Source organism: Sporosarcina gallistercoris (assembly GCF_050459885.1).
GTDB lineage: Bacteria > Bacillota > Bacilli > Bacillales_A > Planococcaceae > Sporosarcina > Sporosarcina gallistercoris_A.
Window position 1 is genome coordinate 1 of sequence record NZ_JBCMNO010000006.1, and the last position, 57671, is coordinate 57671.

49 protein-coding genes, 2 pseudogenes and 1 riboswitch (1 of these 52 running past the window's edge) are annotated in these 57671 nt (G+C 46.3%); of the genes and pseudogenes, 31 read left to right on the top strand and 20 right to left on the bottom strand.

Going from position 1 to position 57671, the window contains the following annotated elements:
- A pseudogene (locus ABE021_RS04000) lies at positions 1-315 on the bottom strand (dipeptide epimerase); the annotation flags it as partial.
- A 196-nt stretch (positions 316-511) separates the two neighbouring features.
- Positions 512-1159 carry a LuxR C-terminal-related transcriptional regulator gene (locus tag ABE021_RS04005; RefSeq protein WP_430286973.1) on the bottom strand — a complete coding sequence of 216 codons (648 nt, stop codon included), beginning with the start codon at positions 1157-1159 and terminating at the stop codon, positions 512-514.
- A gap of 64 nt (positions 1160-1223) precedes the next feature.
- Positions 1224-1306, bottom strand: a riboswitch (cyclic di-GMP riboswitch).
- Between the two features lie 289 nt (positions 1307-1595).
- Here ABE021_RS04005 and ABE021_RS04010 point away from each other — a divergent pair.
- The 6 genes from ABE021_RS04010 to ABE021_RS04035 all read left to right on the top strand — a co-directional run bounded on the left by ABE021_RS04010 (position 1596) and on the right by ABE021_RS04035 (position 5878).
- Positions 1596-2018, top strand: a complete 423-nt coding sequence (locus ABE021_RS04010; RefSeq protein ID WP_430286974.1) for a hypothetical protein — start codon at positions 1596-1598, stop codon at positions 2016-2018.
- 30 nt (positions 2019-2048) lie between these two features.
- Positions 2049-2822 (top strand): hypothetical protein, encoded by a 774-nt coding sequence (locus tag ABE021_RS04015; protein ID WP_430286975.1) that lies wholly within the window; start codon positions 2049-2051, stop codon positions 2820-2822.
- Positions 2823-2869: 47 nt separating this feature from the next.
- Positions 2870-3505, top strand: a complete 636-nt coding sequence (locus ABE021_RS04020) for a hypothetical protein (protein WP_430286976.1) — start codon at positions 2870-2872, stop codon at positions 3503-3505.
- A 680-nt stretch (positions 3506-4185) separates the two neighbouring features.
- A complete protein-coding gene (locus ABE021_RS04025) occupies positions 4186-4521 on the top strand; it encodes an ArsR/SmtB family transcription factor (RefSeq protein ID WP_430286977.1) in 336 nt (111 codons plus the stop codon).
- Between the two features lie 20 nt (positions 4522-4541).
- Complete coding sequence (locus ABE021_RS04030; RefSeq protein WP_430286978.1) at positions 4542-5495, top strand: cation diffusion facilitator family transporter; 954 nt, start codon at positions 4542-4544, stop codon at positions 5493-5495.
- An 80-nt stretch (positions 5496-5575) separates the two neighbouring features.
- On the top strand, positions 5576-5878 hold the full coding sequence (locus tag ABE021_RS04035) for a transposase (RefSeq protein ID WP_430286979.1): 303 nt from the start codon (positions 5576-5578) through the stop codon (positions 5876-5878).
- A gap of 331 nt (positions 5879-6209) precedes the next feature.
- Here ABE021_RS04035 and ABE021_RS04040 read toward each other — a convergent pair whose 3' ends face one another.
- Together ABE021_RS04040 and ABE021_RS04045 are read right to left on the bottom strand one after the other, a co-directional pair.
- Positions 6210-7400, bottom strand: coding sequence for a hypothetical protein (locus tag ABE021_RS04040; protein WP_430286980.1), 1191 nt, complete (start codon positions 7398-7400; stop codon positions 6210-6212).
- Positions 7401-7466: 66 nt separating this feature from the next.
- The gene (locus tag ABE021_RS04045; RefSeq protein ID WP_430286981.1) at positions 7467-8210 is read right to left on the bottom strand and encodes a YiiX/YebB-like N1pC/P60 family cysteine hydrolase; all 744 of its coding nucleotides are present in this window, start codon (positions 8208-8210) and stop codon (positions 7467-7469) included.
- A gap of 441 nt (positions 8211-8651) precedes the next feature.
- On the opposite strand from ABE021_RS04045, the gene ABE021_RS04050 reads away from it, so the two are divergent.
- Both ABE021_RS04050 and ABE021_RS04055 read left to right on the top strand, forming a co-directional pair.
- Positions 8652-9509, top strand: coding sequence for a helix-turn-helix domain-containing protein (locus ABE021_RS04050; RefSeq protein ID WP_430286982.1), 858 nt, complete (start codon positions 8652-8654; stop codon positions 9507-9509).
- Positions 9510-9676: 167 nt separating this feature from the next.
- Entirely contained in the window at positions 9677-10153 is a 477-nt protein-coding gene (locus ABE021_RS04055) for a stress protein (RefSeq protein ID WP_430286983.1), read from the top strand.
- Positions 10154-10565: 412 nt separating this feature from the next.
- On the opposite strand, the gene ABE021_RS04060 is transcribed toward ABE021_RS04055, so the two are convergent.
- A complete protein-coding gene (locus tag ABE021_RS04060; protein WP_430286984.1) occupies positions 10566-11057 on the bottom strand; it encodes a sigma-70 family RNA polymerase sigma factor in 492 nt (163 codons plus the stop codon).
- Between the two features lie 693 nt (positions 11058-11750).
- On the opposite strand from ABE021_RS04060, the gene ABE021_RS04065 reads away from it, so the two are divergent.
- Together ABE021_RS04065 and ABE021_RS04070 are read left to right on the top strand one after the other, a co-directional pair.
- The gene (locus ABE021_RS04065; protein WP_430286985.1) at positions 11751-12302 is read left to right on the top strand and encodes a competence protein ComK; all 552 of its coding nucleotides are present in this window, start codon (positions 11751-11753) and stop codon (positions 12300-12302) included.
- A gap of 873 nt (positions 12303-13175) precedes the next feature.
- Complete coding sequence (locus tag ABE021_RS04070; RefSeq protein ID WP_430286986.1) at positions 13176-14159, top strand: sensor domain-containing diguanylate cyclase; 984 nt, start codon at positions 13176-13178, stop codon at positions 14157-14159.
- 148 nt (positions 14160-14307) lie between these two features.
- On the opposite strand, the gene ABE021_RS04075 is transcribed toward ABE021_RS04070, so the two are convergent.
- The 3 genes from ABE021_RS04075 to ABE021_RS04085 all read right to left on the bottom strand — a co-directional run bounded on the left by ABE021_RS04075 (position 14308) and on the right by ABE021_RS04085 (position 17537).
- Positions 14308-16062: a GMC family oxidoreductase gene (locus tag ABE021_RS04075; protein WP_430286987.1), complete on the bottom strand. Its 1755-nt coding sequence runs from the start codon at positions 16060-16062 to the stop codon at positions 14308-14310.
- A 27-nt stretch (positions 16063-16089) separates the two neighbouring features.
- On the bottom strand, positions 16090-16893 hold the full coding sequence (locus tag ABE021_RS04080) for a gluconate 2-dehydrogenase subunit 3 family protein (protein WP_430286988.1): 804 nt from the start codon (positions 16891-16893) through the stop codon (positions 16090-16092).
- Between the two features lie 500 nt (positions 16894-17393).
- Positions 17394-17537 carry a hypothetical protein gene (locus ABE021_RS04085; protein ID WP_430286990.1) on the bottom strand — a complete coding sequence of 48 codons (144 nt, stop codon included), beginning with the start codon at positions 17535-17537 and terminating at the stop codon, positions 17394-17396.
- A 123-nt stretch (positions 17538-17660) separates the two neighbouring features.
- Here ABE021_RS04085 and ABE021_RS04090 point away from each other — a divergent pair, with 123 nt between their 5' ends.
- Together ABE021_RS04090 and ABE021_RS04095 are read left to right on the top strand one after the other, a co-directional pair.
- The gene (locus ABE021_RS04090) at positions 17661-18338 is read left to right on the top strand and encodes a hypothetical protein (RefSeq protein ID WP_430286992.1); all 678 of its coding nucleotides are present in this window, start codon (positions 17661-17663) and stop codon (positions 18336-18338) included.
- 318 nt (positions 18339-18656) lie between these two features.
- Positions 18657-19133, top strand: a complete 477-nt coding sequence (locus tag ABE021_RS04095; RefSeq protein WP_430286994.1) for a GNAT family N-acetyltransferase — start codon at positions 18657-18659, stop codon at positions 19131-19133.
- Between the two features lie 93 nt (positions 19134-19226).
- On the opposite strand, the gene ABE021_RS04100 is transcribed toward ABE021_RS04095, so the two are convergent.
- The 4 genes from ABE021_RS04100 to ABE021_RS04115 all read right to left on the bottom strand — a co-directional run bounded on the left by ABE021_RS04100 (position 19227) and on the right by ABE021_RS04115 (position 22964).
- Positions 19227-19574, bottom strand: coding sequence for a rhodanese-like domain-containing protein (locus tag ABE021_RS04100; protein ID WP_430286996.1), 348 nt, complete (start codon positions 19572-19574; stop codon positions 19227-19229).
- On the bottom strand, positions 19571-20365 hold the full coding sequence (locus ABE021_RS04105; RefSeq protein WP_430286997.1) for a hypothetical protein: 795 nt from the start codon (positions 20363-20365) through the stop codon (positions 19571-19573). Before ABE021_RS04105 ends, ABE021_RS04100 begins: the two co-directional genes overlap by 4 nt.
- A gap of 97 nt (positions 20366-20462) precedes the next feature.
- A complete protein-coding gene (locus ABE021_RS04110; RefSeq protein ID WP_430286998.1) occupies positions 20463-22217 on the bottom strand; it encodes a sulfatase-like hydrolase/transferase in 1755 nt (584 codons plus the stop codon).
- Between the two features lie 108 nt (positions 22218-22325).
- Entirely contained in the window at positions 22326-22964 is a 639-nt protein-coding gene (locus tag ABE021_RS04115) for a hypothetical protein (protein ID WP_430287000.1), read from the bottom strand.
- Between the two features lie 936 nt (positions 22965-23900).
- Between ABE021_RS04115 and ABE021_RS04120 the strand changes: the two are divergent.
- From ABE021_RS04120 to ABE021_RS04135, 4 genes and pseudogenes are all read left to right on the top strand, one after another.
- Positions 23901-24146 (top strand): annotated as a pseudogene (locus ABE021_RS04120) (acetamidase/formamidase family protein); the annotation flags it as partial.
- Positions 24147-24395: 249 nt separating this feature from the next.
- Complete coding sequence (locus ABE021_RS04125) at positions 24396-26483, top strand: BglG family transcription antiterminator (RefSeq protein ID WP_430287001.1); 2088 nt, start codon at positions 24396-24398, stop codon at positions 26481-26483.
- A gap of 27 nt (positions 26484-26510) precedes the next feature.
- Positions 26511-26777, top strand: a complete 267-nt coding sequence (locus ABE021_RS04130) for a PTS sugar transporter subunit IIB (RefSeq protein ID WP_430287002.1) — start codon at positions 26511-26513, stop codon at positions 26775-26777.
- Between the two features lie 37 nt (positions 26778-26814).
- Complete coding sequence (locus ABE021_RS04135; protein ID WP_430287003.1) at positions 26815-28176, top strand: PTS ascorbate transporter subunit IIC; 1362 nt, start codon at positions 26815-26817, stop codon at positions 28174-28176.
- A gap of 88 nt (positions 28177-28264) precedes the next feature.
- Here ABE021_RS04135 and ABE021_RS04140 read toward each other — a convergent pair whose 3' ends face one another.
- Positions 28265-29182, bottom strand: coding sequence for an NADP-dependent oxidoreductase (locus ABE021_RS04140; RefSeq protein ID WP_430287004.1), 918 nt, complete (start codon positions 29180-29182; stop codon positions 28265-28267).
- A gap of 124 nt (positions 29183-29306) precedes the next feature.
- On the opposite strand from ABE021_RS04140, the gene ABE021_RS04145 reads away from it, so the two are divergent.
- From ABE021_RS04145 to ABE021_RS04185, 9 genes are all read left to right on the top strand, one after another.
- Positions 29307-29492: a DUF4177 domain-containing protein gene (locus tag ABE021_RS04145; RefSeq protein ID WP_430287005.1), complete on the top strand. Its 186-nt coding sequence runs from the start codon at positions 29307-29309 to the stop codon at positions 29490-29492.
- A gap of 282 nt (positions 29493-29774) precedes the next feature.
- Entirely contained in the window at positions 29775-30572 is a 798-nt protein-coding gene (locus ABE021_RS04150; protein WP_430287006.1) for a DUF3100 domain-containing protein, read from the top strand.
- Entirely contained in the window at positions 30572-31024 is a 453-nt protein-coding gene (locus ABE021_RS04155) for a hypothetical protein (protein ID WP_430287161.1), read from the top strand. Before ABE021_RS04150 ends, ABE021_RS04155 begins: the two co-directional genes overlap by 1 nt.
- Before the next feature lie 2167 nt (positions 31025-33191).
- Positions 33192-34172 (top strand): ABC transporter ATP-binding protein, encoded by a 981-nt coding sequence (locus tag ABE021_RS04160; protein WP_430287007.1) that lies wholly within the window; start codon positions 33192-33194, stop codon positions 34170-34172.
- The gene (locus ABE021_RS04165; RefSeq protein ID WP_430287008.1) at positions 34169-35221 is read left to right on the top strand and encodes an ABC transporter ATP-binding protein; all 1053 of its coding nucleotides are present in this window, start codon (positions 34169-34171) and stop codon (positions 35219-35221) included. Before ABE021_RS04160 ends, ABE021_RS04165 begins: the two co-directional genes overlap by 4 nt.
- A gap of 13 nt (positions 35222-35234) precedes the next feature.
- Positions 35235-36998 carry a peptide-binding protein gene (locus tag ABE021_RS04170; RefSeq protein ID WP_430287009.1) on the top strand — a complete coding sequence of 588 codons (1764 nt, stop codon included), beginning with the start codon at positions 35235-35237 and terminating at the stop codon, positions 36996-36998.
- A gap of 72 nt (positions 36999-37070) precedes the next feature.
- On the top strand, positions 37071-38036 hold the full coding sequence (locus tag ABE021_RS04175; RefSeq protein WP_430287010.1) for an ABC transporter permease: 966 nt from the start codon (positions 37071-37073) through the stop codon (positions 38034-38036).
- 11 nt (positions 38037-38047) lie between these two features.
- Positions 38048-38959 carry an oligopeptide ABC transporter permease gene (gene opp4C, locus ABE021_RS04180; RefSeq protein WP_430287011.1) on the top strand — a complete coding sequence of 304 codons (912 nt, stop codon included), beginning with the start codon at positions 38048-38050 and terminating at the stop codon, positions 38957-38959.
- Between the two features lie 24 nt (positions 38960-38983).
- Complete coding sequence (locus ABE021_RS04185) at positions 38984-40483, top strand: carboxypeptidase M32 (protein WP_430287012.1); 1500 nt, start codon at positions 38984-38986, stop codon at positions 40481-40483.
- 1463 nt (positions 40484-41946) lie between these two features.
- Here the strand turns inward: ABE021_RS04185 and ABE021_RS04190 are convergent.
- From ABE021_RS04190 to ABE021_RS04220, 7 genes are read right to left on the bottom strand one after another with little or no spacing between them, the layout of a single operon-like run.
- The gene (locus ABE021_RS04190; protein WP_430287013.1) at positions 41947-43248 is read right to left on the bottom strand and encodes a sodium:solute symporter family transporter; all 1302 of its coding nucleotides are present in this window, start codon (positions 43246-43248) and stop codon (positions 41947-41949) included.
- Positions 43245-43955 (bottom strand): response regulator transcription factor, encoded by a 711-nt coding sequence (locus tag ABE021_RS04195; protein ID WP_430287015.1) that lies wholly within the window; start codon positions 43953-43955, stop codon positions 43245-43247. The genes ABE021_RS04190 and ABE021_RS04195 overlap by 4 nt, the downstream gene beginning before the upstream one ends.
- A 14-nt stretch (positions 43956-43969) precedes the next feature.
- Entirely contained in the window at positions 43970-44806 is an 837-nt protein-coding gene (locus ABE021_RS04200) for a sensor histidine kinase (RefSeq protein ID WP_430287016.1), read from the bottom strand.
- Complete coding sequence (locus ABE021_RS04205) at positions 44781-45776, bottom strand: ABC transporter ATP-binding protein (protein WP_430287017.1); 996 nt, start codon at positions 45774-45776, stop codon at positions 44781-44783. The genes ABE021_RS04200 and ABE021_RS04205 overlap by 26 nt, the downstream gene beginning before the upstream one ends.
- Positions 45767-46786, bottom strand: a complete 1020-nt coding sequence (locus ABE021_RS04210) for an ABC transporter ATP-binding protein (RefSeq protein ID WP_430287018.1) — start codon at positions 46784-46786, stop codon at positions 45767-45769. The genes ABE021_RS04205 and ABE021_RS04210 overlap by 10 nt, the downstream gene beginning before the upstream one ends.
- A 16-nt stretch (positions 46787-46802) precedes the next feature.
- Complete coding sequence (nikB, locus tag ABE021_RS04215; protein WP_430287019.1) at positions 46803-47723, bottom strand: nickel ABC transporter permease; 921 nt, start codon at positions 47721-47723, stop codon at positions 46803-46805.
- Between the two features lie 12 nt (positions 47724-47735).
- Complete coding sequence (locus tag ABE021_RS04220; RefSeq protein WP_430287162.1) at positions 47736-48608, bottom strand: ABC transporter permease; 873 nt, start codon at positions 48606-48608, stop codon at positions 47736-47738.
- Between the two features lie 220 nt (positions 48609-48828).
- Between ABE021_RS04220 and ABE021_RS04225 the strand changes: the two genes are divergently transcribed.
- The 6 genes from ABE021_RS04225 to ABE021_RS04250 all read left to right on the top strand — a co-directional run.
- On the top strand, positions 48829-50406 hold the full coding sequence (locus tag ABE021_RS04225; protein WP_430287020.1) for a glutathione ABC transporter substrate-binding protein: 1578 nt from the start codon (positions 48829-48831) through the stop codon (positions 50404-50406).
- 60 nt (positions 50407-50466) lie between these two features.
- Positions 50467-51723 (top strand): amidohydrolase, encoded by a 1257-nt coding sequence (locus ABE021_RS04230; RefSeq protein ID WP_430287021.1) that lies wholly within the window; start codon positions 50467-50469, stop codon positions 51721-51723.
- The gene (locus tag ABE021_RS04235) at positions 51716-52942 is read left to right on the top strand and encodes an amidohydrolase (protein ID WP_430287023.1); all 1227 of its coding nucleotides are present in this window, start codon (positions 51716-51718) and stop codon (positions 52940-52942) included. The genes ABE021_RS04230 and ABE021_RS04235 overlap by 8 nt, the downstream gene beginning before the upstream one ends.
- Positions 52943-52998: 56 nt before the next feature.
- A complete protein-coding gene (locus tag ABE021_RS04240; RefSeq protein WP_430287024.1) occupies positions 52999-53898 on the top strand; it encodes a DMT family transporter in 900 nt (299 codons plus the stop codon).
- Positions 53899-55057: 1159 nt separating this feature from the next.
- On the top strand, positions 55058-56746 hold the full coding sequence (locus ABE021_RS04245; RefSeq protein WP_430287025.1) for a methyl-accepting chemotaxis protein: 1689 nt from the start codon (positions 55058-55060) through the stop codon (positions 56744-56746).
- 734 nt (positions 56747-57480) lie between these two features.
- Positions 57481-57671 carry the 5' portion of a hypothetical protein gene (locus ABE021_RS04250; RefSeq protein ID WP_430287026.1) on the top strand. The gene runs 121 nt beyond the window's last position, so only the first 191 of its 312 coding nucleotides appear in the window; it begins with the start codon at positions 57481-57483; the stop codon falls past the right edge of the window.

The following is a 57671-nucleotide window of genomic DNA, read 5'->3' on the forward strand; positions in this document are numbered from 1 at the left end:
ATTTCTAGTGTGCCATAAACACATTTCTTGAGGAGAAAGAATACTGATTACTTTAGGAAGTTCCAGTTGGTCATGATAGCGTCCTCCTAACAAGTTATATACAGGTTGGTTGGATGCTTTTCCCGTTAAGTCATAGCAAGCGATATCAATTGCAGCTTTTGCTGTTGTTGCACCAAATATGACTTTGTTCATTTTGTCATGGATCTTTTCAATATTGAAAGGATTTTCATTTAGAATAATAGGCGTGAGCATCTTTTCTAGAGTAGCAAATGTGCCTTCCCAAGTCTCTCCAGTTACATGCTCATCAGGCGTACCTTCTCCGAAACCGACCTATGAGTTAGTTTGTAAAAGAATAGATAGAGAGATCACTGGCCCTGAAAACGATTGGTGGTCTCTTTTTCTGTTGCAGGAGGCGGCGGGATGACTGAAAAAGACCGCCATCCTTTAAGGACAACGGTCTTTTCTCTATAGCCGCCGACATGCAGCCCGGTGCGTCGATTTTCCTGCCAGCTCATCCGCTCACTTCATACCGCGCAATCCCTTTCACATTCGCATACAGCGCGGCATGTGTCCGGTCGGCCAAGTCTAGCTTGGCCAGCACCTGGCTGACGTGCTTCTTCACCGTATACTCCGTGACGAACAGATCTTCTGCAATCTGCCGGTTGGAGAGACCCTGGCCCAATGCCTGGAGAACCTCAAGCTCCTTGTTTGTTAACTGGTCATGGGGAGACAGGCCCGTTTTCCCGTCTGCCGAAGTACCGAGGAAATTCACCAGCAAGTGAGAATCATAGTAGCGCCTTCCGAGCCGGATCAGGTTCAGCGCATGCGTGACTTCTTCCTGTATGGCGGTACTTGCGACGAGCCCGTCGATCTCTGCAGCTTTCACCTGGCGGAATTCCTGATGGGTGACGTAATCCGCTAGCAGTAGCGCTTTCCCTGTATACCCTTCCGTTCTGGCGGCGTCGACGAGCTCCAAACCGCTCAGGCTGCCGAAACGCCAATCGGCGATCAGAACATCGGGAGGACTCTCTTTCACGAATCGGATCGCCTGCTCCTTTGACGTTACTTCTCCGCAAATCTGGAAATCAGGACTGCCTGAAAGTAGGACTTGCAGCCCGCTCCTGACAAATGGTCTAGGGTCGATGATCAGGATTTTCATGGTACACCTCGTCCAATTCAGTATTTTCGACATGAAAAAGACCTGCAGACAGACGGATCTCCCGTCGTCCCAGGTCGGTTGCACCAGTCACTCCATGCATTCCAGGTGCCCACATACAGAATGCACTTCCTCGTTTTCCTCTGAATTCACTTATTCTATACCTAGTATATCAACCTGCTGGTGAATACTCTGTCAGAAATTGCATGGAAAATGATCTAGTTTTGTCTAATTTCCGTGAGACTGCCGGAATACTGGAAATCAGGTAGACGATGGTGGCATGACTGGTAGACTTCGACTCTTGAAAGAGTAGACGAATGAGGGAAGTACGGCATACGAGAGCCCTCTATACTGAAACTAGTTCCACAGACACAACAAAACGGATGCTGCAAAGGAGGACAAGTCACGCTATGCCTGTTCAACGATCGTGAGGTGGGAAATGAGAAAGAAGTATATCAGCGTCATGGCGCTCCTCTTCCTGATGGTCAGTTCATCGGCAAGTGCGGATTCGGCAAATAAGTCGTTGACGGATTGGTACCAGGGTGAGTTCAAGCCGAGGAGTGAAAGCCTGGGAGCCGCCACTGCGGAAGGACTGTTCCAGGTGTTCCGGATGACACGCAAAATAGGCCAGCAGAGCGAAACGTTATTCAGTCTGGCGATGCTGGAATTCAGCGATGCCAATACGAAGGAAACCGTCCTGGGGATCAAAAACTACAGGCGCCAGATGGAGAGCGAGATAACAACAGCAACGAGCCATCTGGAAAAAGAAGATTTCGAAGCATATAAAGAACAGCTGGCGGTCGAGCGGACAATGGCCGCGGAAGTCGACGCGGTACTCGCAGATGTGCTTGGCCAAGAATAACCACTACTATATTAGAAAAGAGGAATCAGTATGTTGAAAACAATGAAAAGTAAAGTGATTGCAGGCGCAGTAGCAGTAGGAGTTCTGTCAGGCGGAGGAGCGGTACTAGGGGCAACGGATGCAGGTGTGGCGTTAAAAGGCTGGTATGACGCTAAGTTTGGTAGTGCTTCTGAAAAAATAGCGGTTGATTCTGCAGCATATGCCACCTCGCTTGCACCTGGTCTGGCTGCAGATTATCAGGTTGAGAAAGATAGAGCAACAAGTAAATTAAAGGGGGAAGGTGAAACTTCAATCAGCAACGCTAATGGAGGTATCGACAAAAAGAGCAAAGAGTATATCGATCAAATCAACGCTCAAAAATCTCACATTGAATCCTATATGTCGAGCCAATTTAATGGATTGTCTTCACTTGCCAAAGGCCTGATTGAAAAGTCAGGAAAAGAAGCACTGGCTTACGCGAATGGAGATTTAGCGAATCATGCAGGCTCTGAAGGGCAGAAAGCGGTCGGCGAGGTCAATGTGAAAGTGAAAGAAGCAACTGCTGAGGCGGCAAGTAAACTGCAGGCAGCGATTGACGAGTCGAAAAAATCCCTACAGAGCCAGCTGGATTCTCAGCAGGCAAAGACAACAGAGGAAATCAAGCACATGATTGATAGCGAAATTTCCAAGCTGCGCGGTGCAATCATTAACACAAATAATAAACTGATCTTCGATAATGAGAAGAAGATTAAGTCTGCTGCCCATGCATTACGACTTGCTGCAGAATCACAATTGGATGCAATCGTCGGTAATATTAATAAATAACTCCAAACTCACGATGAACCGGTGGATTTCAGGAGAGGAGGGAACGCATGCTGAACCAAGACCGGGTTTCCCGTAAGGTTATCATTCTTCTATTTGCTGTCCTGCTGATAATGTCAGTATGCAATGGAGGAAGCTATGCATTCGCGGACAATAGTATCCAGGGCCGTTTGATCAGTTGGTTCGACAAGCAGAAAAACCAATCGATCCAGGAGATGGACCAGACGATCACAGCGGAGAAGAACCGCCTGATGGAGAGGCTGCGCACTGAGCTGCAACTGGAAACCCAGCGGGCCCAAGCCCAGCTGGCGCAGCACACGGCTGCGGAAACTGCAGGCAGCATTCAACAGTTGCAGCAATATGCGGATGCGCTCTCAGCAACCATCCATGTAAACAATGATGCCGAAAAGACTGCGGTTTCGTCAGCCATCAACAAGGCTCTGGAAAACGCAAAAGCACTTATTCAAGGAGCTGCGGTTGTTCCGGTTGTCCCTCCTGTGTCCCAACCGGTACCGAAACCGTCACCGGAAAGCAACGGAGAACCACCTGGAGCGCCAGCACCTTCACCAGCGCCTACTGACGAGCTGGCAGAACAGCCGGTGGAAACACCAACGCCGGTCGTTCCTTCCCCGACGGAAAGTGAGACCAGTCCATCTCCATCTGAATCGGAAGTAACGAGTAAATAAGAGTAGGAGCCATTTTTTAAGTTCGAAGTATAAGAAGAGAGTGCCAGCCTGTTGCAACGGCTGGCACTCTCAATTTTCGGGGTACAGGTACCTGTACCCCGAAAAATTCAGACACCATTCAGACAACTAGATGCATGAATGGAATAAGAAATCCTCTACTCGAGATATCGGGTAGAGGGTTTTTTGGTATCAGGAGAGACAGCGAAGAACCTTCTTTCTATCTTTTCTCAACTTCGCCTTGTCCATACTTTGCATGCTTTTTTCGAGCCAAACTTCAAATTGGTCCTCACCTGGTGAAAAGAACTTGTTGAAAACGCCTTACTTATGACCAGCGCATATCATTCAATAAAGGTCTGTACATAGCTGTTTTTGGTATGCTTTGTTCGACATTGATCAAATCGGTAATTTCAGTGTTAATAAATTCAAAAGTATGATGATAATACACCGATGTATAGGGTTTGCAATTACATCCAAGATTATCATACCTGAATATCTGCATATAGTTCATTACGTTCCCACCTGTCCCAAGTAGGCATTTTGAGTTCCAATGCTTATGTGTTGGGTATGTAAAAAAGGGAGGTACTATATTTAGTAATTGACAATCATTTAAATCGTTTATAATATATGAGCATATGTTCATATAGAAGAACAAGAACCACATGATTGGAGGGGAATTGAAAATGAGTGAAGAAACAAATAGCGAACAGTCTTTGGAAGAAAACACGCAACATTTGGATGAAGAAACTGTTTTCGTTGTATCCCAAACGTTTAAGGCATTAAGTGATCCAACGAGAATCCGGATCTTAAATTTATTGTGCAAGGAAGAACACTCAGTGAATGATATCGCTGAAACATTGAATTTAAGTCAGTCATCCGTCTCTCATCAATTGCGTTTTTTAAAAAACTTGCGGTTGGTGAAATTCAGAAGAGCAGGGACGACCTTGTACTATTCAGAAGATGACCATCACGTCATGAATTTATTGAAACAGGCAATTGAGCATGCGACTCACAATTAACGATACGGAGGGATTTTGAAGTGGGACATGACCATGGACACGACCATACGCATGGTGCGAATAAAAGAGTATTATTGATTTCCTTCCTGATCATTACTATATATATGATTGTGGAAGCAATCGGCGGATTTTTGACGAACAGCCTGGCCTTATTGGCAGATGCCGGTCATATGTTGAGCGATTCAATTTCATTAGCGATTGCTTTGATTGCCTTCAAGTTGGGGGAAAAAGTCGCAAGTAAAAGCAAGACATTTGGCTACAAGCGGTTCGAGATTTTAGCTGCCGTGTTCAATGGCGTCACATTGATTGGAATCGCTTTGTTCATTTTCTTCGAAGCCGTGAAACGCTTTGCAAATCCTCCTGAAGTTGCGACAACAGGCATGTTGATTGTTAGCAGCATTGGGTTGGCCGTCAATATTTTAGTTGCATGGATTATGATGCGGGGCGGCGATGTGGAAGAGAACTTGAATATGAAAGGTGCTTACCTGCATGTCATGAGCGATATGTTAGGATCAATCGGAGCGATTGCTGCAGCGCTGCTTATGATGTTCTTTGGATGGGGCTGGGCCGATCCGTTAGCGAGTGTCATTGTCGCGGCATTGGTGTTACGCAGCGGTTACTTTGTATCGAAATCAGGGCTGCACGTGTTAATGGAAGGCGTGCCTCAAAATGTGAAAATGAATGAACTTATTCCGACGCTCCGCAATGCGCAGGGCATCATCAGCGTTCATGATTTACACGTTTGGTCCATCACGAGCGGGTTAAACGCACTTTCTTGCCACGCCGTAGTGAACGATCAAATGACGATTGCGGAAAGTGAGCAATTGCTTCGCAAAATCGAACATGATTTGTTGCACCAAAATATTCATCACGTTACGATTCAATTGGAAACATCAGCCCATCAGCATGACGATTCAATCTTGTGTCAAGTGAAACCCGAATCGTCGGGAGGCCACCATCATCACCATCATTGACGTGTACCTGGCCCCCACGCAATTCAGACACTAATCATCCAACTACGTGCGCGAATGAAACAAGAAATCCTCTACTCGAGATGTCGGGCAGAGGATTTTTTGGCATCAGGAGAGACAGCGAAGAACCTTCTTTCGATCCTTTCACCAGTGTGGCATTCTGTATCATGTCCAACCACTTCCATATCCTTATGAAGTCAGAAGAGGACCACAGTAAAATCATGAAGCTCATCAACTGGCGGTACAGCGATTACTATTTAAAGCTATACCGTCATGTCGGACGCATCTATCAGCGGCACTACTACTCGAAACAGGTTTGCCATCCTGCTGCACTCCTGATCGTCAGCCGGTACATCCACCGGAACCCGGTCGAAACAAGTCGCTGATCAGAAAGACTATCCTCGCAGTTCGTTTCCATTCTACATCGATCCGTCTTCTGAACCTCCATCCTACATGGAAGCGAGTCTGTTACCCTTTTGTCTGCCCCTGTCATTTGACAAAAATGCAGCCGGGTACAGTTCATATTGCTTGCAGGAGTTCGGTGGGGAGGAAAGTGAAGAAATGTTGGAATGGATGATGGTAATGCATTAGATGCAGGGGAGCTGAACACTCACCGTTCAAGTATGATTCATCGTGAATTCCTCAATGTTCTTCCAGATACGTTGGAATGGGGTGAGTAGGGTTCTGTATAGTGTCAGAGCTGTGTGGTCCAGGTACCTACTTCAAAACCTTCAAATCATAGGAATAGACCTTTTTGTTATTGGATTGTTCTAGAATGGCATCCAGACCATGGATATCCACGGAGTCTGTTAACATCCCTTTTTCCAGTGAATACGTCTCTAAATAGTAGTGTTCTTTTTTATCCTTGCTATGCCGTAATACGTGGAGATCCCCTTCTTTAAAATAGGTTTCTTCGTTATGGCGCACACTCGAGTTACTGGCTTTTTCAAGACTGAATGCTTTTTCTACTGCTGTTGTCTCCAAGTTGAAAGAGTAGATGTCACCTATTCCGTTAGCGTAATACAACTTGTTCTTGTGGATAGCTGCGGAATTTTTGTAATTGTAAGGAATGGTAGCTGTTAACTCTATATCTTTGTAATTTATAAATTCAAATGTATCCTGCTCGGATGTATTTTTATTTATTCTATAAATGGATACGGCTTCACTCGTATCATTGATGATTTCAGAAATAATTAGATAGTAATGACTCTCATCCGATAGAACAGGTGCGAGCACTTGCATGTCTTCAGTGGATTCGACTTGGATAGGTGCGATGTCCTTTACGTCAAGCCCCTCGTCAAATGTCACTTCCTTGAGATGGAATACGTTTTCTTCTAAGTCCTGTGTGAGGATATCCACAGATTTTCCAGTTGTTCCGGAGGCAGCAATGTAATAAGGAATGCTCTCTACATGAAAGCCTTTGGAGTCCCCATACCGTACATCAGAGCTGTACCCTTCTTCCACAAAACCACTGTTGTAAATACTGAAGAATAGGTCTTTTTCGGGTAAATATCCAGTCCGTTCCCCTGTATATTGCGGAGTGTCCATTTTGAATTTTTTTGTTTGGTCGCTTATTAACGTGACGTTGTTTTTGTCTTCTAATAGGAGCTCATCCTTACCTACTGCCACGCTTCCGAGTTCCAGTCCTTTCATGGGGAGTGCTTGAACGGAATCATCCTCCTGCACAAACACGCCATAACTGACACCTTTCCCGTCAATATCCTGATCAGCTGTCGTTGACAAATAAATGATGGCTTTCGTATTCGCTAATATATTTTTATCGGAAACCTCATTCAACGAAAGCAAAGACGAACCAGGGATGCTTTTCTCTTTCGTGAGCGTCAAGACTAAAGTAAGTACAAGGAGTAGAGTTGCAGCTAGTAGTATGACTTTCTTCTTCGTATTCATTTTCTGTCCCTCCAAATCAGCAAACAAGACCATCTTATATGAATTAGACGGTCTTGTTTTGAAAAGTCAAATATTCCTTACAAGAGCAGTACCTTTTGCATCTCTCACATCACGTGGGTAAACTCCTAATCCACCGTCTACATCCAAGTCCAAGGAACCATTCAGTTTATAAGCCGACCAAATGAGTTTAGAGCAGTTTTTAGCTCCTGTATGACCTGTTTGACGATTTGTAGCAAAATTATAAGAATAGGATTGTCCAACTTGAGTCTTAGCCCAGTTGGCAGCATTATTCCGGTTAGTAGTAGAAGTGGTGACCGACTTCACCTTCGCACCTGTACTATCCACTTTGCGCGCAGTCGTCGAAATGGTTCGAACGCCAGCAGAAGGTACGGATTCTACAATGGTTGTTGACGTATAGTACAATCCCACATGGCCATGATCCAAATAAGCAGTTTGTGAGGGGGTATAATAGAAATTCCCTTTAGTACTGGAACCCACGCTTTTCGTACCGCCGGAAGCTCCATAAGCAGATATATCAGAAGTAGTGGCTTTCTCCTGCTTCCCCTTTTCATCATTGTTCTTCAGCTCTGTGTAAATCTGGTCAAGGACACTCTGTTCAGACTGACCGGTATTCGCAGCAATCGCTCTGACGTCCTGCAGCAATTCCAGTTTTGAAATATCGGGCTGGAGTTTTAAGATTTCACTGAGACCTGTACTGGCATCCGTTAGACTGGAACTAGCAGATACCGAACCTGTTTGGCCGAATAACATAGTGGCAGATAATGAGAGGACTAAAATGGTTTTCTTCATTTTTGCAACCCCTTTATTGTTTTTTTTAGTCGTTTAGAGGGTGAGGACAGGAAGTGAGAATGACAACACTCACTCCTTTTGGCCGTATTCATTGGAAGTTCTGTTGCTGTAGTGTATGGAAACGTCTGACAAATGCGAATGTGGTTACCACTTGCAAAGACGAAGCGAGGATGGGTATTCTGGTTGTATTCTTCAGTCTTTTTAAGCTTGCTTTAGAACTTGAATACATGTCGAAATCAGAATGATGTTAATTACGTGGCTGTAATACTTCACGCACTTAAAATTAATTGATGAACCAGATATCCAATAACGTAATAAGTACCTCTAACATGGCTATCGCCTCCTATATTTGTAAGATTATTTCCACTCTATGTAATCATACTTCCACTAGAATAGTACGTGATTAAAAAAGTCGTAAATGACTAGAAAGGGGTAGATTCGATGCACACAAGTATAGGTTCAGTTGTTAAAAAGATTAGAAGCGATAAAGACTACTCTCAGAAGTATGTAGTGGATGGGGTTATGACACAAAGCGCCTATTCTAAATTCGAGTTGAATAAGGCGGATATTACTTTTTCCTCTTTGTCACGTATTCTTGAAAATCTCGAAGTGACTTTTGAGGAATTCTTATACATTCAAAACGAATACAAGCATACTGAAAAGGATGCCATTGTTAAGAAATTCATTTCAATATCTTACAATAATGAGGACAAGGTCAACGAGTTATTAACAATGGCCGTGAGTTATTTGGACAAAAAAGAAGATCATTTAATTAGTGATATCAAGGCTCTGGCCGAAGCGTTACTCATCCTCATCCACACGGCGGATCAAAAAATACTCCTAACAAGTGTATCGAACGTTTGGAAAAGACTTTCCGCCAAAAACCAATTTTACTTTTCCGACCTCTACGTATTGAATGCGATTTTTTACTTTTTCCCACTTGACACTATGATTGAAATAAAAAAACTAGCGTTCAAAAGTATAGAACGATACGGAGACTTTCAAGACATACAGCGATTGAAGATCAATTTCTGTGTTAATATTTCTCTCATGTTAATAAAAGAAGCATGTTATGAAGAGGCATTAATAGAAATTGAAACTGCAATCCTCTTTTCCAAAAAACAGAAAGCGTATTTACAACGGGCGGTCTGTTATGTGCGGAAAGGGATCTGTTTGAACAGATTAGGTGAAAACGGAATCCCTTGGGTGCAAAAGGGGATGGAGATTCTGGCTGTTCTAGAGGAACAGGAACTGTTGGAAATGGCAAAAGCCGAAATTGAGCTATACGCTGGGTATTGACTATCGAGGATACGAGTTGTTGAGGAGTGCCTGTACGTCTCACGATTTGTCTATTTTGTTCATTGTGCTCTGTGAATAGGTCGTCAATGGTTACTAAGTGGCCATTTGCATTGGATAGTAAATATTGTATACTGTCACCAATTGTTGATAGATGAGGAGGAAGTTATATGAAAAGAATATTAGGCTTAGTGATGCTTTCAGTGCTGCTCTTGCTGGCGGCCTGCGGGGGCACGGATAAGACCAGTACAGATACTGTGAAAAACGACACTACTGATAAGCACGAGGCTGAAGAGCCAGTCAAGGAGATAACGACCGACGATATGATTTCTGCATTTAAAAAGGACGGCCTGGAAATCGGTGACGTCACCGATTTGGAGAAAAAAGAATTTGGGGATACACGGGAAGAAGGGAAGCGGATTTTAGTTCCTTCTCTCGGTGAGGACGCTGGCGGCCGTATATTCCGATTCAAAGACAAAGAGGGTCTGGCCAAAGCGAAAGAGTACTATGTAACTTTAGGAGAGTCCGGCCCTCTCTTTTACTCCCATACGTATGAAAAGGGGTTGTTCCTGTTGCAAATGAATGGTGACATGGAAGATGCAAAATTCGAGCAGTATGAAAAAGTTATGGACGCAATCATTGACTAACTAGAAACAGCACCCCTCCATCTTGGAGGAGTGCTGTTTTAGTTTATGACAGTGAAGTGATCTAGGAGATTAGTGAGAGGCGCCTGGAGCATAAACAATTCACCGCGCTTTAAGAGAATTACTTAGATCGCATACATTATAAATCTTCAAATGATAATAGAGCTCATCATCGCAATGGGGACGGATGAGCTCTTTCGTTTTACAAAAAGAGTGTAAGGATTTTATTTATCCAATCTAAAATAACAATGGTCAATCAAAAACCTCAGCAACTCGTTCCATTTAGAGGTGGTTTATGTCATATGTGTTCAAGATGCTTAAGCCACTTAAAGCCAAGTGAGAAAGATAATTACTCACATTCAGAATCAGTTGTTACCAGAAAATAATCAATTGGCTTGTATGTGGTCCAGGTACCTTACATTCTCCGGTCCGTCAGCTGCTTCCTCAACTTCAGCAATAGCCGCTCTTTCCTTTTCTTGACCCCAGCTACGGAAATCCCGAAATGGGCGGCGCATGTGGCTTGTGAACTGCGGTCTACAAAGAGCAGAATCAGCAGTTCGCGCTCCTGGACGGAGAGGTCTGTTACCACATCTTCCAATCCCCCGTAATCGGTTTCACTTTGTTCCGGAGTGGTCGCAGCGAATTCCAATAGATCGTCTTCTGCCGGCATATGCACGTCGCTGAAACGGTTTTCGCGTTTCAATTCATCGAGCATCGCTCCGTAAATGGAACGGTAAGCATAGGGCGTGAAATCACCTTTTGTTTCGTCGAACCGCCGCCATGCTTGCCATAGGGCAACTCGTCCTGCTTGGCGGAACTGTTCATAATCCCGGTAGATGTGTAACTTCCGGATCACTGCAGATAACATAGGACCATATTGTTCCAGCACTTCTTCGAATGTTTTCAATTTTATCAGCCTTTTCAGGCCGTGCACGACGCTGGTGTATTCCCTGGGTGACTTCATCATAAGCAGGGGGCACAAGGATATCGAGTTGTTATCTTTAAGGAGTTACTGCGTGTTAATAGAAGAAATCCTAAGGGTTTTTCAAATACTTGTTAAGATTACTTTGAATTCGAAGAAGTTACATGTAAAAAAATGTAATATCAATATAGCGTAATCGATGAATCCGTTATTTTCTGTTTTCCGTTAATTTAATCACCAAGAAGACGTCGGAAAGTGGAAATTTGATGGGAGTTGTATTTTTATGGGTTTAACTAGTAAATAGTACTGTATATACTTCTATATATTTCAAATTTTGTGTTGCTATTTGCATGTAATATTATATAATAAAATTAATTGAGTATATTCTGTTAATTCATCGAGTGATCTACCACTTTTGGAAGTTATTATATAGCGCCGTAGATTGAATGATTAAATACCGCATGTGCTATAAGCGATGGGATTGGCTTACAGAAGGTTAAATATGTCTTTAAAGGAGGTGAGAAGCAGGTGGTAAGGAACATGAAAAAAAGCCTTAAGCGATTTTAGTCCGGACAGACCCAATCGCTCAAGGCAGTACGCTGGGTATGCCAGCTTATAACTAGTATACCCTTTTTTTACACAATACTACATGTTTTTAAAAAAAGGGAGGAACATCAGATGGAAATGAGAGAAGATTATATCATCAATACTGAGGCGAGCATGGTGGCTCCGCATTTTGGAAACTCGGGAGATTTACACTCACTAGTAATGGAAAGTGACGAGTTATTTTTTGTGCGTGTAAGACCTGAAAAGTTGTTCGATGACAATTTACGGAGGAACGGAACCAGTTTGAGAGGTGCGGCCGACGGAGCTAAGCAGATGATTGGTTCGAGTACGATGGCACCGGTCGTCTTCAATAAGAAACACAAAATGTATTGGACACCTACCATGTCACCGCAATCCCCGTACTGCGTTTGGCTGGCAGTTTCTCACATTTTGAAATACGAAGAAAAAGGGAAGCACGCCACGATGGTTCATATGCGGAATGGGAGTAAGATTGAAGTCGCTTGCAGTCTCTACCGTTTTAAACAGCGCATGCAGCGGGCGTACTCCTTGCAATCTATTATTGAAAATCAGTCCAAACATTTACTAAAGCCTGCTAAAATCTGCACCCAGCGGTTTTACATACGGAAGAACCATAAAGGCGTCAATTACGATTTGGACGAATAACTGAATCGCTGTGCATTTCGCAGAATCGATTGCTTGAGCGCCGTTTAATTCAGACAATGTTCATTGATCGGTGTAAGTCCTCATTTCTGGAAATCGATCGGAAAGCTTTTGCTGTCCTATTATCGCTGTGGAAATATATTGTAGTTGCAACCGCGTCTGTTTTACATGACACTCCCGATTGGCACCAAAATAGGTTCCTGCAACGTAATACCCGATTTGAAGCCATACTCATGGATTCAAACCGGGTTTTTCATTTCGAGATAGTAAATGTATAGGTCTGCTATTCACGTGGAATGACTTCCAGCATCTTGATTGGATTATGCGAAGAGAAAAAACGCTAGCCCATTCAGGGAGCAGTACCGTGTTCTTACAGCTCGGAAAAGATGGATAGCTTTCCACCCGATTTTCCCGAATTCACTCTACCGTCAGCTCCTTGAATTCATTGACATCCTTCACGCACGGTTGGGTTGCTTCTCCTGGAAGTCCACATTCGTCAAATCGACACCGATGTGCCTCTCAGCCAGGTCTTTCATCGTCATGCGGACGGTGTTTTGTAGCAGGGAGGTCTAATCGTCTTCGAAACGGCTTCCTTGCTCGGGAAGCTCGCACAAAATCCGCGTGGTCGTTTGCCTGTATGGTTTTCCGTTTTAATCCATCGGTTTTCGAATGCCGTTTCCCGGAATTCGGTCATTATGGAAATCATTTATCAAATATAGTGATAAAAGACTACAAACTATTTACCTATATAGAGAAAAATGATATACTTCTTAGAAATTATGTTTATACCATCACTGGCTAAATTACTATGTAAAGAGGGTTCATTTTCAAAAAAGCATTTTGAGGACAGGGCACGTTGACAGGAGTGATACCGGGTTGAAAATAGATCATCTGCTGAAACGAACAAGGGGTTTTCTGCGTAGTCTGATTCCGGAGCGAAAAGTGAAACGTTTGGTGAGTCAACCGACTATTCCGGACCAGCTACAGAATGTACTTGAGATGTTGGATAATTCGAAGGACGTGATCTACCATTTCCAAGTCAAGCCGGAGTGGAAGTTCATCTATTTGAGCCCGGCGATCGATCTGTGGCTGGGGGAAGGGACGGCAGAAGCGGCCATGACGGATCCGGCCGTTCCGTTCCGATTAGTGCATCCCGATGATTTGGCGGAAATGATGGATAAGGTGAGCAACGAAGTCGACTATGGTGAGATGCTCATTCAGCGATGGAAGGATCAGGACGGGATCTACCACTGGTTTGAAGAACATATCACACCCATTTACGAAAACAACGAACTGGTCGCACTACAAGGTGTGACGCGTAATATCGATGAGCGGATGGAAAACCAGAGGCGACTTGAATACCAGGCGAATTATGACGCGCTGACGGATATCCATAACCGGGCGTTTTTCAATCAGAAAATAGAACGTTTGAATGAGGAAGTTTCGACGCCGGCCGGTATGATTCTATGTGATGTGGATCGACTGAAAATGGTCAACGATTTGTATGGTCATGAAGCTGGAGACGAACTGTTGAAACGTGTAGCCCGTTTTCTGACACGGTTCAGCGGTGAAGATACGACCATCGCCCGTATTGGCGGCGACGAATTCATCGTCCTGATAACGGGTGAGCACACGCATGTCCACTTGCAAGAACTGGAGAAAATGATGGTCATGGAGATGGAGCGGTACAACAGCACGCACCCGGAAGAGGAAATTCAGCTGTCGATCGGCTGCGCATTCACCGGGAATTCCATTGGCTGCATGTCGGAAGTGTTCAGACAGGCGGATGCGGAAATGTACCGCAATAAGGCAGAGAAACGGCGCAGGAGTATTGAACATAACCGTGGCGTACTGCTGTGAACTAGTGGAGGTTATGGCCAATCGAGGCAATTACTTAGGAGTATGAGAAACAGCCATCCGCGATGTCTAATATATGTCACCATAGAAAAAACCGCCCTTACGATGCCGTTGCTGGCGCCATGAGGGCGGTTTTTCGTTTGCAATCCACTCAGGCGTTCTTCTCGAGAGACTTCTCCGCCAAATTGCCGCCTTCTTTCAGATACGTGAGCATGCCATCCGCTGCGCGGTAGGCGAAAGCCCCAATCGTGACGGTCGGATTGTAGTTGCTGTTATGTGGGAACGAGGAACCGCCGACGACGAAGAGGTTGTCCATGTCCCACATCTGTGAGTACGTATTGACTGCGGATGTTGCCGGGTCCGCCCCCATGATCGCCCCGCCGAAGAAATGATCGGTGAAGAACTTATGGTCGAATTCGACATCGTCTTTTACGACATCGACGTTCATCGAATCGGCGCCCATCTGTTTCATGATCTCTGCGCAGCGTGCAACACCAGCTTTGGCACGGTTGCGGTCTTGTTGGGTATATGTCACAGTCACACGCAGGAGCGGGTTGCCGAGTGAATCCTTATAGGTCGGATCCAGGTCCATATATGTCTCCTTGTTCGGCAAAAATCCGCTTTGAGCTGTGATGAACAAATTGCGGTTGAAGTATTTCAAGGATTGCTTCTTGAATTCCTTGCCCCATTTCGGCGTGCCTTCAGGAACTTCGTTATGGGCGATCGGCCGGGTGCCAAGCTGGCTGTAATGCACTTCATAACCGTGCAGGTAGTCGAGATCGGTGTGGTCTTCGTTATCTCCGCTGAAATCATCGATCGATGCACCGAGCCCGCCGGTGCCCATGAAATTGTTGAACTTCTTGTCTTCGAAGAAACCCCGGGCACCGATATAGGTCGATATGTTGTTGAAGTGGCCTGTGAAGTTTTTGCCGATGACGCCCTGTCCTGTCTTGGGGACATAAGGTTTTCCGATTTTCGAAGTGAGCAGCAGCTGTGTATTCGTGAAGACGAAACCGGCGAGTACTACGATGTCTGCGGGCTGTTCGAATTCCTGGCCCGTGATGACATCCGTGTACACCAATCCGGTCGCTCTTTTGCCATCATGGCTCACACGGTTGACGTTGGAGCCGTTGCGGATTTCCAGATTGCCGGTCTTTTTGGCAGTCGCAAGTACGGTGCCGATCGGATCGGCTTTTGCCCCGAAGTCACAGCCATATTCCTCACAAAATGCGCAGTAGACACATCCATTGATCTTTTCGCCATCCGGGTTCACATACATTTGTGACATGTTGGCGGATGGGATCCGGTAAGGATGATAACCGAGCGCTTTCGTCGCTTCGCTGAATAACTTGATGGTCGGTGTGTTTTTCATGGGAGGGTTCGGATACTTATCCGATCGCGGCGGTCCGAGCGGGTTTTCCTCGCCAGAGATCCCTGCAGTCTTTTCGTAACGATCGTAGTAGGGCTCCAGCTCATCGTATGTGATGCCCCAGTCCTGCATGGTCGATTCTTTTGGTATTTTGTCTTTCCCATAGCGTTCGACCGTTTTGCTATAGATTTCAAAATCATAGGGGAGCCAACGGAAAGCCATGCCATTCCAGTGATTTCCGGCGCCGCCTGTATGGTTGCCAAGGCGGGCGTTCGAATTGTTCCGGACCGGAATCGCTTCTTTGTGGATGGAGTTCCTTGAAGTGATGGTCGTCTTGTTCAAATCTTGCATCAGATCATAGCGCTTCGAATAGCGCAGTTCGTCTTTCGTGCCGACGAAGTCTTCATGTGTCTTATCCTGCCCCCGCTCCAGGATGACAACCTTGTAACCTGCCTTCGTCAGCTCAGCCGCTGCGATCCCGCCGGTCCATCCGGATCCGACGATGACTGCATCGACTTTCTCCAATCTTTTAACCATTGAAACTCCTCCTTGTACGCATCATCATTAGTGTCCTTGGTAATCCCTCAAGCTGACTGGCTGGAGTTTCTTGAATTCGTCCTGCTCGATGAAACCTGCATACGAAGCTTGTGCTCCTGGGAACTCCTTCATTTTCCAGCCTTCCATCCCTCGGTTGCCACCATAGAGCGGATCCGAATAGGCGCCTTCGAGCGTGGACTGTAGCAGCAGATTGAAGAATTCGGATGCCTGCACACCTCTCATCACCACTTTGTCGTTTTCGAAGTCTGTCAGCAGTTCGATCTGTTGCTGCTCTTCGGCTTCGTCAAATGGTGCATTGAACCGTTTTCGGCTCTCATCATCGAGGGAACGGAGTCCGAGCAGGAAGAGCTCCCCTCGGTCGAGGATCGATTGTTCTCCCGCGGATCCTGCACTTTTGTCATTGTCCTCCAATTTGACGGCATAGGGGCTGTGACGGTAATCCTGTGCATTAATGCCCCATCTGCCTGCGAGCTGTTTATCGATATAATAAGGAACACCGAGCTTGATGGCCCCTGGGCCGAGCTCGTCTTCCGGTAAAATCTGTTCCGTTGCGGCTTTCAGCACATTGAAATCATGCGCCCGTGTAAAGAACTGACGAGCTTCCATGTCCATCATCTCGTCGTCCTTATGAGACACGACCTTCTTTTCCTCTTTCTTGTCGAAACTCTTAGTGAGCAGCCCTCCGAACAACGATCCTCCGACAAGACCTCCTGCAAGTATCCCCGAACTCTTCAGGAATTTCCGCCGGCTCATATCTTGCTGATGCTGGGATTCCTCTTTGGCATCCCTGGGTGGTCGATTCTCCTCCACGCGCAATCCCTCCCATATAATTCTTTAATTGTCGAACTAGTTAAAAACCTCAAGTCAACTGATTTCACTATATCATAGCAAAAGCTTCGTTTGTCGAATAAAGTCGGAAGAAGAGGAGGAATGAATGGATAGTCTCTTTTTTATGTAAAATATTGATAGGTTTGAGGGGAGAGTGTGGATTTTTCATTATCCGTTTTATAGGTGTGTATTTATTTTAGTGTTGAAGTATTTCTGTGTAATTGATTCGATAATAGGAATTGGATTATTGGAAAGACAGCCCCGGGCCCGTATTGTCTACAACCGGAAACAGGAACAGGTGAAAGACGAGGACTTGATGACCTGTTCCATCCATTTCCAGTCAAAGCCGTGGTTTTCCGATTTTCCAATAGACCCTTCCTCCTAAGTTGAAGGCCATGGTCAAACTGATTGGGAAACGACGATTTTCCCTGCATAGAACTAGCCGAGCCGCCCGTCAGCCCGCTCCCATGACACAAAGCGGTTTATCCAAGCCCATCATCTTTTTTATAGGGAAGCTCATTTGTATTCGAAATTGCTCTTTCTGGCCCTGATTTGGATTCATCTTGCTGCAAGCGGATTGCGTCATTACGCACCGCGAATTTCAATCGGGCAGTGAGGACATCCATTTTCCCATCTCCACAATCTGTTAGTTTTACCCAAAAACAATCCAGTATGGATACATTTGTAGTAGGTAAGAATGCTTATTTGGTACCCTTCTGATTAAAACGGAGAATGGGGAGGAGAAAAGGTTGGAAATTGCAGCAGTTGGAGCGGCAATTGTCTTGTTGTTAATGGTGTGCAGCAGAGTGTGGGATTCCGGAATGATGAAACGAAGCATGCTGGCTTTTGCGGCTATTGGTTTTTCAAGTCTTCTATTGGCAGGCTGTGGTGCCGATCAAGAGCAGGTAAAGCTGAATGAGGAATTGGAAACAAAAAATGCGGCTGTGCTGGTAGCGAATCAGTCTCTCAAAACAGAACTATCAGCCCTTCAGAAGGAACTGGACAAGCTGAAAAGTGACTTCGAGGGGAAGACAGCGGAACAGTCGAAGGTTCAAGAAACGGTAGAGTCTCTCCAAAAAGAGAACACAACTCTTACTGAGTCGATTACGGCGTTAGAGTCAAAGAACACGGAACTGATGGCTTCTGTTGGAGAAAAGGACAAAGCCATTCAGAAGATGAATCAGCAGGCTGCTGCTTCTAAGACTTCTTCTTCCGGCAGTTCTTCTCAGAGTTCCTCTGCAGGACAGGCGACCAGTCAGTCTGCGGCAACCGTGTCCAGTCAAGGTCAATGCGATATTAAAGGCAGCAATTCAGGAATCTACCATGTGCCGGGAAGTACCTATTACAGCCGCACCAAAAATGTGGCGCGCTGGTTCTGCAGCACGGAAGAAGCAGAAAAGGCTGGCTACCGGGCACCGAAACAGTAATTGTAACCCGATTGTATCGGCGTGCAATCAGCCCTTTGTCCGTAAACGGGTAAAGGGCTTGTATTGTTTTGGGTTCGGAACGAATGAAAGAACCCATGGAAAGACTCTCAACTGATATGCTTTCCTCGTCATAACTACCATAACTCGTTTCCCTGAACTTTCAGAGGATACCGTTTAATTATCCAGGCGCGAGTGAATCGCGTTGTGTTAAGATGCATAGAAGAACAGCATCCCTTATCCGTCAGCGGGCTAAGGGGTTTTAAGTTTGCATGCATTTTCAAACGTGCTCAGTCCAATGACGTGAAAGGGGGAATAGAGATGCACATTCGTGAAATGGAAGAAAAAGATAACGTTGCGATGGAACAGATCATCAAGCATTCATTGGAATCGGTAGGTCTGGATATCCCTGGAACGGCCTATTTTGATCCTCAGTTAGGTGCACTCGCGCAATTCTATCGTCAACAGCAGGGCGCATCATACTGGGTTGCCGTAGACAAAGATGACAAAGTGGCGGGTGGTGTAGGCATTGGACCTTATGACCAAAAGAACAGGATCTGTGAACTGCAGAAGCTCTATGTCGCGCCAGAATTTCAAGGGCAGGGCGTTTCGAAAAAATTGATGGCAACGGCACTTGGATTTGCACGCGATCACTACCACGCCTGTTATTTGGAAACGTCACAGAAACTGTCGGTTGCGAATCGGTTGTACAGCAAATTAGGGTTTGACCTGCTTGAAGAACCTTTGGCAGGATCCGAGCATGGAGCGATGGATGCTTGGTATTTGAAGAAGTTGTAAGGTGAACATGGGGAAAGCGCGGACTCTCAGATTGCTGAGGATCCGCGCTTTGCTTTTGTTTGAAATTAAAGGCTTTTGGAATCACTGGACGATTCATCGGTACAACATTGTGGTATTCATGCAAGCAAATACCTGGTAATGACTATTCGCGATGTTGGCGAAATCACTATTTGGCAGCGCCATCACTGCATTGTAGCTCTGTTCCGAAGAATGGCAGGGAACATAGTTAGGTACATCTGTCGGTATTTCATCCATCCGCTCACGCAATATACTAAGCGGGATGTGGATGGTGTTCAATAAATGCCCGTTTGCGAATTTGTTCTTCTCACGAACATCAATGATCACTGCGTCTTGTTCGACGAGACTGCGGACTTCGGAAACGTGTACTTGTTTGAAACAATCGTAGTGGTTATTGAGTGCAATGGATGCAGCGAGGTTCACAACGTCTTTCGCCGTACTGGAGAAAAGGTGAGTTCCAGCTCTTTTAAGTCTTCGAGTGTGTCTCTCATCGAAATGAGCGGAGCGATGACATCGCTCCGTTTATCGGCTGCGCCTTTTCCCCCGGCCGACCCGCTCGTTCTTCTGGTCAGTCCGCTCGTTTCTGCCGCGAACCCGCTCGTTTCCGCGTCGAACCCGCTCGTTTGCGCGAAGCACCCGCCCGTTTGCGCGAGGCACCCGCTCGTTCCCGCGAGGCACCCGCCCGTTTCCGGGAGGAACCCGCTCGTTCCCGCGAGGCACCCGCCCGTTTCCGGGAGGCACCCGCTCGTTTGCGCGAGGCACCCGCCCGTTTCTGCGAGGCACCCGCCCGTTTCCGGGAGGCACCCGCCCGTTTGTGAGAGGAACCCGCTCGTTTCCGCGTCGAACCCGCTCGTTTGCGGGAGGCACCCGCCCGTTTCCGTGAGGCACCCGCTCGTTTCCGCGGTCAACCCGCTCGTTCCCGGGAGGAACCCGCCCGTTCCTGCGAGGCACCCGCCCGTTTGCGCGAGGAACCCGCTCGTTTGCGAGAGGAACCCGCTCGTTTGCGCGAGGCACCCGCCCGTTTGCGCGAGGCACCCGCTCGTTTCCGCGGTCAACCCGCCCGTTTCTGCGAGGCACCCGCCCGTTCCCGCGACGAATCCGCCCGTTTCCGTGGGGCACCCGCCCGTTTGCGAGAGGAACTCGCCCGTTCCCGCGAGGCACCCGCCCGTTCCCGCGAAAAACCCGCCCGTTTCCAGAGCAATCCCCCATCCCAATAGCCTTCATCATCTAATCAATTATCTCCCAACAAACAAAATCCCCTCCCTGATTGCAAAGGAGGAGATTTTATTCGCATCTATTGAGTGAACCTGCTCAGCCCTTTTTAGGCTTTAAGCGCTTCTGATATCGCTGGCCTTCCAACATATTCGTGAGGGTACGCTGGATCGCTTCAGTTTCGGGGGAGCAGCAACCGGGATCCGCCAGGTTTTCCGTTTCAAGCGGGTCGTGGGTTAGATTATAAAGTTCGAATTGTTCGGGCACCGGGTCGGTTTTGACGATTTCGACAACACATCCGTCTTCCTCTGCAACTGTCGTATCGCTGACGCCGGGATCTGTCCAAAACTGAGGATTGTCGTAGTAGCGGGCAAACTTCCAGATTTCAGATTCACCGTCTGTCCCGGTTTTAAGGGAGACGATGATGGCTTCAATTGAACTGGGTTGGACGACGGACTTATAAGGCTTTCCTGTAATGAGATTTGTTTGATGAAGTCCTTTGAACACGTTGTCATCTGTCATGAAGTATAGGGGTTCATCCGCGCGGAAGAAGGTGTGACTTCCTTCCAGGAGAGGCGTCAAATCCCTGCCGACGAGAGGCTGGGCTTCCGTATGATCGAGAGCTAATGTCTTCTGGATTTCAGAGACGTCAATCCCGGCTAATCCAAGCAGTGTCGGTAAGATATCGACGTGACTCGTAAGGGCGGTTGTCTGTTTGGGATGGGGGAATAGCTGAGGGCTGTGGATGACGAATGGGACATGGATGGATTCTTCATACATCGAATACCATTTTTGATAGAGTCCGCCTTGTGCGCCGAGTTGCTCGCCGTGGTCGGAGGTAAAGACGACAATTGTGTTGTCTGAGAAGCTGGATTGGTGAAGCGCATGAAGCACTTTCATCATTTCATCATCGACTTTTTTCTGCAAGCTGTAATAGAGTTGACGATAAAAGTTGTTATTGATGATCGGCTGCAGCCCTTTTGGATAGGTGAGCCGATAGCTGTCTTGCACGGAAGGCTTCGTTGCCAGAGATTCGTGTGTGGTCGGAGCAGGCGGGATGTACGGAAGCGTCGGATCCACTTCGAAATTATAGGAAGGGACGAGTGCTGAAAAAATCCCGAATAGCGCAATATCGTGAGGATTTACGAAAGAGCATTGAATGAACCATGGGGGTGTTTCCTCCTCGTACTTCGCTGCGTGATCCAATACCTCCAGTAACTCCACCGTTTCTGCAGCATACACCTCGTCTCTTCCACTTGTCCCGAATCCTGCGGACGACCCGGAATTTCTCGGGTCGGTACCATGTGGATCCGGTCCAACCCAATCCGAGAATCCAAATGCACTTAAACGATCCGCTATCCGGTAGATTCTCTCGTTGTTCTGATCTGGAGCTCCTGTGATCGTATTGTAACTAGGCAATGCGTTTTTCGTACCGGGGACGACGATATCCTCCTCGGAAGCATGCCATTTACCTTTCCAGAATGTATCATATCCGGCAGCGCGGAAGTAATCGCCCATTGTAGGGACTGTGTTAGGATCCAGCCAAAATTGATCCGCATCGTAGGAACCTTTCGCTGCGCCGGGTGTTTGAGAGACTCCATGCAGGGAAGGATAATGGCCAGTATATAACGTCGTCCGGCTCGGCGCGCAAGCTGTGCTGCCGACGTAATGATTCAAAAACGTCATCCCGTTTTTCATCAGCAACTGTTGGGCATGTAACTGTTCACGGCGCCATTTCTGTAGTTCTGCATTCTCATATACAGGAGGGAACCGTTCCTGATCGACCATTAAGAATAATATGTTCGGCTGTTTGTTCCGGCAACCGCAATCGCAATTTACAGGATGATCTTTCATGAGTTTCACCTTCCTAATCTGTAAGTACTCTCTAGTGTATGACGGACGAGTTCGAACGGGCGTGTGATTCGCATAGTGCGCAGAAGGTGAATGGAAGCGATGTGCCTGTTAGAAACGCAGCAATCCTAAGATTTCTCCAATCGCTGTATCGGCAACGAATGCAGCCAGAAGAATGGAAGCGACCGTTGTAACGGCGAGGTAAAAGAGGATGCCATAAAAGCTGTCAGTAGCTGCAGGTGCATGGTGGAGCAGTTTTGTAATTGTGAATAACGGAGTGAGGATAAATGCAAGAAAGATGGCGATAGCAAGAATAATGGCAGATAGTGTGAAGGAATGAACGAATGTGAGGAATAGGCTTATCGCAGAAAGAGAGAGGGGGATCGCATAGAATCCTCCTAGTTTCCGCGCGATTTCCAATACGGATTCTGTTAGAGAAAACAGTTTGACTGTGCTGACGACTGCGATGAGATTGACTGCGACTACTAGAAGCAAGAAGATGCTCAAGTAGAGAACGACTTGGAAAAAAGACGGACTCAGAGTGATCAGGCTGGTAGGGAATGCGGCGTAGAAGGTGGCGGCCGTGAGCAGGATGAATACAATGATACTCAGAAAGCTGTTTTGGGGTGAAACATTCGTCGAATGGAAGTGGGCGGAAGGCGTTTGAAGCTGTTGAAATAGGAATTGAACGAAACTCTTCGCATCGGTCTTTAACTTCTCGAATGGTTCATTAGCTGTAGCGCTCGGCACTTCCGTGGGGGGCGTTCTCTTACGAACGGCGGAAAATGAGTTGCCGCATTCCCCGCAGTAGTTTCCGTCAAGCTGCATATGGCTGCAAACTGGACAAGTTTTAATGGGTGTCACTCCTTTTTTGTGATAGATGGTGCTCGCTAAAGTCATGGTATGTAGGGGGGAGGGGGAATAGAAAGGAATTGGCCGGAAAGTGTGGGGGTGAATTGGAGCATGTATAGGGGGGAGTGCATGGCGGCTGTGTTCTTTGACACATGGTGTTGTTTCTCCATCACTTCCGGGGGATTCTCCGACAGATGGAGTAGTTTCTCGATCACATCAGCGGATTTCTCCGACACGTAGCGGAGTTTCTCGATAACGGGACACAATTCAAGTGCACTAAGGGATTAATTGGTAGCGCTTCGCTTGTTTTGGCCGGGCTAGTTCGCTGACTAGGGGCTAAATGTTTTCTCCGACACTTGTCGATGGTTGTCCGACATCCGCAGCGTTTTCTTCGACACTCCACTCGCTTTCTCCATCACTCCTAAAGATTTCTCCGACACGTAGCGGAGTTTCTCGATAACGGGACACAATTCAAGAGCTTTAAGAGATTAATTGGTAGCGCTTCGCTTGTTTTAGGTCGGGCTAGTTCGCTGCCTATGGGCTAAATGTTTTCTCCGACACTTGTTGATAGTTGTCCGACACCAGCAGTATTTTCTCCGTCACTCCGAAAGATTTCCCCGACACATAGCGGAGTTTCTCGATAACGGGACACAATTCAACTGCTCTAAGGGATTCATCGGCCGCGCTTCGCTTGTTTTAGGAGCGGGCTAGTTCGCTGCCTAGGGGCTAAGTGTTTTCTCCGACACTCCACTCGCCTTCTCCATCACTCCGAAAGATTTCCCCGACACGTAGCGGAGTTTCTCGATAACGGGACACAACTCAACTGCTCTAAGGGAAGAATCATTTCCTATTTCGGTAGTGGGTACCGGCCCGACGTTGAATGCAGCGACTGAAAATGGATTGGAACGTGCCGCTGCCTTATTTGATGTTCCAGTTCCAGAGATTATGAATCGAGCGACGATTACAGGATCGATTGAAATCGGTCGACATCCCGGAGTTGTGACGTTTACGTTTCTTGTACCTTTAGCGTATTTAAAGAAGATTTCTTTGGAACAGATTGTTGCTGAACATTATAAGTGAATGTTCATTCGGTTAGTAAGATTGACCTCTCAGTAGAATTTCAATGAGAGGTTTTTTGTCTTAAGACAGTTCTTCGAGTTAGTCAGATTTAAGTATCCATGTGTAGATGAATTGTTATTTTCACTGTTCAATAATGCAAATTTTAATAAAACGATAATTTCACTTTGAAACCCCTTACAGTCTTGCTCGATACAGTATAGAATGGGTTTACGTTAGTAAATGCATATGTGAGGAGAGGGTTGTGGAAACATGTTGGATAAGCGACGTGTACAATTAGTGTCACTTTTGGCGGATGAAACAAAGCCGATAAAAAGTGAAGTATTGTCATCCTATATGGGAATCTCTAAGCGATCTGTTTACTATGATGTCTTAAATATTAATGACTGGCTAAAATCCATGGAGTTCCCGTTGATCGAAACCGTTTATGGAGAAGGACTCCTACTCCCGGAGACAACAAAGAAGGCGTTACAAGAAAGAGGCTTTTTGAGTCATAAACAATGGGAATATCATTTTTCCAGTGAAGAGCGGATTACAGTCCTATTGGTTACATTGTTGACCGATGTAGGGGCGGTCACTATGAAGAGATTGATGGACGCGGTACAAATGAGTCGCGGAACTGTATTTAAAGATTTACAAGAGCTTAAAGAGATTCTGGCAGATGAACAATTGATATGTACGTTTGAAAAGACGTCTGGATACAGCATTCAGGGGGCTGAAGAGAGTAAGCGGATGGTTCTCGTCCTCTTCTTTTACCGTATCAAGTATCAGTACAAATGGACGGAAAAGCTTCCTTTCGTACATCAGCTATCAGATACATTCCTCATGCTATTTCAACCAAAGAAACAAGAATTTTTTAAAGCATTCATCTATAAAACTGAAAAAGAATTAGGATTATTGATGACGGAGGAAAGTTCTCATCTTCTAATGATTCAACTTGTGGTCATGATTGATCGGGTGCGAAATAATCACTTCATCTCCATTGAACCCGAGGAAACTTCCATTTTACAAGAAACGGCGTACTATGAAGCTGCCAAAAAGATTACACAAAGACTGGAAATTGAATTCAATATAAATTTCCCTGGAGATGAAACCAGTTTTTTAGCACGGCAGTTACAAAGTTACAAAGTCGCTCATTTTAAATCAATGCACTACTCCACTCAAGAGTTAGATGATCTAAAACTGGTTGTCCATCGAATGGTGATGGAATTCCAATTAAAAGCGTGTGTTCTGTTTGATATGAGAGAAGAGCTTGAACGTAATTTGTTGGCGCACATAAAACCTACTTATTACAGATTGAAATATAATGTGCCGTATTCAAATTTCATAGTGAAAGAAGTAACGGAAAACTATCCGGATATATTTAATTTTACAAAGCAGGTAATCGGTCATCTTGAATTTTACGTCAGGAAAAAGATACCTGATGAAGAAGTTGCTTATATCGCGCTGCATTTTGGGGGGTGGTTATCACGAGAAAAGAAAGAAATCAGCATTAAGTACCGGGCACTTGTCGTCTGTGCAAATGGTATTGGGACATCTACGATGATTCGTAAACAAGTGGAAGATTTAATTGAAGGTCTGCATGTAATTGAAATTCAGTCGCTCCATGACTTTAACGAAGAGTGCGATGTGGATGTCATTATTACAACCAGTTCCCAACTGGAACACCCGACAATTCCGATTTTTTGTGTCCCGCCAATATTAACTAATGAGAACAAAGCGAGTTTGCTATTGAAGTTCAACCATCTGTTCACGGAAGGAAATAGACTACCGCGAGATACTGATATTCTTCTTGAAACGATTAAGAGATATGCAACTGTACATGATGAGATTGGACTTGTGCAATCGATTTCGAAAATATTGGAACAACCTAATTACAAGTTAGAGGAGGATGGAAAACCGATGCTTTGTGATTTACTGACGGATGAAACCATACAATTTACGGACAGCGTTTCAAATTGGAAGGAAGCCATTCGTCTTGCTAGTGAGCCGTTACTAAAAAATAATTCAATTGAATTAAGATATGTAGATTCTATGATTCAAAATGTTGAAGAATTGGGACCTTATATAGTATTGACAAAAGGTATGGCTTTACCCCATTCGCGTCCTGAAAACGGAGTGTTAAAGGTAGGAATGAGCTTCTTGCGTATAAGGGAGGCTGTTGCATTTTCTGATTTAGAAAAGCATACAGCGAATTTAATTATTGTACTTGCAGCAGCAGACAATGAAACGCACTTAGCGGCATTATCACAGCTGTCAGATTTGTTATCTGAAGAAGAGAATCTACAAGCATTGATTGCAGCGGATTCAGTGGATGACGTGTTGAAAATCATTTCATGAAATGAATAGAAAATGGAGGAGATTTTAATGAAAAAAGTATTAGTTGTATGTGGGAATGGTTTGGGTAGCAGTATGATTGTGGAAATGAATGCAAATGCAATTTTAAAAGAGTTAGGCCTAGAAGCAAGTGTATCTCATACTGATTTAACAACAGCGAAAACAGAGCCTGCTGATCTGTATATTGGTTCTGAAGATATCGTTGGTAGTTTGGAAGACGGAAAAAAGAACATTGTTATGTTGAAAAACATCATGGATAAAAAAGAGTTGAGAGCTGCATTGGAAAATAACTTGTGAAAATCAGTAAACAATCTTAAATGGAAGGAGTGTTGAAATGGTTGACTTAATCATGAATGATATATTGGGTACCCCTGCAATACTGGTAGGACTGTTTGCCCTTGTGGGGTTACTTGTCCAAAAGAAGAATTCAGGGGATGTTGTATCTGGAACACTTAAAACGGTAATGGGATTTGTTATCCTCGGGGCTGGAGCGAATGTATTAGTCCAATCACTCGATAAATTTTCCAGTATGTTTGATCATGCTTTTGCAATGGAAGGAGTTATTCCGAACAATGAAGCAATCGTTGCACTAGCACAGGAAAGTTTCGGGACTGAAACTGCGATGATTATGCTATTCGGGATGATTGTAAACATTGGTTTTGCTCGATTTACGCCTTATAAGTATATTTTTTTAACAGGGCACCATACGATGTTCATGGCTTGTATGATTGCAGTGATCTTGAGAACAGGAGGTATGTCAGGCTTCCACCTCGTTCTTCTAGGTTCCATTATTCTAGGAGCTGTCATGGTCCTCTTTCCTGCAATGTTGCAACCATACACTCGTAAAATTACAGGGTCAGATGACTTTGCAATTGGCCACTTCGGTTCTTTTGGATATCTCGTATCTGCTAATGTGGGCAAACTTGTTGGAAAAAACTCGAAGTCGACTGAAGAGCTAAAGGTTCCGAAATCATTAGGATTCTTAAGAGATACGTCTGTTGCAGTCTCTTTAACTATGGTTCTATTGTTTTTTGTAGTATCTGCATTCGCCGGTCCAGCATTTGTTGAAGCTGAATTGAGCGACGGACAGAACTTTTTAGTCTTTGCCTTCATGCAAGGGCTGACATTTGCGGCAGGTGTGTACATCATTCTTGCTGGTGTTAGAATGCTTCTGGGCGAAATTGTCCCTGCGTTCAAAGGGATCGCGGATAAGCTGGTTCCGAATGCTAAACCAGCGCTCGATTGTCCAGCAATCTTTCCTTTTGCAAGTAACGCGGTCATTATCGGATTCTTCTTTAGCTTTATTGCCGGGTTGCTCAGTATGTTTTTACTGCCACTTTTCGGACTAAAGGTGATCGTGCCAGGTCTTGTTCCTCACTTCTTCACAGGTGCAGCCGCCGGAGTATTCGGTAATTCCACAGGCGGAAGAAAAGGTGCTATCTTTGGTTCTATGGCTAATGGGTTCCTTATCAGCTTCTTGCCGGCGTTGTTATTACCGATTCTTGGTACCCTTGGTTTCCAAGGGACAACATTTGGTGATGCAGACTTTGGTGTAGTTGGAATTGTGTTAGGTAATATTATCAACCTTGTTCAATCTAATCTGCTCATCACGGTTATTGTACTAGTCATTCTCTCGCTATTTTTCGCACTTGGATGGAAGTCCATGAAGAAGCTAGAGAATAGTGAAGCTGCTTAACAGGCAAAATTACAAAGGTCTACCGTTAGTTAAACGGTAGACCTTTGTGTTTTTGATTTTTGTCCTGGGAAGGGTTCACGGGGAGAGCTCAATCCAAAGTCAGAACCAATTTTCCGCGTGCATGGCGGGTTTGTGTTTTCTGCAGGGCTTCGAGTCCTTGTTCAAATGGATACGTTTGTTCAATGACAAGCTGGTATGTACCTGCAGCGATTTCTTGGATGAGCTGTTGGACTTCATTCCGTACATCTGCTTTGTGAGGCACGAATGCAGCAGTAATGCCGCGTTCGGGTACAATCCGATCGCCAGAAATCGTGATGACAGTGCCTGCGTCTTTGACGACGTGCATACTTTCAGTACCCGTTCCAGGTTGAATCGCAATGGCTGCATCGACGCCGTTTGGCATCCACTCACGGACTTCGCGCATCCAATTGGGATCGCGATAATCGACGGCTTTGTCGGCTCCGAGTGATTCCATGTATTCGTGGTTTTTAGGGGAAGCCGAACCCGCCACTTTCCAGCCGCGGGCCTTGGCAAACTGGATGGCGAACGTCCCGATAGCCCCTGAAGCACCTGCGATGAATACCGAATCGCCTTCTTTCAAATGGAGTGCGGTAAATGCGCGCAAAACCGTGTTACCTGCAACGGGTATTGCAGCGGCCTCCGCAAAATCCATAGTATCCGGGATGGGTAAGATGAGGGAGTCTTGTTGGACAGCCGCAAACTCTGCCCACGTCCCGCCTTTAGGCTGCATCATACTGACGAAAGCGATGCGATCACCTTTTTTATAGCGCGTTACTCGACTACCGGTTTCTTCAACGATACCAGCTGCCTCCACCCCGATTGGATAAGGATATTCGATTTCATTCGGAAGAAAATAAGAGTCGTGAATTCCGACACCTATCGCTTTTACGCGAACGAGCAATTCATCGTCCTTGATAAGGGGAACGTTCACTTCTTCTAGGGCAATATCATCCGGTGCGGCACTCCGTTTCACAAATGCTCTCATAATCAGATGCAACTCCTTATTGAGATTTCAGTGAATTCAGTATATCATACCGTTATTGCCAGAGTAACAATCAGGGATTATCCAAGACTGTCAAAAGTCAGTGTTCTCCAAAGGAGGAGTTGCTATGTATACCTATAAAGTCGTTACCATCAAAAGCAGTTGGAAGGGTACGCCTAAAGAGGACGAGGAACAGATTATGAATGAGGCCGCAGCACAAGGCTGGCGGTTGCATTCAATCATTCCGTTTTCTACCACTACAGGGGGGACAACAGATTTAAAACTTGTATTTGAAAAGGATTCGGAAATGTAATGGATAGAGAACTTTTTAGAGCTTATCTGTGTTTCAGCAGATAAGCTTTTACTTATTTTTGAATAACATTTTTTGTTAACGCTTTACTAGGGTGAAATAACTCTTCCTTTTGACTGAATTATCTTGTATACTGCATATCATAGATTTTTGGATGTTCACTTCGGATGTTTGAACCGGTGAATGGATGACGAAATGGAATTCAGTATAATCAGAAACTATGGTTGGATAGTGAATCATGTGCTGAGATTCAACTTCCGATTGTTGAAGGGGGAAGAACGACTGATGCAAGAGGGAAATACGGCAATGGGATTATGGAAGGATTGGCGCTTACACGCGATTGTTTTAGCGATAGTGATTGTTACGGAAATGATCGGAACGTTCAGCATTAAAGTAGGACCAGGGGTCATTCTGTTACTGCCGATGTTGTACGCGCTCGTCATAGGAATCATTTTGTATTTTACACCGGCTGTGAAAGAAAAGCAGTCAGTTAATGCGGAGCCTATTATTGTGCTGGGGGTTTCGCTGTTGCTTGCAAAAATCGGGGTAATTATTGGCCCATCGCTACCAGAGGTGATTGCTGCAGGACCTGCACTGTTACTTCAAGAACTTGGACATCTTGTGACAATAGTGCTGGCACTGCCCATCGCGATTTGGCTCGGGATGAAACGCGAAGCAATCGGGATGACGCACTCGATTGGACGTGAGCCGAACGTGGGCTTGATTATGGATAAATACGGGATGGGTTCGCCGGAAGGTCGCGGAGTCATGGCGATGTACATTTTTGGTACAGTATTCGGCGCAGTATTTTTAGGCTTATTGTCAGGACTACTTGCAACGCTGACGCCTCTCAACCCACTGTCGTTTGCTTTGGCTTCAGGAGTGGGAAGCGGCAGTATGATGGCTGCAGCGAGTGGATCGCTGATTGCAGCTTTTCCGGAGCTTGAGACGCAAATCGTCGCACTTTCAGGAGCAAGTAACTTACTCTCCTTATCAACCGGTCTATGGGTCAGTATCTTCATCGCACTGCCGCTCACTGAAAAATTATATGGGTGGATGACTCGGAAGAAGGAGGGGTATTGATGCTGAAAAATATTCAAGAATGGGTATTGTTATTGACCATTGTAGGCGTGAGTGGTCTTGTAGGGAACTGGATCGGATACGATATTTTCCCCCTTTCTGCGCTTCCCGGTATGGCCGTTCTGATCGGAATCTGCTTGGCGGGGTTCGTTTTAAAAGAAATCATCCCTTGGAATTTCCCGAGCATCGCCTACATTTCCATCATTGGAGTGATCGTCTCGATGCCGTGGTTTCCAGGTTCCGATAAAGTCGTGGAATGGACGACGCAAGTTCAGTTACTTGCACTCACGACGCCGATTTTAGCCTACGCCGGGATTGCCATCGGCCGCTCCTGGTCCGACTTTGTAAAGCTCGGCTGGCGGACGCTGATCGTCGCAAGCCTGGTGATGATCGGCACGTTCCTCGGATCGGCGGTCATTGCCGAGATAATCTTGCGCTTCCAAGGAATTATTTAATAGAAGCAGAGAGACCCCGCCGCAAAGCAGCGGCTGGGTCTTTTTTGCGTGTGTTGGGGGTTGTCGGACACTTGAGGCGGGTTGAGCATCACTCAGCTGGAGTTGGCGATCACTGAAGGAGATTTCTCGGACACTCCACGAGATTTGTCCGACACCTAGCAAAGTTTCTCGATAACGGGACACAATTCCCCCCGTTAAGAAGGGTTTTATTCCACTGAATATCTTTTTTGGCGTTGTCGGACACTTGGGAGAGATTAAGCATCACCCAGCTGCATTTTTCGATCACTGAAGGAGATTTCTCGGAGAGTCCGCGAGGTTTGTCCGACACCTAGCAGAGTTTCTCGATAACGGGCCACAATTCACTCCGTTAAGAAGGGTTTTATTCCACAGAATATCTGTTTTGGCGTTGTCGGACACTTGTGGGGGATTAACCATCACCCAGCTGCACTTCTCGATCACTGAAGGAGATTTCTCGGACAGTCCGCGAGGTTTGTCCGACACCTAGCAAAGTTTCTCGATAACGGGACACGATTCCCCCTGTTCTGAAAGGACTTAATTGGTAGCGCTTCGCTTGTTTTGGGAGGGCTATTTCATTGGCATGGAAGAATCGGCAAGATGGGAGCGGGAATCAAACGAATGGTGGAAAGAAACTACATGGGGACATAATTCACCTAGGTCTTATTCCGCTGGATTTTTTTTGCGTGTGTGAGCGTTGTTAGACACTTGGGAAAGATTAAGCATCACCCAGCTGCATTTCTAGATCACTGAAGGAGATTTCTCGGACACTCCGCGTTATTTGTCCGACACCTAGCAGAGTTTCTCGATAACGGGACACAGTTCACCCCGTTAAGAAAGGTTTTATTCCACTAAATATCTTTTTTAGTGTGCAAGGGGGTTGTCGGACACTTGGGAGAGATTAAGCATCACCCAGCTGCACTTCACGATCACTGAAGGAGATTTCTCGGACAGTCCACACTATTTGTCCGACACCTAGCAGAGTTTCTCGATAACGGGCCACAATTCCCCTGTCCAGAAGGGTTTTATTCCACAGAATATCTTTTTTAGTGTGCAAGAGCGTTGTCGGACACTTGGGAGAGATTAAGCATCACCCAGCTGCACTTCACGATCACTGAAGGAGATTTCTCGGACACTCCTCGTTATTTGTCCGACACCTAACAAAGTTTCTCGATAACGGGCCACAATTCCCCCTGTCCAGAAGGGTTTTATTCCACAGAATATCTTTTTTGGAGTTGTCGGACACTTGGGAAAGATTAAGCATCACCCAGCTGCACTTCTCGATCACTGAAGGAGATTTCTCGGACAGTCCACGCTATTTGTCCGACACCTAGCAAAGTTTCACGATAACAAAACACAATTCACCCCCCCTTCAGAAAGACTTAATTGGTAGCGCTTCGCTTGTTTTGGGAGGGCTATTTCATTGGCATGGAAGTATCGGCAAGATGGGAGCGGGAATCAAACGAATGGTGGAAAGAAACTACATGGTGACATAATTCACCTAGGTCTTATTCCGCTGGATTTTTTTTGCGTGTGTGAGCGTTGTCGGACACTTGGGAAAGATTAAGCATCACACAGCTGCACTTCTCGATCACTGAAGGAGATTTCTCGGACACCCCACGCTATTTGTCCGACACCTAGCAAAGTTTCACGATAACGGGACACAATTCCCCCTGTCCAGAAGGGTTTTATTCCACAGAATATCTTTTTTGGCGTTGTCGGATACTTGGGAAAGATTAAGCATCACCCAGCTGCACTTCTTGATCACTGAAGGAGATTTCTCCGACACTCCACGCTATTTCTCCGACACCTAGCAAAGTTTCACGATAACAAAACACAATTCACCCCCCTTCAGAAAGACTTAATTGGTAGCGCTTCGCTTGTTTTGGGAGGGCTATTTCATTGCCAAGGAAAAATCAGCAAGACGGGGAGAGGAAACGGTCAAATCCAGCAAAAAGTTGACAGATCGGAAGAGTTGGATGGCACCTGAGGAGAATACATTGAAAAGTAATGAAAGAAAGGGATGAAAGCGTTCCCATAGTTCAGAAAACTCATTGTTATCTCATTTTTAGTGTGTTACTATAAATCTCATCGGTAATCATGATTATAAAGTGATTGTGATTATAAATTGCAGATTGAATGAGGTGAAGACATGGAAACTCCGATTCTAGATGTTAAGCGTCTGAAGACTTACTTTTACTTGGATGATGAACAGGTTGCTAAGGCAGTAGATGATGTATCGTTTGCGATTCGACCGGGTGAGTCTGTTTCAATAGTCGGCGAATCCGGAAGTGGAAAGAGTATGACTGCGAACTCCATCATGGGGCTTATAGGCAAACCGGGAAAGATTATCGGCGGATCGATTGAATTGAATGGTCGGGACGTATCCGGTCTATCGGAAAAGCAGATGACCACCATCCGAGGTAAGGAGATGGCGATGATCTTTCAGGAGCCGATGACCGCCTTGAATCCGGTATTTACAGTTGGAAACCAAATTATAGAGATGCTGAGAAAGCACAAGAAACTGAATAAGAAACTAGCGAGGGAACAGGCGATCCATCTACTTGAAGTAGTGGGGATTTCACGTCCTGACCAAATTATTGATGAATTCCCCCATAGACTTTCAGGCGGGATGCGTCAGCGTGTCATGATTGCCATTGCGATTTCCTGTCAGCCGAAACTGCTGATTGCAGACGAACCTACCACCGCACTCGATGTCACGATTCAAGCACAAATCCTCGCGTTGCTTGAAGATATGCGAAAGAAAATGGATATGTCGATTCTGATGATCACCCATGATTTAGGTGTAGTTTCTGATTATGCAGATCGTGTCATTGTCATGTATGGCGGTCAAGTCGTTGAACAAAGTGGAACCAAAGAACTGCTGCGTAACACGAAACACCCGTATACCCAAGGGCTGCTTGACAGCATGCCTGATTTAACAACAAATGTGGATAGGTTGAAAACGATTCCTGGGACTGTCCCGGCTGCCACGGAGTTTCCTGAAGGGTGCCGGTTTGCTTCCAGATGTCCTTCCGTGATGGGGAAGTGTATCTCAACGAATCCTGAATTGGTCGAAGTGAGTGCGGGGCATCACGTTCGCTGCCACTTGTATGGGGAGGGCACAATATGAAAGTTTTGGAAGAAGTGAAGCCGAAAGTGGCGACGAAAAACCTACTGGAAATCCGGAATCTGAAAAAGTACTTTCCCATCAAAGGCGGTGTGATCCAACGCACAACGGGACATGTAAAAGCCGTCGATGATATTTCATTCGACATACAAGAAGGGGAAACGCTTGGAATCGTGGGTGAATCAGGTTCTGGAAAATCGACGCTCGGACGTGTCATCTTGCGTTTACTTAGTGCAACGGATGGCACGATCACGTTTGACGGCAATAACCTTACTCATTTGAAAGAACGGGAGTTACGAAACTATCGGAAAGATATGCAGATTATCTTTCAGGATCCATTCTCGTCTTTAAATTCCAAGATGAACGTCTACGAACTGATTGAAGAGGCATTGGTCATTCAAACCAAATTGGCAAAACCGGAGCGGAAAAAGAAAGTGGAAGCCATTGTGGAGAAAGTCGGTCTGCGAATTGAAGACCTTCAGAAATATCCTCATGAATTTTCAGGAGGGCAGCGACAGCGGATCAGCATAGCGCGAGCACTGGTCAACAATCCGAAATTTGTCGTATGCGATGAGCCGGTCTCTGCACTGGATGTCTCGATCCAAGCGCAAGTGCTCAATTTGATGATGGATTTGCAGGATGAGCTCGGATTGACGTATTTGTTCATCGCGCACGATTTAAGTGTAGTGAAGCATATTAGTGATCGGATCATCGTGATGTATTTAGGGAGAGTTGCAGAAATCGCTCCTAAGAATAATCTTTACGACAACCCTAAACATCCTTACACACAAGCACTTCTTGACTCTGTCTCCGTTGTGGACCGCGGAGAGAATCGTGTTCCGGAGCGGGAGAAAATTGTACTGAAGGGAACAATGCCAAGCCCGGCTAACCCGCCTTCGGGATGTGCTTTCCGCACGAGATGTCCGTTTGCATTTGACCGCTGCAGCCAAGAGCGTCCCGAGTTGACGGAAGTTGAACCAGGACACTTTGCAGCCTGTCACTTACACACAGGCGTAAAAGATCCAGTATCCAAACTAGTCCAATACAGTTGAGAGGAGACGCAGGATGAATGACAACACCCGTAAATTGAAATTCCCCTCGATGCTTTTGGCACTCGTGATGGTGCTCGCAGCATGTGGAGGTAATGAAGACAGAGGCCCGGATCCTTCTTCCGCCGCCGCTCCTGGTGAACCGACTGAAGGAGGAATTGTGGTGGGCGCAATGGAAACCGCCCCTTCCGGAATGTTCAATCCGATATTTTACGAAGAAGCATACGACGAAGCGATTTTACGTTTGACCCATGAGAGTTTAGTAGGTCAAAACGAGAAGTTGGAATTCATTCCGAAACTGGCTAAAAGTTGGGAAGTGAATGAAGATCAGACCGAGATTACGTTTCACTTGGAAAAAGGAGTGAAGTGGCACGACGGTGAGGAATTCACGGCTGAGGATGTCGTCTTCACATACCAATCGATGTCGGACCCTCAATATGTTGAGTCAGGTGGGTTCCGTACCGAATACGTGCAAGATTTAAAAGGCTATGAGGCCTACAATTCGAGCGAAACGGACCAGTTCGAAGGGGTGGTAGCCGAAGATCCGTACACCGTTACATTTAAATTTGAAGAGCCTAATGTAACTCCGTTATATACAGCTGGATTCCAAATCATTCCGAAACACATTTTTCAAGACATTCCCATTCCCGATATGCCGAAGGCGGACGCATCTCTCACAGGTGGTTCCATCATTGGCACAGGGCCGTTCAAGCTGACTAAGATTTTAGATCGTCAGCAATATATCCTTGAGCGGAACGAGGACTATTGGCAAGGGAAGCCCCACTTAGACAAGATCGTTTGGAAGATCGTGGACGAAGCAATCATGACTGGACTTCTTGAAACCGGAGATATCGATTTCGTAGCAGATCCGAATGGTGTTTCTCCAGCGGATTATAAGACGATACAGGAAATGGACAACATCCAAATCATCGAACAGCCACAGTTCGGTAACCAGTTCCTTGGATTTAAGATGAATCATAGGAATGCTGAGGATATCGAAAGTGGTGACTCCAATCCGGACAATTGGAAGGTGAATGAAAAGATTGCGAATCAAAAGGTGCGTCAAGCAATCGCCTATGCCGTCAACCGGGAAGGGATTGTCAATGGATTGCTCTATGGTCATGGCCAGAAAACGGATACGACGATTGCCCAACAGTTCTGGGCTTACAGTGAAGACGCGCCAGTGAACTATTCCTATGATCCCAAGAAAGCAATCCAGTTATTGGATGAAGAAGGGTATGTCGATCAGGATGGGGATGGATTCCGTGAAGATCCGGATGGCGAGAAGTGGGTGCTGAATCTCGACTTCCCGACAGGTAATAAAATACGTGAGCGAACTGCACCTCTACTGAAACAACAGCTGCAAGAAGTGGGCATCAACGTCAATATGCGACAGCCTAAAGAGATGACGGCCTATATTGACGGACTGGAAAATAAGGATAATGACTGGGACTTATACTTGCTAGGATGGGCACTGAGCAGTCATGACCCTGACCCTGCAAGCCTTTGGTCATCGAAAGCACCGTATAACTACTCGAGATGGAACAATCCGGAATCAGATGCGTTATTGGCGAAAGCGATGAAGGCACCTGAAGCATTTGAACAGAGCCATCGGAAAAAAGTCTACGAAGAGTGGCAAAGGCTGTTTTCGGAAGATTTACCCGCATTATTCCTATATGTGCAAGATAATTTGTGGGTGATGAACGATCGCGTCCAAGGGATCGATCCATTGCCCTTCACGATTACGAATAATGCCCACAAGTGGTGGGTTACCCGTTGATAAGGAATTGAATGGACTCAAAAGGTGGAGTACGTGTGGAATTGAGTACTCCTCCACTTAAGGGGGGAAACTATGTTTCAGTATTTAATCAGAAGGATTCTTATATTCATTCCGATGCTGTTTTTGCTGACAGTGATCGTGTTCGGCTTAGCCAAAGCTGCACCGGGAGATCCGTTTACAGGCAAGATTCTCGATCCAAGCATTGATCCTGAAGTATATGAGCAGCGGAAAGAAGCGTTAGGATTGAATGATCCCGTTCCGGTTCAATATTTCCATTGGATCAGTTCGATTGCGAAAGGGGATTTAGGTGAATCCATCACGTATAACGGTCGTTCGGTGCAAGATTTGATCGGCGAACGGTTGATGAATACGATCTACTTAGGCACATTCGCCCTGGCGATCACGCTCCTCGTAGCGATTCCGATCGGGCTGTATTCTGCAAAACATCCGTATTCGCTGCTCGATTACAGCGCCACCGCATTTGGCTTTGTCGGGCTCGCTGTGCCTAACTTCTTCTTTGGATTAATTGCCATTTTTGTTTTTGCAATTAGTTTGGGATGGTTTCCGGCACAAGGAACGATTTCAAGTGTGGATGCAACAGGGTTTGCATTGGTATTGGACAGACTGCACCATATGATTTTGCCGGGATTGACACTTGGGCTTGCCGGAACTGCGACATATATGCGGTATATGCGGTCCGAAGTGTTGGACGTACTCGGAAGTGATTACATTAAAACGGCAAAAGCAAAAGGGATGAGCGAGACATCCATTTTATACAAACACACATTACGCAATGCCATCATTCCAATCATTACATTACTTGGATTCGAGTTCGGCGCATTATTAAGTGGCGCTGTCATCACTGAGCAAGTGTTCAACTATCCAGGGCTCGGCACATTGTTCATCAAATCGATTGTGAACCGGGATTACCCCGTCGTGATGGCGATTAACCTGCTGCTTGGCATAACGATTTTAGTCGGGAATTTACTTGCGGATATGTTATACAGTGCTGTGGATCCGAGGATTCGCTATGAATGAGGTGAGAGAGAATGCAAAACTCTATGAATGAACAAACGACCGCGCGCATAGCACAAAGCAAATCCAAGCCGAAAAGTCCTTTCCAGCTCTCCTTGCGCCGATTCATGAAAAACAAGCTCGCGGTGATCGGTGTGATCTTCCTGCTTCTCATTATTCTGGCAACCGTATTTGCGCCGGTACTGACAAGCTTCGATCCTGAAAAAGGGGACTTGTTAATGGTTGACAGTGCGCCGGGCAATGGACACCTGCTCGGCACAGACAGTTCAGGACGCGATAACTGGGCCCGGTTGCTTTACGGGGGCCGGACTTCATTGGTTGTCGGGTTCAGTGCTATGCTATTCACGTTGGTCATCGGTGTTGTAACAGGTGCCGCCAGTGGATACTACGGAGGGAAAGTCGATAGTGTCATCATGCGTGCAGCCGATTTGGTATTGGCGCTTCCTTTTTTGGTACTTGCGTTAACTATCATTGCCTTATTGGACAACGTGACCATTGGTGTATTTGTGACCATTATCGCAATCACCACCTGGCCAACGTTGACAAGACTGATCCGCGGTGCATTTTTGTCGCTGAGAGAGGAAGAATTCATTACCGGAGCAAAAGCCCTTGGTGCGACTGACTTACGCATCATTTGGAAGCATTTCTTACCGAATGCAGTGGGTCCGATTATTGTCAATGCGACTCTGATGATGGCGACGATGATCATTATTGAGTCGGGGATGAGTTTCATAGGAATGGGAATTCCACAGCCCACTCCGACTTGGGGAAACATGCTTTCGGAAGCGCAAAATTTGCGCGTTCTGCGGGATCAGCCCGAAGTATGGCTGCCGCCGGGACTTGGTATCCTGATGACGGTACTGTCGATTAACTTCATTGGAGATGGACTGCGCGATGCGTTCGATCCGAAAAGTAACAGGCGTTGATCAGCATGAAAAAGAGGTGTTTAAATGGAAGCGTTGACAGCAAAAGAACAACAATTCATGAACTTTCTAAAAGAGCAAAATGCCTATAAAGAAGCGTTGACAACTCTTCAATGGGATTCGCATACTCAAATACCTCGCGGGGGTGTAGACAATCGTTCCGAAGTGGTCGGCTTTCTATCAGGGAAACTGCAGCAATCGGAAACTTCGGACCGGATGAAAGAGTATCTGGATGATATGAAGGCGACATCCGAGAACGGTTTGATCCGACAAGTGGTTGAAGAGTGTGAAAGAGTCTATGAAAAGAGCCGGAAAATACCGAACAAGACCTACCAAGAGTATGTAACCCTCTGTTCCAAAGCGGAAGCGGTCTGGGAGGAAGCACGGAAGAAAAACGAATTCTCTCTATTTGAACCCTATTTGTCGCGGATTGTTGAGTACAACCAAGAGTTTGCAGAGCTTTGGGGATACGAAGGCAATCGATACAATGCTCTGCTCGACAACAACGAACCTGGCATTACTGTGGAAACATTGGACGTTGTGTTTCCGGCGCTTCGGAAATCGTTGACGAGTTTGATAGAGCAAGTGAAGGCCAGTCCCGTGAAGGCGGATGTCTCCTTGTTGAAAAGTCCATTTCCGATTGAGAGGCAAAAAGCGTTGAGTGAGTCAATACTCGAGATGATTGGGTATCGGTTTGAGAATGGGCGGCTCGATACGTCCGCACATCCGTACAGTTTTGCCATCAACCCAAATGATGTGCGGTTGTCGACAAAGTATATTGAAGATGACTTCAGATCCAGCTTGTTCAGTTCCGTACACGAAGGCGGGCATGCACTTTACGAGCAGAATATCGGACGGAACCTGATGGGAACACCGCTATCCGCCGCCAGTTCGATGGGCATGCATGAGTCCCAGTCGTTGTATTGGGAGATGTTTGTGACAGCGGATAGAGGATTTTGGGAAACGAACTATGATTGGTTCCGTTCCTTTGCACCGGATCATTTTAAGTCCGTTTCGCTGGACGACTTCTATGTAGCCTTGCATGATGTCAAACCATCCTTGATTCGCATAGAAGCAGACCCCCTTACCTATTCGATGCATATTATGCTTCGTTATGAGTTGGAAAAAGCGCTGCTTCATGGCGACGTGAAAGCGAAAGAGCTTCCACATGTCTGGAATGAGCTCATGCAGGAATATTTGGGCGTGGTCCCCGGCAATAATCGCGATGGTGTGCTTCAGGACATCCATTGGTCGAGCGGCGATTTCGGCTATTTCCCGTCGTACACTCTGGGTTATGTATACGCAGCCCAGCTGCACGCAGCGATGAAGCAAGAGGTTATGTTCGAGAACTGTCTGCAGACGAATGATTTTCTCTCCATCCGTCAATGGTTTACAGAACACGTGCATAAGCATGGCAAAACGAAACAACCGCTTGAGCTTTTGAAAGAAGTTACATCGGAAGAGTTGAATCCCGACTATTTGGTGCAGTATTTAACGAAGAAATACGGGGAGATTTATCAGTTTTAAAAAGGTAAGAGACTTTCTGCCAGTAGTGGCGGAAAGTCTTTTTTTAGTTGTTTGATTTTCTTGGGCATTGGCGGGGATTTGTTGGACACTTGAGGGCGGTTGCGCATCACTCAGCAGCCGTTCTCGATCACTGAAGAGGATTTGTCGTACACTTTCCGTGATTTGTCCGACACATAGTGGAGTTTCTCGATAACGGGACACAATTCACACGGTTCAGAGGGGTGGATTACGCTGAGGATTTTTTGCGTGTGTTTAGCGTTGTCGGACACTTGGGGAAGAATGTGCATCACTCCGCAGCCGTTCTCGATCACTGAAGAGGATTTGTCGTACACTCCACGTGATTTGTCCGACACATAGCGGAGTTTCGCGATAACGGGACACAATTCACACGGTTCAGAGGGGTGCCGCTGGACTATTTTTGTATGTGTTTGGCGTTGTCGGACACTTGGGGAAGAATAAGCATCACTCCGCAGCAGTTCACGATCACTGAAGAGAATTTGTCGTACACTCCACGTGATTTGTCCGACACCTAGCGAAGTTTCTCGATAACGAGACACAATTCATCTAGTTTAGAGGGGGTTAATTGGTAGCGCTTCGCTTATTAAGAGACGGGCTATCTCGCTAGCTCTCTCGGATTCCGCGTTCCCCGACACATCCGGGCGATTGTTCATCACTCAGCCGCAGTTCTCGATCACTCAAGTCGATTTGTCCGCCACACAGCGAAGTTTCCCCGACACCTAGCGAAGTTTCTCGATAACGGGACACAATTCATCTAGTTTAGAGGGGGTTAATTGGTAGCGCTGCGCTTATTAAGAGACGGGCTATCTCGCTAGCGCCTTCGGATTCCGCGTTCCCCGACACATCCGGGCGATTGTTCATTACTCAGCAGCCGTTCTCGATCACTCAAGTCGATTTGTCCGCCACACAGCGAAGTTTCCCCGACACCTCGCGAAGTTTCTCGATAACGGGACACAATTCATCTAGTTTAGAGGGGGTTAATTGGTAATGCTTCGCTTATTAAGAGACGGGCTATCTCGCTAGCTCCCTCGTATTCCGCGTTCCCCGACACATCCGGGCGATTGTTCATCACTCAGCCGCAGTTTTCGATCACTCAAGTCGATTTGTCCGCCACACAGCAAAGTTTCCCCGACACCTGGCGAAGTTTCTCGATAACGGGACACAATTCCCCTGGTTCAAAGGGCGTTAATTGGTAGCGCTGCGCTTGTTTTGGGAGGATAATTCATTGGCATGGGAGAATTGGGAAGATGGGATTGGACAGATGGGAGTAGGAATCTGCAGCGTGACACACTTCCCTCGGTCCAGAAAGGGCTGATTGGCAGCACTACGCCAGCGTCGAACAGGCTGCCCCTCTCCGACCCGTTTGGGGTGTGGCCAACTAAACGCCTGCCCCTGGATTTCTCCAGAGGCAGGCGTTTGTAGGAAGATTGGTCGTTGAACCCGGCTCAATCACTGAAGAGTTCCCGTTTGGCGAAAAGCATGGATCCGAACGAAATCACCAGTGAAATGAAGAAACTCCACCAGATTGTTATCAGAGGGCCCTCTGCGATAGGCAGTGCATGAACGAGAAGGGTCGCAATCGGAGCTGAGTAGGGCAGCAGCCGTGAGATTTTACGTTTAGAGAGCACGATGATCAGTATGACAGGCACGAGTGCCGCATATAGGGTTCCGAAGAAGAACAGGAACTGCAGGGCATCGAAGTTGAAGAAGAGTGAAAGAATGAGCAGTACGAGCAAAACGAAGCCTGAGAACTGATAGGAAGCTTTGTGAAGCTGCTTATCACTCATGTCTGGCCGTATCTTTTGTTGGATATTGCGAACGAAGTGGACCGTTGTGGCGTGAAGTTCTGCGTTCATTGTGCTTGAAATGGTGCTGAAACAAAATAGGAAGAAGATGACCGATAGCAATAAGGGCTTGATTTTTTTAATAAGCTCAAATAATAGCGAATACGTCTCGGTGAACGATTGGTCGTAGATGACAATCATCAGCATACCGCCGAGAGCCAATGGAACCGTACTCCAAACTAAAGCGGTCAAATAAAAGCTCATCCGGACTTTTTTCAGGTCAATCATGTATAGGCGCTGCCAAGTTGCTCGATCGGATAGCATTTGACCGAATCCGATCAGCATCGCAGTTGCAGTGAAGTAAAAGGCTTCCTGGTTGTTTGTGAACAAAAGATAAGGATGCAAGAGCCGTATGCCTTGATAGATATTCGTGGCACCTTCTCCTATAAAGAAAAACATAGGAATGAAGATAATTGCACTGAAAGTAAAGATGAGAGCAGGGCCTTCGAGTCTATGAATCCACTTCATACCACCTATACCGGCCAGGAGAAAGGTGTATAGGAAAAAGACCAGTAAAGAAATCCAGGCAGGCACACCCAGGAGTAATTCGAAAAGGACGGAAGCGCCGATCGCCTGCATGAACAGGGAGTCCAGTCCGAGAAACAGGACGAGGGTGGACAAAACGTAATAGCCATCTTTGTACAATCGGATTTCAAACAAATCTCCGATGGTCCGTAAGTCAGGATAGGAAGTACGGATTCGAAGCGAGATGAACCCGAATAATAGGAGTGCCACGGCGCCCATGAACGAATACCCAATACTTCCGACGAGCCCATATTTGATAAGTGCTTCAGGAGATGACAAAATCGTGTTTGCGGTAATCCAACGGGCCAGCAACGAGATAATGGCGGTGGAGAAGCCGAGTGTGATGGCACCGGTCATGTAAAAGTTGTAGTTTTTCATACAGGGCTGACCTCGGAGTCATTCGCTAATTGTACGCGATAGGCTGTCGGTGTCATGCCGAAGTTTTTTCGGAACAACGAACTGAAGTAATGCTGACTGTTGAATCCGGTATGATCAGCCACAGCGGAAATACTCGCTTCCGGATCATTGATCAGCATCCGCTTTGCCATCTCGAGTCGATAGGAATTCAAATAGTCTGCGAAGCCGAGGCCCATTTCCTCAAGGAACTTGCGACTCAAATACGTTGGGCTAAGGTGAATCTTTTCTGCAACCGCGGATAAAGGAAGCTTGTCGGCATAGCGTTCGTGGATGACGTGTAATGCTTGTTGGATGGCGTCCGATTTGGCATTCCATTTTTCATACTTTTGCAGCGTATGGATAAGTTCTTCTTCAATGATAGGTTTTGTAATATAGTCGTTCACTCCGATACGAATCGATTGACGGGCGTATTCGAATGATTGATAAGCCGTGACCATGATGATGTCTAACTCGTACAGCTCTTTCAACTCCATACCGAGTGTCAACCCGTCTTTTCCTGGCATTTGAATATCCAGGAATGCAATGGAGATTTTTTGTGACTGCGCCAAGGCTAATGCTGTGGAGGCATCCGTTGCTTTTAAGAAAGTCCAATAAGGGAAATGAGGTTTCATAAGATACTCAAGCTGCTCGAGCTCCAATGGTTCGTCATCGACTAGTAAAATGTACATAAGCTCACTCCTTCTTAGACAATAGGTGTTTCGCGGAACGGGATAATGATTTGTGCGCACGCTTCTTCGCCGACAAAAGACATCGTAAATGAGGCGGGTCCATCAGGAAATAATAGGTGCAGACGTTCGCGGATGTTGGCCACACCTAGTCCGTCTTCCCGGGTGAAGTCTTCTGTTTTCTGTGAGGGTTGCTGGAGATGCGTATTCCACACTTCTATATGGATCAGATTCTCTCGACGGAATACGATGATTCTGAGGATTGCAGGTCCCGGATATTTATCGAAAGCATGCTTGAACGTGTTTTCCACCATTGTTTGAAGAACGAATGGAGGGATGTACGCAATCTTTGCTTGCTGTTCGATTTGTTGATGGATTTGTACCCGCTGACCAAAACGCAATTGCTGAATATCCAGATAACTATTGGTATAGGCTAATTCATCCAGGAGCGGGACGAGCATTTCATTTGTTTGATAGTTGTATCTCATGAATTTTGACATCACTTCTAAACTCGTTATCAGCTCTTGTTTTCGATCCAATCGTGCGAGGCTCAGCATCGTATTCAGTGTGTTAAAGAAGAAGTGGGGTTTAATGCGTTGGTTGAGCTGATAGTATTGGGCATATTGTAATTCCTTTTCCAGTTTCGACTTACTTGCGACGTTTTGAAGGAAGTCGAATCGGCTCTCGAATATCATAATGAATGCAAGTGTAAAAGCCCCTGCTAGAGGGGCGAGTATACATAATAATACATATAGCGAAAACGTGTCGATGGACATCATGAGCGACGCCTCCAGCGGGTAAAGGATTGTCCCTATTCTAGCAGATGCGTCAATTGTTGAGTAGACTTTCTGCATAATGGCACGCAACTTGATGGGTTTCGGATAGGGCCCTTAACGCAGGGACTTCCTTTTTGCAGTGATCGGTAGCGAAAGGACAGCGTGTATGGAACCTGCATCCAGTCGGCGGATCGATAGGAGAAGGGACATCCCCTTTTAAGAGGATGCGATCTTTTTTATGTTGTTCATCAATCGATGGAATTGCGGATAATAAGGCTTTCGTGTAAGGATGACTAGGCGAATCGAAGAGCGAGTCCTTATCCGCAATTTCGACAATTGTTCCTAAATACATCACGATGACACGATCGGAAATATGGCGTACAACACTTAAATCATGAGAGATGAAGAGGAAGGTCAAGTCCAGATTCCGCTGCATGCTCTTCAGCAAGTTAATGATTTGAGCTTGAATTGAAACGTCAAGAGCAGAAACGGCTTCATCGCAAATGATGACTTTAGGGTCCACACAAAGTGCTCGGGCAATGCCGATTCTTTGACGTTGGCCTCCTGAAAATTCATGAGGAAAGCGCTCCAAATATTCTGGACGAAGACCTACTAGCGACATGAGTTCCAGAAGGCGTGCTTCCATTTGTTCTTTCGGCATCACTTTTTGGATGGTCATGGCCTCTTGAAGCATTTTACGGATCGTTTGACGTGGATTCAACGACGCATATGGATCTTGGAAGATGACCTGAATGTCCCCGCGCATACTGCGGAGTTCTTTTTTACTCAATGACGTCATGGACGTGCCGTTGAACAGGACTTCTCCTCCTGTAGGTTCATCGAGACGCAATATGGAGCGGCCGGTGGTTGACTTGCCACATCCTGACTCGCCAACGATGCTAAGTGTTTCGCCAGGATATAGTTTGAACGAGATGTCGTCCACTGCTTTTACGGTCTGTTTTGGTGAGAAAAGAGATTCTTTTTTCAAGGAGAAATATTGTTTTAAATGATTCACTTCCAAAATGGGTACCTTTGTCGTTACGGACATACCAATTCCTCCTTTTCTTCAATCGATTCCCACTTTTCGGTGTACATGAAGCAGCGGACTTTTGCCTCTGGATCATTCGTCTCCAACAAAACAGGAGCCTCAGCCCGACAAATTTCCCGTGCATGCGGACACCGGTCTGCAAAACGGCAGCCAACTGGGTAGTCATAGGGGCTCGGGACGGAGCCTTCAATCGTTTGAAGTTCGTGCTGGTTTTCATGGATATTCGGAAGGGAGCTGAGCAACCCTTGCGTATACGGATGTAACGGTGTTTTGAACAGATCCTTTGCGTTCCGATGCTCGACGACTTGACCGGCATACATGACCGCCACTTGGTCACATACTTCAGATACTACGCCTAGATCGTGTGTGATGAAGATGATGCTCATGCCAATCTGCTTTTGCAAGTCTTTCATCAACTCCAAGATTTGAGCTTGAATCGTTACATCCAATGCTGTTGTCGGTTCGTCGGCAATCAATACTTCTGGTGTACACGCCAGCGCCATCGCGATCATGACTCGCTGGCGCATTCCGCCACTCAATTGAAACGGCTCTTGTTTAGCACGCTTTTCAGGTGAAGGGAGGCCGACCATTTCCAACAGATCCACTGCTTTTTGCCATGCTTGTTTCCTCGGCAGCCGCTGGTGTAAACGGATGGTCTCAGCAATTTGTTCACCTACTGGAATGATCGGATTCAAACTCGTCATCGGCTCTTGAAAAATCATGGATATCTGGTTGCCGCGGACTTTGCGTAATTCTTCTTCTTTCATGTGTACGATATCTTTGTTGTTGAGTAAGATTTCCCCTTCGACAATTTTCCCGGGAGGAGAAGGGATAAGGCGCAGCAGGGACAGGGAAGTAATCGACTTTCCGCACCCGGACTCCCCTACAATCCCGAGCGTCTCCCCTTTGTGGAGCGTGAAATCCACACCGTCCACCGCTTTTGCAGTCCCTTTGGAAGTTGTGAAATGGGTCTTTAAATTCTTCACTTGTAAAACGACTTCTTTGGTCATCGGAAACTCCTCCTTTTTAGTTTAAATCGATCCGCTTGTTCACAGCCCGGTAAAGGACGTCCACGAGTAAGTTCACAAATACGAAAACCAGTGACGCAACAAGGACGCCGCCTTGAACCATTGGCAGATCACGAGTCCGGATGGCATCCACAATCATTCTTCCAAGTCCATTGATGGCGAATACGGATTCGACGAGAACAGTTCCGCCTAGTAAGCTGCCGAACTGCAATCCGACTACTGTAATGACGGGAATCAAAGCATTTCGCAACGCATGCTTATAAATGACAAAGTGTTCTTTCAAGCCTTTTGCTCGTGCTGTACGTATATAATCTTGCCCAATGACGTCGAGCATACTGGAACGCGTCATCCGTGCAACTATCGCTGCTCCGCCGACACCTAGTGTAAGTGCGGGTAAGATGATATTTAACGGGCCATCCCAACCTGCTACGGGGAGCCATTGAAGTTTTACGGAAAAGAGGTACATCAATAGTAAGCCGAGCCAGAAGCTTGGCAGTGAAATTCCGAGTAATGCAACCACCATGACACTTACATCACGGACAGAGTAAGGTTTGACTGCAGAAATGATTCCGGCAGCTAATCCAAGGACGATGGTGATGAGAATACTATAGAAGGCAAGTTCCATTGTAATCGGAAGTCTCAGTAAGATTTCATCGAGCACAGGCTGCTTGTTTTTCAACGAATTCCCAAGGTCCCCTTGAAAAACATTGCCGACGTAGGACATGTATTGCTCCGCTACGGGACGATTTAATCCTAAGTCTTCACGGTATTGTTCAATGGTTTCTTGGGACGCTCCTTCTCCGGCTAATATAGCCGCGGGATCTCCAGGCACCATCTGCATGATCAGGAACACAACGAGCGTCACGCCCAATATGACGGGAATAATTTGAACTAAACGTTTTGCGATAAATAGTAACATGAATGGACCTCCTTATTTTTTAAGTTTAGGATCGAGTGCATCCCGTAACCCATCCCCGAAAAGATTGAATCCGAGAACAAGAATTGAAATCATCAAACCAGGGAAGATAGCCATATAAGGTGCGCTGAACAGGAAATCGCGACCGCTGGATAGCATCGCACCCCATTCCGGTGATGGTGGCTGAGCGCCAAGTCCTAAGAAAGAAAGTCCAGCTGCTGATAGAATAGCGGTAGCTAGACGCATCGAACCTTGTACGATAATAGGTGAGAGTACGTTCGGAAAGACGTGTTTAAAGATGATAGTAAAGTCGTTGGCTCCAAGTGTCCGGATCGCATCGATGTATTCGAGCTTTTTCACTTCCATCGTGGATCCGCGGACAATTCTCGCAAACAAAGGAATCGAGAATACCCCCACTGCGATCGTCACGTTAATGAGGCCAGGTCCAAGAGCACTGATGATCGCAAGTGCTAGCAAAATTCCCGGGAATGCGAGCATGACATCCAATAGGCGGCTAATAACGGTGTCCACCCATTTACCGTAGTAGCCGGCAATGAGACCTAACGTGATTCCGAAGAATGCCCCGAATAATACGGAAGCGAAACCGACGCCGATGGATAACCGTGATCCATAGAGAATCCGGCTCAAAATGTCTCGGCCTTTATCGTCAGTGCCCATCCAATGTTCCATGGAAGGCGGTGTCAATTTGTCTTCCAATGAAATCTCGAAAGGATCGTAAGGGGCGACTAGTGGAGCGACAAGCATCATGAGGAGATAAATTCCTATAATGATAGCACCCGCCAATGCCGCCTTGTTCTGAGTCATGACACTCCGAAATGACTGCCACCTTTCTTTGCGTGTGTTCTGTCGAGCCTTCGCTAATTCCATTGTCTGTGCTGCAGTGATTTTTGAAGCCATTTTCCATTCCCTCCCTGCGGTAGTCTGTAGAAGATACCTCAAATGTAAAACGATTGGATGCCCCTGTAAATAGGAATACTCTAAGTAGTTGAAATATTAAAAAAGGTGAGCAAGATAGTGAAAGTGATTTCTCGTTTTGTTTTATATAATCAGATCAGAACGACAAAACGATTTGAAATGGGGGAGCACAATGAAGAGTTGGAAAAGGTTTCTTACAGTAGTATTAACAGGGGTGTTGCTTCTGATTTTGCAGGCTTGTTCAACAAGCGGATCGAATTCAGATGATAAGGCAAGTGCAGGTGGGGATAAGGAGAAGTCAGAAGATGGCGGTACACTAACAGTCGTTCGATTGTCGGATGCAACAGGGCTGGATCCGCATTTCATCACAGATATTCCTTCAGCAAACGTCATTCATGGCAAAGTCTATGAAACGCTCGTCCAGTTTGATAAGGATATGAACATTAAGCCGATGCTTGCAACTGAGTGGGAACAGACGGATGACCTCACTTGGGAATTCACACTTGTAGAGAATGTGAAGTTCCACGATGGGACAACGTTTGACGCAGAGGCTGTGAAAAAGACGCTAGATCGTATCTTGGATCCGGCAACAGGTTCTCCGCAACAATCGAAACTTGGAATGATTCAAGAAGTGGTCGTAAAAGATCCAACTCACGTCACGCTGAAATTATCTGAACCGTATGCACCGTTACTTTCAATCCTTGCAAGTAATGAAGGAAGTATCATGAGTCCGAAGGCAATTGATGAGTCGGCTGAAAAACTTGCGACCCATCCAGTCGGCACAGGACCATTTGTATTTGAATCATGGAAGTCAGGTCAAGACATTACATTAGTGAAAAACGAAGACTACTGGGGCACTCCAGTGAAACTTGATAAAGTCGTATTCAAAGTCGTTCCTGAAGATGCAACTAGACTCGCAATGATCGAACAAGGTGAGGCGCAGATTTCAGACCAAGTGCCAGTCACTGAAATCGATCGAATCGAAAGCTCGGATATACTGAATCTATACCGCACCGAAGGCTTGGCTGTCGAGTACGTCGGATTCAATACGACAGCAGCACCTTTTGATAACGTGAAAGTAAGGCAAGCTGTCAGTTACGCGATTGAGCGAGAGGCGATTTTGAATGGTGTCTATAATGATGTAGGAACACTGGCGAACTCTGCTATGAGTCCGAAAGTATTCGGCTACAGCAAAAATATCGAAGCGTATCCGTATGACATCAACGAAGCGAAGAAATTGATGAAAGAAGCAGGACTGGAAGATGGAGTCACAGTGAAATTATTGACGAGTGACCGGAAAGAACGCATTAACATGGCGGAAGTCATCCAATCACAACTTAAAGGAATCGGTGTGAACGTGGAGATTCAAGTAATGGAATACGGTGCGTATATAGATGAAGTCGATGGCGGTAAACACCAGATGTTCATTGGCGGCTGGGGAAATGCAACAGGTGATGGAGACTATAACCAATATAACCTGTTCCACTCAGATTCCATTGGATCCCCTGGAAACCACTTCTACTATAAAAATCCTGAAATCGATAAGCTGATCGAACAAGGCCGAGTGGAAATGGATCCTAGTAAACGTGAAGAGATCTATGAACAAGCCATGCAGCAAGAGATGGATGATGCTGTGTACGTCCCGATCCGTAACTATGAGCATCTAGCTGTCTACAATAACGATGTAAAAGATTTCTATTTGAACCCATCCAACTATCTGATTATCAATGAAACAACAGTGAGTAAGTAAAACCGAAGAGTAAGGCCGCAAGTCCGGGCCTTACTCTATCCTTTTGAAGGAGTGATGGAATTGACAACTTTGTTGTTGAAAAATGTAACGTTGGAAACAGGATTCCAATACGAAGGCGATCGAGTTACAGCTACGAATACCGCTGTGTATGATGTCCTTGTAAAAGACGGTAAAGTGGAGACGATCGCGGAGTCGATCAGCGTTTCGGCAGATACAGAAATCGATGTAGCTGGAAACCTACTGATGCCTTCGATGCGTGAAATGCATATCCATGTCGACAAAACGTATTTTAGCGGTCCGTGGAAAGCGTGTGTACCGATCACAAACGGAATCATCACACGGATTGAAGAAGAGGAAAAACTACTGCCACAACAACTTCCTGTTGCCTTGCAGCGTGCAGAGAAAATGATTGAGTGGCTGTTGTCACAAGGCCATACCCACATTCGATCTCATTGTAACGTCGATCCTCAAATTGGGACGAAACACATCGAAATCACATTGGAAGCATTTGCGAAATTCGAAGGGATGTTAACGTATGATATCGTCGCGTTCCCGCAGCATGGCTTATTGCGTTCGAATTCCGAAGCATTGATGAGAGAAGCGATGCGTAAAGGCGCTACGTTGGTAGGCGGTGTCGATCCCGCAACGATCGATCGCGATATTGAACGTTCACTGGAAACGACGATGGACATTGCGACTGAGTCAGGTAAGGGATTGGATATCCATATCCATGACGGCGACTCTCTCGGAGCGTTTGAATTCAGAAAGCTGGCTGAACTTGCGACACAAGCAGGGAAAATCGGACAGACGACAATCAGCCATGCTATAGCTCTTGGCGATCTACAAGGCACTGAACTTGAGGCGATTACAGCGATTTTGAGGGAAGCTCAAATCGACGTGACGACAACGGTTCCAACAAATCGTCCAACAATTCCAGTCCAATATTTGCAAAAGAACGGTGTGAATGTATCACTGGGGCACGATAGTCTGACAGACCACTGGTCACCTTATGGGACTGGGGATACCATTGAAAAGCTTTCGATTCTGGCAGAACGCTTCCGTTTCATGGATGAACTCTCATTGAATCGTACTTGGCAGTATGCGACGGGCGGCATCATGCCGCTCGATGACGAAGGCAATGCCGTTTGGCCGAAAGTCGGAGACGACGCAAACTTCCTGCTGATCGATGCAGTTTGTTCAGCACAAGCCGTGGCTCGCCGCAAGCCGATTACACGAGTCATCTTCCAAGGGAAAGTAGTTGCGGAAAGTGGCATTGTACAGAGCGGTTTACAGATGGGAGGCGTTCAACGTGGCTGAAACAACGTGGCTTGTAAATGTTAAGCTCGAGACGGGCAATAAAATGATGGAAAACGGAGCAGTTGAAACAGAGACGGCGCTGCATACGTTGAAAGTTGTGGATGGAGTGATCGAGGAAATCCATGATGCCGGAAGTCCTGTCCATATGGATGGCGAACAGATGGATATGAAAGGTAAACTAGCGGTGCCTCCGTTAAAAGAAATGCACAATCATTTGGACAAAACCTACATGACGTTGGACTGGAAAGCAGTGACACCAGTGGCGAATTTGAAAGAGCGGCTGCAGCATGAAGCAGCGGAACTTAAAGAGTTGGCAGGTTCCACTGAGACGCGAGCAAAGAAAATGATTGAAACACTTCTGGGCTATGGTGTCACACATATCCGCACGCATGTGAACATCGATCCTTATATCGGATTGAAAAATTTGGAAGGTGTGAAGGCTGCTCTTCAAGCCTACGAGGGAATTGTGACTCATGAAATCGTCGCCTTCCCCCAACACGGTCTGCTTCGAGGTGAAGTTCCAGCGTTAATGCGCGAAGCGATGAGGAGCGGAGCGACAATCGTTGGGGGACTCGACCCTGCTGGAATTGATCAGTCCATTGAACGCTCGCTTCACGAAGTGATGGATATTGCGACTGAGTTTGACGCGGACGTCGACATCCATCTGCATGACGGCGGAATGGTCGGGTACTATACATCGGATAAATGGATTGATATAGTGGAGGATGCAGGATATCGCGGACGCACAGCATTGAGCCATTCGTTCTGTTTAGGCGATGTACCGATTGGACAGCAAGTGAAAATAGCGGAGCGCCTGGCAGCTCAAGACGTGGCGATCATGTCGACAGTTCCGATCAACTTGAACAGAACGCTGCCGCCTATTGAATTGCTGGACGAACATGGAGTTCGCGTACATTTCGGATGTGATGGGTTTTATGATTCGTGGGGTCCGTATGGAACAGGAGACGTGTTAGAGAAAGTGACGCGTTTCGGGGAGCTCAACCGTAAAATCGAAGAGAAATCCTTGCGCCATGCGTTGCGTTTTGCTACAAATGGAGTGACGCCATTGAATGCTCAAGGCGAACGCATGTGGCCGTTAGTGAATGACAAAGCGGACTTTGTTTTCTTCGATGCTGCGTCAACAGCGGAAGTGGTAGCAAGAAAGCCGATCGACCGCTGCGTAATGGTAAAAGGTGAAATTGTAACTCCAGCATTGTAATGAGTACGGGATGGCTGCCGAGTGCAGCCATCCTTTTTTAGATGGCAGGTGAACGTATGGAACGTAGTCAAATGAAGTTATATCTGATTGGATTGTTTTGTGTCATTGCGTGGGGAAGCAACTTTGTTTTCGGCTCGATACTAGTGGGGCAGTTCAATCCCGGAATCATCGCTGTTATCCGGTTGCTGTTCATATTGATGTTTCTCTATTCAGTGACCCGGCAGCAAGTTCGCGGCATGCGTATGGACAAAAAAGGGTGGCTGTTCCTGCTGGCGGGAGGACTTATCGGTGTCTCTTTTAACCAATGGAGTTTTTACGCGAGTCTGCAGTACACCGATCCCGTGACGGCGTCGCTGATTTTAGCACTTTCCCCCATCGTGACCGTTGCACTCTCCGTTTATTACTTGAAAGAGAAACGGCGACTGATATTTTTGGGAGGGGCAGTGATCGGGCTTTGCGGAGTATGGCTGGTCATCACTGAGGGGACGTGGTTTGTCCCTTCGATTGGCCGTGGTGAGTTGCTCATTGCAGGAACGATGCTGTCGTTTTCGGTGTTTCTGCTGTTAGTCCAGCACATGTCAAAAACGATGAGCGTCGGTGTGATCACTTGGTACACGAATCTTATCGGCATGATCGGCTTGTTGCCGTTTGTTTCCTGGAAGGCGCTCCCTTCAACCCTGGAAGTCGATTGGACGTATTGGTTGCTGCTCATTGTCACAGCAATCGTGATGCATGGATTATGTACGTATTTGTGGAACGAGGTCATCCGGGAAGCGGGTGCATCCAACATCGCGCTGCTGCTCAACTTGGAACCGTTCATCGCCATGATTTTCAGTTATGTGATTTTGCAGCACATCATCAGTCTGCCGCAGTTGGTTGGCGGATTCATTATCATACTAGGAATCACCGTGTCGCTGCGAACACCACGGGTACCAACAATACAGGATGGAAGTTAGAAGATATGCAATCCAGGAAAGACCCGTTTCGCTTCGGCGAGACGGGTCTTTTCGTATTGCCGATCACAGATAGGAGAGTTGTCCGACAGGGGAAGTGGATTGCCGTTCAGTAAGAGGGATTTCTCGATCACCTAGCGGAATTTCTCCGACACCTAGCAGAGGTTGTCGATAACGGGACACACTTCACCCGATTTAAGGGATTAATTGGTAGCGCTTCGCTTGTTGAAGGAGGGGCGAGTCACTCGGCCCCAGCAGTTTCCGCGTTCCTTGACACATCCCGCCGTTTGTCCATCACCTGATGGAAGTTCCCGATCACCGAGTGCCCTTTACCAATCAACTCTCCGCATTTTTCCGACACCTAGCAGAGTTTCTTGATAACGGGACACAATTCACCCGATTTAAGGGATTAATTGGTAGCGCTTCGCTTGTTGAGGGAGGGACTAGACAAACAGCCCCAGCGTTTTCCGCGTTCCTCGACACATCCCACCGTTTGTCCATCACCTGATGAAAGTTCCGGATCACCGAGTGCCCTTTGCCAATCAGTTCTGCACATTTGTCCGACATATAACAGAGTTTCTCGATAATGGGACAAACTTCACCCGATTTAAGGGCTTAATTGGTAGCGCTTCGCTTGTTGAAGGAGGGGCGAGTCACTCGGCCCCAGCGGTTTCCGCGTTCCTCGACACATCCCACCGTTTGTCCATCACCTGATGAAAGTTCCCGATCACCGAGTGCCCTTTACCAATCAACTCTCTGCATTTCTTCGACACCTAGCGAAGTTTGTCGATAACGGCACACGATTCACCTGCTTTAAGGGATTAATTAGGAGCGCTTCGCTTTTGGAGGAAAAGTTAATGGCACGTCTGTCGTGGAGTCGACTGAATCCGGAGTGCCTAGTGGACTGGTTTTACAAGATTTATCGATCACCTAGTACGCTTCAATTAGCTCGGATAAGGACTGTTAAGTAAAACTAGCTTGTCCGGTTAATATAGCGAATAGAGTGGAATTAATCTGAATGGCCTATTAATAAATATGACATAATTCAAAAAGAGTAGTGACTTTAGACCTCGTTCAGACTATAATTGTTGATTGGAAGGAACCGGATTTTTATGTGTATATTGGACTGTTATTACTTAAATAGAAGGAGATTGACATTATTATGAAGAGAAGAATGAGATATAAGAGCATTAGATCACGACTTTACTGGTCATTTGGAATTGTTATGCTGCTCGTTTTGGGGTTGGCATTTTTCACGTTGAATTCCATACAACGAGTGAATGAAAAAACGAAAGATATTATTGAACATGATACAAAGTTAGCTGTCGTAGATTTACGATTGGCGAATTCGATGGCTGGTCGGCTGTCTGCTGTACGGGCTTATATGTTGTTTGGCGATGAGCAATATATTGAAGAATTCAATATGTTAACGGATTATGCCAATAACCTGCAAGCAGAAACCGTTAAACTTGAAGGGGATTTGGGAGATTTAGTGGAAAGAACGTCGAATTGGAACGAGAAGCTATCAACAGATGTGTTAGACATGTATGATGCAAATCGGAAAGAACGAGCAATTAAGAATTTGGAGAGTTTGTCTGTAGAGGGTACAGAATTGATTGCTGAATACCATAAAGTTGCAGATAGACGTGAAAAACAAACTATGGCTCATGGTGATGAAATCATTAACAGTGGGATTATGACGCTGCGATTGGTATTTGCAGTTTCACTACTGACATTGGTAGTTAGTGGGACTGCATCCGCTACGACGACAGCCGCCATTACAAAACCACTTACGCAAGTTAGAAATCGTATGAGATCTATTGCAGACGGAGATTTAAGCCAGGAACCACTCGAGATTCTGTCAGAAGACGAAGCCGGGCAGCTTGCGGTCGCGATGAATGAAATGAGTGACAATACACGGAATATGCTGAATCGCATCAATGAAGTTTCGTCATCCGTTTCTGCACACAGTGAGGAATTGACGCAGTCGTCCACTGAAGTAAAACAAGCATCAGCACAAATTGCAGTGACGATGCAGGAGCTGACTTCAGGGATTGAAAGTGAAGCAAATACCGCAACCGATCTGGCGATGGCAATGGAACAATTCGTGGAACGTGTTGAAAGTGCAAATAAACGGGGAGAAGCGATTCAAAAAGCTTCTGAAAGTGTCATGGAACAGACGGAAAACGGCTCGGCGTTAATGGAATCATCTACTGAACAGATGCAGCGAATTGACACTATCGTGCAAGAAGCCGTTACGAAAATTAAAGGATTGGATGTCCAATCGCAAGAAATTTCGAAACTTGTCGTTGTGATTAAAGCGATTGCCGACCAGACCAATTTACTCGCATTAAATGCAGCGATTGAAGCGGCTCGCGCTGGAGAACATGGTAAAGGGTTCGCGGTTGTTGCAGAAGAAGTACGCAAACTGGCTGAACAAGTAGCAGTTTCCGTGACGGATATTACGGGCATAGTCGGTACAATCCAACAAGAGTCCAGCAGCGTTGCCGGATCGCTTGAGTCGGGCTATGAAGAAGTTGAAAAAGGGACTGCGCAACTTAAGACGACGCGCGAAACGTTTGATGAAATAAGTAATGCTGTTAATAAAATGACGATGGATATTGGGGGCATTTCTCAAAATCTAGAAGAAATTTCAGCTGGCAGTGAAGAGATGAACGAATCAGTCGAAGAAATCGCAGCCATCTCCGAGCAATCCGCTGCGGGCGTTCAACAAACGGCAGCTGCTTCACAGCAGACAAGCAGTTCAATGGAAGAAGTAGCGGGCAGTTCTGCACAACTTGCCCAGCTTGCCGAGAATTTGAATGGATTGGTACGAGAATTTAAGCTGTAAGTGAAAAAGCTGGGAGAAAGGCTCACCTGCCGCAGTGGCAGGTGAGCTTTTTGCTTGTCTGCGTTCTCGATCATTTGTGTCGCGTTGTCCGACACTGGGAGCGGGTTGTCGGTCAGTGGATGACGATTCATCATCACATAGAAGAATTTGTCCGACACCTAGCAGAATTTCTCGATAACGGGTCATAATTCACCTAATTTCAGGGATTAATTGGTAGCGCTGCGCTTGTTGGGGAAGGGCTATCTCGTGGGCATATCAGCAATTTGCTCAAAAAGGCGTTCTCGATCACAAGTGTTGGGGTGTCGGTCAGTTGGTGGAATTTCTCAATCACATAGCGGAATTTGTCCGACACCTAGTGAAGTTTCTCGATAACGGGACGCAATTCACCTATTTTAAGGGATTAATTGGTAGCGCTGCGCTTGTTGGGGAAGGGCTATCTCGTGGGCATATCAGCAATTTGCTCAAAAAGGTGTTCTCGATCACAAGTGTTGGGTTAGCCGACACTGGGAGTAGTTTGTCGTTCAGTGGGGGGCGTTTCTCCATCACATAGTCAAATTTCTCCGACACCTAGCCGAGTTTCTCGATAACGAGACACAATTCGACAGCGTTAATGGATTAATTGGTAGCGCTTCGCTTGTTGAGGAGAGGGCTAGTCACTCGGCCCAAGCAGGTTCTGCGTTCAATGACACATCTCCCCGTTTGTCCATCCCCTGGCGAGAGTTCTCGATCACCTAGTGCCCTTTACCAATCAGCTCTTCGCATTTCTCCAACACCCAGCGAGATTTCTCGATAACGGGACACAATTCAACAGCATTAAGGGACTAATTGGTAGCGCATCGCTTGTTAAGGGAGGGGCTATCCCGTGGGCACATCAGCAATTTGCTCAAAAAGGCGTTCTCGATCACAAGTGTTGGGGTGTCGGTCA

Excerpts from the sequence above, each read along its gene's own strand:
- ABE021_RS04005 (WP_430286973.1), bottom strand. The coding sequence starts at position 1,159 with ATGAAAATCCTGATCATCGACCCTAGACCATTTGTCAGGAGCGGGCTG.
- ABE021_RS04010 (WP_430286974.1), top strand. The coding sequence starts at position 1,596 with ATGAGAAAGAAGTATATCAGCGTCATGGCGCTCCTCTTCCTGATGGTC.
- ABE021_RS04015 (WP_430286975.1), top strand. The coding sequence starts at position 2,049 with ATGTTGAAAACAATGAAAAGTAAAGTGATTGCAGGCGCAGTAGCAGTA.
- ABE021_RS04020 (WP_430286976.1), top strand. The coding sequence starts at position 2,870 with ATGCTGAACCAAGACCGGGTTTCCCGTAAGGTTATCATTCTTCTATTT.
- ABE021_RS04025 (WP_430286977.1), top strand. The coding sequence starts at position 4,186 with ATGAGTGAAGAAACAAATAGCGAACAGTCTTTGGAAGAAAACACGCAA.
- ABE021_RS04035 (WP_430286979.1), top strand. The coding sequence starts at position 5,576 with ATGTCGGGCAGAGGATTTTTTGGCATCAGGAGAGACAGCGAAGAACCT.
- ABE021_RS04040 (WP_430286980.1), bottom strand. The coding sequence starts at position 7,400 with ATGAATACGAAGAAGAAAGTCATACTACTAGCTGCAACTCTACTCCTT.
- ABE021_RS04045 (WP_430286981.1), bottom strand. The coding sequence starts at position 8,210 with ATGAAGAAAACCATTTTAGTCCTCTCATTATCTGCCACTATGTTATTC.
- ABE021_RS04050 (WP_430286982.1), top strand. The coding sequence starts at position 8,652 with ATGCACACAAGTATAGGTTCAGTTGTTAAAAAGATTAGAAGCGATAAA.
- ABE021_RS04055 (WP_430286983.1), top strand. The coding sequence starts at position 9,677 with ATGAAAAGAATATTAGGCTTAGTGATGCTTTCAGTGCTGCTCTTGCTG.
- ABE021_RS04065 (WP_430286985.1), top strand. The coding sequence starts at position 11,751 with ATGGAAATGAGAGAAGATTATATCATCAATACTGAGGCGAGCATGGTG.
- ABE021_RS04075 (WP_430286987.1), bottom strand. The coding sequence starts at position 16,062 with ATGGTTAAAAGATTGGAGAAAGTCGATGCAGTCATCGTCGGATCCGGA.
- ABE021_RS04085 (WP_430286990.1), bottom strand. The coding sequence starts at position 17,537 with ATGGATGTCCTCACTGCCCGATTGAAATTCGCGGTGCGTAATGACGCA.
- ABE021_RS04095 (WP_430286994.1), top strand. The coding sequence starts at position 18,657 with ATGCACATTCGTGAAATGGAAGAAAAAGATAACGTTGCGATGGAACAG.
- ABE021_RS04110 (WP_430286998.1), bottom strand. The coding sequence starts at position 22,217 with ATGAAAGATCATCCTGTAAATTGCGATTGCGGTTGCCGGAACAAACAG.
- ABE021_RS04125 (WP_430287001.1), top strand. The coding sequence starts at position 24,396 with ATGTTGGATAAGCGACGTGTACAATTAGTGTCACTTTTGGCGGATGAA.
- ABE021_RS04130 (WP_430287002.1), top strand. The coding sequence starts at position 26,511 with ATGAAAAAAGTATTAGTTGTATGTGGGAATGGTTTGGGTAGCAGTATG.
- ABE021_RS04135 (WP_430287003.1), top strand. The coding sequence starts at position 26,815 with ATGGTTGACTTAATCATGAATGATATATTGGGTACCCCTGCAATACTG.
- ABE021_RS04140 (WP_430287004.1), bottom strand. The coding sequence starts at position 29,182 with ATGAGAGCATTTGTGAAACGGAGTGCCGCACCGGATGATATTGCCCTA.
- ABE021_RS04145 (WP_430287005.1), top strand. The coding sequence starts at position 29,307 with ATGTATACCTATAAAGTCGTTACCATCAAAAGCAGTTGGAAGGGTACG.
- ABE021_RS04150 (WP_430287006.1), top strand. The coding sequence starts at position 29,775 with ATGCAAGAGGGAAATACGGCAATGGGATTATGGAAGGATTGGCGCTTA.
- ABE021_RS04155 (WP_430287161.1), top strand. The coding sequence starts at position 30,572 with ATGCTGAAAAATATTCAAGAATGGGTATTGTTATTGACCATTGTAGGC.
- ABE021_RS04160 (WP_430287007.1), top strand. The coding sequence starts at position 33,192 with ATGGAAACTCCGATTCTAGATGTTAAGCGTCTGAAGACTTACTTTTAC.
- ABE021_RS04165 (WP_430287008.1), top strand. The coding sequence starts at position 34,169 with ATGAAAGTTTTGGAAGAAGTGAAGCCGAAAGTGGCGACGAAAAACCTA.
- ABE021_RS04170 (WP_430287009.1), top strand. The coding sequence starts at position 35,235 with ATGAATGACAACACCCGTAAATTGAAATTCCCCTCGATGCTTTTGGCA.
- ABE021_RS04175 (WP_430287010.1), top strand. The coding sequence starts at position 37,071 with ATGTTTCAGTATTTAATCAGAAGGATTCTTATATTCATTCCGATGCTG.
- opp4C (WP_430287011.1), top strand. The coding sequence starts at position 38,048 with ATGCAAAACTCTATGAATGAACAAACGACCGCGCGCATAGCACAAAGC.
- ABE021_RS04185 (WP_430287012.1), top strand. The coding sequence starts at position 38,984 with ATGGAAGCGTTGACAGCAAAAGAACAACAATTCATGAACTTTCTAAAA.
- ABE021_RS04190 (WP_430287013.1), bottom strand. The coding sequence starts at position 43,248 with ATGAAAAACTACAACTTTTACATGACCGGTGCCATCACACTCGGCTTC.
- ABE021_RS04195 (WP_430287015.1), bottom strand. The coding sequence starts at position 43,955 with ATGTACATTTTACTAGTCGATGACGAACCATTGGAGCTCGAGCAGCTT.
- ABE021_RS04200 (WP_430287016.1), bottom strand. The coding sequence starts at position 44,806 with ATGCAGAAAGTCTACTCAACAATTGACGCATCTGCTAGAATAGGGACA.
- ABE021_RS04205 (WP_430287017.1), bottom strand. The coding sequence starts at position 45,776 with ATGTCCGTAACGACAAAGGTACCCATTTTGGAAGTGAATCATTTAAAA.
- ABE021_RS04210 (WP_430287018.1), bottom strand. The coding sequence starts at position 46,786 with ATGACCAAAGAAGTCGTTTTACAAGTGAAGAATTTAAAGACCCATTTC.
- nikB (WP_430287019.1), bottom strand. The coding sequence starts at position 47,723 with ATGTTACTATTTATCGCAAAACGTTTAGTTCAAATTATTCCCGTCATA.
- ABE021_RS04220 (WP_430287162.1), bottom strand. The coding sequence starts at position 48,608 with ATGGAATTAGCGAAGGCTCGACAGAACACACGCAAAGAAAGGTGGCAG.
- ABE021_RS04225 (WP_430287020.1), top strand. The coding sequence starts at position 48,829 with ATGAAGAGTTGGAAAAGGTTTCTTACAGTAGTATTAACAGGGGTGTTG.
- ABE021_RS04240 (WP_430287024.1), top strand. The coding sequence starts at position 52,999 with ATGGAACGTAGTCAAATGAAGTTATATCTGATTGGATTGTTTTGTGTC.
- ABE021_RS04245 (WP_430287025.1), top strand. The coding sequence starts at position 55,058 with ATGAAGAGAAGAATGAGATATAAGAGCATTAGATCACGACTTTACTGG.